The organism is Vibrio sp. La 4.2.2 (genome assembly GCF_027586995.1).
GTDB lineage: Bacteria > Pseudomonadota > Gammaproteobacteria > Enterobacterales > Vibrionaceae > Vibrio > Vibrio mediterranei.
In genome coordinates this window covers 57,133-114,803 of the sequence record NZ_JAPPTJ010000011.1, presented here as the reverse complement: position 1 = coordinate 114,803, position 57,671 = coordinate 57,133, and the positions used below count along the sequence as shown (strand labels likewise).

Below are 57,671 nucleotides of genomic sequence, written 5' to 3'. Positions count from 1 at the left end.
TTTACCTACGCAGAGCGTGCTACAGACTGGCGTGGTAACAACAACATTGCCAACTCTATTTTTAATCAAATGGAGCTAGAAGATCATCCGATTCCTACATGGGTAGTAATGAGCCCAGGGACTGGCGGTACATCTGCAACAATCGGACGCTTTATCCGTTATCAAATGCACGACACTAAATTGTGTGTTGTCGACCCAGAGAATTCCGTGTTCCATGAATTCTTTAAAACAGGTAATGCTGATATTACCGGTGACTGTGGTAGCAAAATTGAAGGCATTGGCCGTCCTCGTGTGGAGCCTAGCTTTATCCCAGGTGTGGTCGATGAAATGCGCACCATTCCTGATGCGGCAAGTATTGCTACCATCCACTGGTTGGAGAAAATGTTAGGTCGTAAAGTCGGGGCATCGACAGGTACTAACTTATACGGTGTGTTGCAATTGGCTGGCGAAATGAAAAAGCGCGGCGAGAAAGGCTCTATTGTCACCCTACTATGTGACAGTGGCGAGCGTTACCTAGACACTTACTACAATGCTGAGTGGATTAATAACAACATTGGCGATCTACAACCTTACACTGACAAGCTACAAAGCTTCGAAGCGACAGGTGAACTGGCTTAATCTTCAATGAAGACCAAACGCCACTTCGGTAAGCGAAGTGGCGTTTTTATTTATTCAATTCCTAGCTTTAGACCTCAATTGCAATACGGTGCCAATTTGCCTAACTCAATAGCAGTTGTATCCCAATTAAACTCATCATTATCACTCACATAATAATAGATCACACCATTCGGCAACATCACAAACTGTATGCCACCATAGCCCGACATAAACGGAATCATCACCTCACATCCTGAATCAACCATCACAGATTTACCCCACATACTATTGGCATAATATTTATTAGTGATTGTCGTCGGCAGCGGAGGTGACGTTGGGTCTTCAAATAACGCGATCGCTAGTTCTGCTGGATCCAGTAGTTGTTGACCATTAACGGCGCCCCTATCAATAGAAGTGAACTTAGACAACTTCACAATATCATCGCTCAGGAAGGTCAAACCAAATCCACCAAATGGCATACCTTCACTGTCATAGGTGCGACGGGTGTCTTTCGAACCTTCATCAATACCCAGTGGCGACCAAATATCCGCCACCAGCACGTCATTGAATACATCAAAGCTGCTACCTAACTGACTCTTGGTAAAATTCTGAGCTGCAACGGTTGCAATATAGGTATCGGTCGTGTGATAGATAAACAATGAACCCGGCACCGACTTACGAGGATAACGACTTATTGAGTAATCGAGTTTGTCTTGGTGGCCTAGGACCAGAAAGAAGCCAGTATCATTAGCCGTCGAGCCTTCATCACTCATAGAACTTGAGGACAATCTATAGTTACCCGTCGCCATATCCAACGCATGGTTCGGTGTTACATCTTGCCAATCCCCTTCTGGATCATTGGCAGTTTCTGGTACGAGTGAAGTCAGGTCAGTATTCATGTAGCCTGGATACATAGCCTCTAGCCTCATCGAAACCGTACCCGCAAATGCGGTTTTAGCCGTTGAATAAGAGGGCATTCTCAAGCGATCACAGTACGGGTGCACACCTTGTCGTGTACTGCATTCAGCACGGTAGTGAACACCGTTGAAAAACACCCCATAAGCGGTCATATGCTCCGGCGTCACACCACTACCAATATTGGCAAGGTTCAAGCCAATAGATGGATAGTCACTAACAAGTTCACTCAAGGCTCGCGTTTCAATTTTCGAGCGCTCATACGCCTGATGAGCTTGTTTGAGCGCTAAGCTGTCTGCGACAGTATGAGGAGTATACGTAGCGGCTACACTTCCCCACATATCAAACTGATAATACAGACATGTTTCAGAGGCGATCTGATAAGCGACCTGACTAACAGATTGATTATCAAAGGTAAACATCATTAGGCCATTATGGACACAATTCGAGTTCTTTTGGATAAGAGAAAACGGAATGGCTGCCCGGCTTGAACCATTGTCCGAGTTTTCTTTCCATACTCTCCCCGGCTCTAAAATGTACTCCCAGTATGGATGAGAGCCAAGATTAATACCGCGTTCTACAGGAATTAAGTGGGTACCACTTTGAACAAATGAGAAGGAGAAGTCCGGAATATGCTTTCTAGGATCATCACCATTCCCAGTGTAACGGAAGGTATCTCTATGCTCGGTAAACTGGCCGACTCCTGCACTCTCAGGGGCGATAAGAGTTAACGTCCCTTCAAAATTATGCTCTGGTTGAGCAGCCTCACTCGGTAATGCAAACGCCTGAGTTGTCGCTAAATAGGAAACTGCATTGCTACTGTTAAGCTCAGAATAACTCAGTTGGTTACGACTCACATTCCCACTGCCAGTGAGCGGTTGATAATTCTCCGTATACTCTCCGCTGTTATCTTCAACCCCATAGCCACTTAACGTCACTTGAGCGGTTGGATTTTGAGGATCATTACTATCTAGGCTTAGTGTTCCGGTTTTTAATCCAGATGTCGTTGGCTCAAACTGCACCGTCACATCACAAGAGGTGCTATTATTCAGCGTGACTCCATCACAGCTATTATTGACTAACACATAATCCGCGCCAGAAACTTGAGCACTGTTAATGGTGAGCGACTGCATTCCTGAATTGGCTACCGATATTCGCTTTTGAGTTTGACTATCAATCAGCTGGTTACCAAAGTTGGCTTGCTCCGTTACAACAATACTTGGATTCTCTCCGCCCGAATTGGCTGTTCCTGTTACTGACACATTCTCCACATAGCAATGGTCAGCACCACCCGTTTGCGCTCTAAAACGAAGGGTTAGGCTGTTGCTCGAAAGAATAGTTATCGACGATGGATAAAAATCGCCACCGTCTTGCCCATTAGTGAGCGCTGACATTTGAGTGTAACTGTTACCATCGTCCGTAGAGTATTCTGCTATACAATAATCAGCTGACTCAAGTAGTCTTGCTGCGAGCAAATAGTCCACATTAATATCACTATAACCGCTGACGTTTATTACTCTTTCTATTGAACCCGTTTCTTTTAGATAAGCCGATAAACCATCAATAACGACAGTGTCACTGGTGCTGGTATTTCCATAAGCAATCCAATTAGACAACCCCGAATTAAAGTCATCATAAAAAAGCTCATCCGCTACTGTTGGTACTGAATAAAGCACAACAGATACTAGCGAGAGACAGAGAGAAGGCTTCATTCTATTTCTCCAAATATAAAGTCAATGTTCTTCCCTGAATAGGGACTTTATGATTGCCGCACTCTGAAATATTGCACTTAATGTCGCACACAGTTGACGGCTCACAATCGAACTAATAATAGAAAAGCCAAAATACCTGATAGGTACCAGTTGCCACTATTTCGTGGTACCAGCAAATTATTATTCCCCTCAATAACCATCTTAATCTGGTACCAGAAAATAGTGCTAACTGGTACTAAGCCGAGTAAACCGATTCGCCTATTCTCAACGTTACATTAGTTGGGAGAATAAATAATGGAATATATAAATAAAAACGAGCTGCTCGCTGCATTTAATAATCAAGCTGACCATTCTATTGCAGTATATAACCCACATGATGACTCCATTGTGGGATATATACCTTCTCTTTCCATTGAAGATATTAATCACAAAATAGAACGCTCTAAGGTCGCGCAACAAGAATGGCAAAATACCACCGCCAGCCATCGTGCCACTATTTTGAATAAGTGGTTCGAGTTGGTAACTGAGTACAGTGATGAGCTAGCGCAAATCATGACGCTAGAACAAGGCAAACCGCTGACCGAGGCTAAAGGTGAAGTGGTTTATGGCGCCAGCTTTATAAAGTGGTTTGTAGAGGAAGCCAAACGTACCTACGGTGACACTATTCCTGCTCCTGCTGCAGGAAAACGACTCATGACCACTAAGCAGCCAATAGGGGTGACCGCTTCCATCACGCCTTGGAATTTTCCTATTGCCATGATCACTCGAAAGGTAGCCCCAGCGTTGGCTGCAGGTTGTAGCTGTATCGTGAAACCTGCGAACCAAACCCCTCTATCGGCTTACGCCATCGCTGAGCTTGCGTATCAAGCTGGTCTTCCCAAAGATCTGCTGTTTGTTATCAATAACCACTCTTCTGTACTGGTTGGCGACCTACTTTGTCACCATGAAGATATTAAGAAGCTGTCATTTACAGGTTCCACAGAAGTAGGTCGAACCTTACTTAAACAGACCGCTAACACCATAAAACGTACGTCGATGGAACTCGGTGGCAACGCGCCCTTTGTCGTCTTTGACGATGCGGATATTCCTGCTGCCGTTCAAGGCGCTATCGCCTCTAAGTTTCGAAATGCAGGACAGACTTGTGTCTGTGCCAATCGCTTTTATGTTCAAGACGCTATCTATGATGAGTTCGTTGATCAGTTTGTGTCTGCCGTCTCACAACTCAATGTTGGCTATGGCTTGGAAGCCGATACCCATGTGGGTCCATTGATTGATAGCAAAGCTAAAGACAGCATCTTAGCGCTGATTTCTACGACGTTGCAGCAAGGTGCCAAGCTGCAATACGGTGGCGATAAGTTATCGGGTAACTATCTACAACCAACCGTCCTGACCGACGTATCCAGCGATATGGACATTGTACAAACTGAAATATTTGGCCCCGTTGCACCGGTGATTCGATTTGAAGATGAAAGCGATCTCATCAAGCAATGCAATGACACCATCTATGGCTTGGCAAGCTACTTCTATACCAAAGATATTCAACGCGCTTTCAGAGTGGCCGACGCATTAGAGTTTGGGATGGTAGGCATCAACGAAGGCATAATCTCCACCGAAGTCGCCCCATTCGGAGGTATTAAACAATCTGGTTTCGGCCGTGAAGGTGCAAAACAAGGGATCGAAGAATACCTAAATACTAAATACATCTGCTTCGGTAATCTCTAACTCTCAGCTAAGGAAAGAATATGAGCAATTTAGACTGGCAAAAAAGAAAAGACGCCGTTATTGCACAGGGTATGGGTAACCTTGCCTCTGTCTATATTGAGCGAGCCAAGAACGCCACGTTAACGGATATTGAAGGCAACCAGTACATAGATTTTGCTTCTGGCATAGCAGTAACTAATACAGGTCACTCACATCCAAAAATTGTAGCTGCCGTCACTGAACAGCTACAACAATTCAGCCACACCTGCGCTATGGTGACGCCCTACACTAGTTTTGTCACATTGGCTGAAAAGCTCACCCAATTAGCCCCTGGAGATTTCGATAAAAAAGCGGTGTTCTTAACCACTGGTGCAGAGGCGGTTGAAAATGCAATTAAGGTTGCTCGCGCCCACACTAAACGCAGCGGAGTCATTGCTTTTAAAGGCGGCTTCCATGGCAGAACCAATATGTGTATGGGGCTGACAGGAAAAGTGACCCCTTACAAAGCTGGTTTTGGACCATTTCCTAACGACATCTACCATGCACCGTTTCCCAACACACTTCATGGCGTTACCGTTGAGCAAAGCCTCGAGGCGCTCAATGACTTACTGACTACTGATATCGAGCCTTCACGTGTCGCGGCTATTATTTTCGAACCCATTCAGGGAGAAGGTGGATTTTACGCCGCACCAAAAGCTTGGACGGATGCAATACGAGTCTTGTGTGACCGACACGGTATCGTACTCATATGCGATGAGATCCAAACCGGCTTCGCTCGTACAGGGGCGATGTTTGCGTCCAGTCACACTGACTTGGTACCGGATATCACGACTATGGCTAAAGGCATCGCGGGCGGTTTCCCTATCTCAGCAGTCGTTGGCAAAGCCGAAATCATGGACAGCGCTATGCCCGGTGGCTTAGGTGGTACCTACGCGGGATCTCCATTAGCTAGCACTGCTGCTCTCAGTGTTTTAGACATCATAGAGCAGGAACAATTGTGTCATCGCGCGGTTGAAATCGGACAACAGTTTAGTGACAAACTCAACGCCATGCGCAGGGAGTTGCCTTGTATTAGCGAAGTGCGGCAAGTCGGCGCCATGATTGCGATAGAGCTCGACAATCCGAGAACTGGAGAGCCACTTGCACACATTACTAAGCAATTAGTGACGGCTTGTGTACAGCAAGGAGTGATCATTTTATCTTGTGGAGTTAAAAGTAATGTCATCCGTTTTCTACCGCCCCTGACCATTGAAAGGGACGACATTGAAAAAGGACTCACAACGGTTTACAAATGCCTTACAAAAATCACTAATCAAAACTTGACGCTGTAGTTTTACTGCATTTATTCACAAAACAACAACCAACTAACCATATGAATTAAATCTACATTTGGAATCTGAGTCACGTATTTACAGTTGTGAATCAGATTCCAATACAACGCGCGATCTTGGTCTCGGAAAATAACATTTTGTTAACCAATGCTGTTGATAAGATAATCAATCGTTGAGGTAAGCAGTGTTAGAGAAGTACATTCAAATCGACCCCAATTTATCCCTGTCACTGCAAGACCAAATCAAAACCGGTATTACGCATGCGATCACCAGCGGCTTTCTGGATAGATCAGTGCCTATCACCTCTTCTCGAAAGCTGGCCACCAGCCTCAAAGTATCTCGCAACACCGTCCTTCGAGTGTATGAACAGCTTAATGCTGAGGGCTTTTTTGTTTCGCGAGAGCGTAGGGGTTACTACATAAACCCCGAACTAAATATTAAGCCTAAGCCTCTTACTACACGCGACCAACAGCAGACACTGCCATGGAACAAATACGTCAAGCTCACCACTCTCGATTCACCGCCCTCTCCTCAAGAGCTGAGTGAGTATCCTTATCGCTTTATTCATGGAATGGTCGATGAGACCACCTTTCCCGTGGCTGAATGGCGTAAATGCGCCATTCAATCGTTGAACAAAATCAACAGCAAACGCTGGACTTCCGAGTTTGAGAACTACGATGAACTGATTGAGCAAATTCGCACTCGTGTCCTGCCTCGACGAGGAATCTTTGCACAGCATAATCAAATAATGGTTACCATGGGAACTCAGCACAGTTTAAACTTGATTAGCCGCTTGTTGACCGACCAAAGTACAACGGTTGGTATCGAAAATCCGGGATACCCAGAAGCAGTAAATCAACTAAGTGCAAAAACAGATCGCATCGTCCCAATTGATATCGACGAACAGGGAGCAGTAATTAATGAGTCATTGCACTCATGCGATTTGGTTTATGTCACCCCGAGCAATCAGTTCCCTACCACAGTGCGAATGTCAAAACACAGAAGACAAGCTCTGCTTCAAGCTGCTGAGGAACACGACTTTCTGGTGATCGAAGACGACTTTGAGCATGAAACCAACTTTATTGATGAAGACATTCCAGCACTAAAAGGCGAAATTCATAGTGAGCGTATTATTTACCTCTCAAGCTTTTCTTCTACTATCGCTCCAGGTCTGCGACTTGGCTTTATCGTCGCCGCACCTCAGTTCATTGAGCTGGCTAAACGGCTTCAACAGCGCAACCATACTTGCCCGCCTAAAAACAACTGTCAGACCCTAGCTCTGTTTCTTAAATTAGGCTACTACGATTCATTAATACATCGACTGCTGACTCGCTATCGCAGTAAATGGCTTACCATGGAAAAGGCGCTTAATTTCTACTTTCCGCAATCAGGGGTAGCCTCAGCATTATCTGGTACCGCATTCTGGATCGACTACAAACCCGGTTTTGACGCAAACCGGTTGGCTAACGTGGCGCAGCAACACGGGATTTTGATCAATTCTGGAGAGAAGTACTATTTTGCTAACGCCAAGAGAAATGGTATTCGGCTGAGTTTCAACTCCATCGACGAAAGCGATATTAGGGAAGGCATAAAACGCCTAGCGCTGCTTGCTCAACACATTATGCCCGATGACTCCTTAGAAACAGTAAAAGGACAACGACTTAAGGCTGATGAAGTCAGGGAGGTGGTCGATGATTACATCATCTGCACGACTGACTGCTTTAACATTCCTTATAAAGTGACTTTCCAGCAAGATGGTCGAATGCACGGTATGTCCAACCGCCCAAATGATGAGGATGAGGGGTATTGGTGGTTAGAAGAAGACACCTTGTGCATTCAGTGGAAGAAATGGCAATTTTCCGACGTACGAAGACAGAAGTTGATTCGCCATAACAATACCTTGTATCGGTTTGACGAAAATGGTCTTTTGGTATCGAAAGGGACTCTATTACCAAAAGCATCAATACCATCCCATTGAGTAAAATGATCGCTGAGATAAATGTCACATATTTGTTAACTGAATTTCATATCTATTAAAGAAAGGTCTTACCCAACATTCTATAGCAAATTATTTTACCGCTCAGTATCTTATATATATCGCTACCTAGAACTTAAAACCAAGAATATCAACCGATATTTCACATAATTCAGCATAAGTAACTACAAAAATAACAAAACAGCGAGTGTAACTCACCAAGATAATTCTGTTTTATATAAGCCAATTCGTTGAACATATTTATTAACAAAACTGGATCCAACGATAACGACAACTGGTACTACTCGATAGTTAACCTGAGCGCTATTTTTTAAATGTCTTGAACAGGAAGTAAATAAACAAGGCCTTACTCTGGTCAAATAATTACAAGGAAGCATTATGTTACTACGCAAACATAAATTGACTGCTGTTGCGCTACTGACGCTCGCTACTGGCTTTACTCATGCCTCTGCGCTAAACACCGCAACATTTGCTACATATACCGATATAAAAGATTGGGATCCTGCCATTGCCTTTTCTACCGAAGTCATCATGCTTAGCAACGTTTACGAACCATTGGTCTGGTATAACCCTCCGGGTTCAAAAGAAACCTTCAGCCCAGCACTAGCAAAAAGCTGGAACGTAAGTGATGACGGTTTAACTTGGACGTTCCAACTGAGAAAAGGCGTGCAGTTTCACGACGGGACACCCTTTAATTCTCAAGCAGCCAAATCTTCTATCGAACGTACGGTTTCTATGAAAAAAGGGGCTTACTATATTTGGCCTAAAATGGAGATTTCCACACCCGATGCCAATACCTTAGTAATCAAAACAGAGAAACCATCGCCTATCGATCTTATCGCTTCGTCACAGTATGGCGCTTATATTTACTCACCCGCTGCAGCAGACAAAGGCACAGAATGGTTTAATCAAGGTAATGCAGCCGGAACTGGTCCTTACCAAGTGACTCAGTGGGAAAAGGGTCAACAAGTCATTCTAGAGCAGAACGAGCAGTATTGGGGTGGTTGGCAAGACGAGCAACTCGATCGTGTGGTGCTAAAATACGTTTCAAACCCAGCGACGCAAGTACAGATGATCAAAGCAGGTGATGCCGACTTTATCAGCTTACCTTCTGCTGACCTAGTGGAATCACTCGCAAAGCATCCAGATGTTAAAGTAATTGACACTCCCTCATGGAAGAACTCACAGTTCTTAATCAATACTCAAAAATACCCAACGGATAACCTAGAGTTCCGTAAAGCATTACTTCATGCTTGGGACTATCAATCTGTGGTTGATTACATCTACGCAGGAGGAGCAACCATTCCTAGTGGTATTGTTCCCGGTACCATGTGGGGTGCTATCGAAGGTCAGGAAAGCCCAGCCTTCGACCTTAAGCAAGCCAAAGCATTATTGGAACAATCTGGCATTCCGAAAAAAGACTGGGTTCTGGATGCTGCCTATATCAACTCTTCAGAAGCCTATAAAAATGCCTTGCTAATGTATCAAGAGAATCTACGCCAGATTGGTGTGACGCTGAATCTAAAGCCGGGCCCTTGGGGTAAGATCTGGAACGATGCGAAGAATCTAAAAACCGCACCGAACCTTCAGTCTATGACATGGTGGCCAACTTACGCGACACCTTCAGATTGGTTGATTGGTCTGTTCAAAACCGAAGAATCACCGTCGTTTAACTTGTCTCACTATTCTAACGCCAACTACGACTCTCTTGTGGACAAGGGTGTAGCCGCCGAGCCAACGAATAAAGCTCAGGCTTCTAGCTATTACCAGCAGGCACAACAAGTGCTCATTGATGATGCCGTCGCTATCTTCTACGCCGACTTGAAAGGCCGCATCATTCACCACAAAGAGATTGAAGGCGTCACGCCAAACCCAGCTTACGCGGCCACGTTCTTCTATCAACTCTCAAAATAATCAGCGAGCAGGAGCTCAGAAAGAAGTACCGAGCACGGTACTTCTTTCTCAACGTCATTGAAGACATAGTGGTAAGTAGTTATGAGAAATTACATTTTTAGACGCTCGTTAACGCTGGTTGGCATCATGGTCGGCATTTTGGTTATTACTTTCTTTTTAACCAGAGTGCTACCTTCATCTCCAGTGGAAATGATGCTTGGAGCCAAACCCACAGCGGAACAAATCGCTATCGCCAAACAAGAGTTAGGGCTGGATAAACCATTATTGCACCAATTTGTGTCCTATATTTCCCAAGCCGCAACAGGCGATTTCGGCAAGAGCTTACGTACCGGCCAAGAGGTTAAATCCGAAATTATTAAGCATATGATGGCGACCATTGAACTGGTCACCATTGCTATTGGTATTTCATTATGTACTGGTATCCCACTTGGTGTATGGGCAGCGATTCGAAATAAAACGCCAGTCGACCAAATGGCGCGTGGCGTGTCTATTGTTGGAATCGCGATTCCATCCTTCTTTCTCGCCATCTTGCTACAAATGCTGTTTTATGGCGTATTAAACTGGTTTCCGCTGCAAGGAAGAATTGATTCTCATATTCTCATTGATGCGCAGTTTACTGCAGTTACAGGACTATTCACGGTAGATACTTTACTGGCTGGGGATTGGGTTGCCTTTAAAAGTGCAGTCCAGCATTTAGCCTTGCCCGTGCTCACCCTTAGCCTCGCCACGTTTGCCATTTTTGTTCGAACTACACGCAACTTAATGGTGGAGGTGTTGAGCCAAGATTACATTCGCACTGGTCATGCGTTTGGATTAAGTCACTCCAAGATTTATTTCTTCTATGCGTTAAAAGCAACACTCGTCCCGTTGTTGACTGTTATTGGCCTGACCTATGGATTTATGCTGGGCAACAGTGTGATTGTAGAGTCCATCTTTGATTGGCCCGGTATAGGTCGCTACGTTGTCGAATCTGTCATCACTAACGACTTTCCTGCTGTTATGGGTGTCACCTTGATCCTGTCATCGAGTTATTTACTGGTGAATTTCATCATCGACCTACTGTACTTCACCGTCGACCCAAGACTGTCTCCTGAGGTGTAATATGAGTAAATCATCCGCACACGTTGCAAGTATTGCGTTAACCGCAAATTCAGAGCCTGTCGCACAGCATCTGTGGCAAACTCGCGTTCGTAAGTTCTGGTACAACGCTAAAAACAACCCACTACTTTACATTGGCGCGTTCATTTTTATTTCTCTGATTGTCATGGCGGTCTTTGCACCTTGGCTAGCGCCTTATGACCCTGCAAAAATGAACTTTGCCCACAAGCTGCAATCGCCTAACGCGCTCCATTGGTTTGGCACGGATAACTTAGGAAGAGACATCTTCTCCCAAATTCTTTATGGCGCCCGAACCTCTCTATCGGTCGGTATTATTACGGTGATATTAGCGCTTGTTATTGGCTTACCCATTGGTCTGGTCGCAGGCTATGTTGGTGGCAAAGTCGATGGCTGCTTAATGCGAATCTCCGATGTGTTTCTCGCCTTTCCTCCCATGCTCTTACCTATCTGTATGATAGCGATACTTGGTCCAGGGCTATTGAATGTGATGTTTGCCATCGCCCTATCATGGTTCCCGTGGTACTCAAGGATACTGCGTGCAGCGGTAATTAGCGTGCGTAATGAGCAATATGTGTTATCTGCTCAAGCGGCTGGCGTCGGTCATTTAACGATCATGTTTAAGCACCTCCTTCCTAATGCCATGACCCCGCTATTGATTCAAGTTTCTATGGATTTTGGGTACGTAATTCTATGGGCAGCGGCATTAAGTTTCTTAGGTCTGGGCGCTGTCCCTCCAACCATTGAGTGGGGATTAATGATAGGCAATGCACAATCTTTGTTCCTTGAATACTGGTGGACCGCCGTATTCCCGGGCTGCGCTATTTTTGTCACGGTCTTAGCTGCCAACTTATTAGGTGATGGTTTACGAGACGCACTTGACCCAAAATTCAAAGGGAGAGATTAGTATGACCGATTCTCTATTGTCCGTACGCAACCTTAGCATTCAATTTGAGAACTTCTCCTCAACTATCCATGCTGTTAATGGATGCAGTTTTGAACTCAACCGTGGCGAGATCCTTGGTTTGGTAGGCGAATCTGGGTGCGGAAAATCCCTCACTTCAACCGCCTGTCTCGGACTGCTACCAGATAACGCCATTCTTAATGGTTCGATTTGTCTTGAAGGTCAACCCCTTGAGTCGCTTTCTGCACAAGAGTGGGCACGCGTTCGTGGTGACGATATTGCGATGATATTCCAAAACCCGATGACGGCTCTAAACCCCTACTTCACCATCGAACAACAAATGGCTGATATTATTCTTGCCCACCGCAAAATCAGTCGCAAACGAGCCAAGCTCGAAGCAATACGGTTGCTGGACATGGTTCACCTTCCAGAGCCAGAACAAGCGGTAAAGAAATATCCACATCAGTTTTCTGGTGGCCAATTACAGCGAATTATGATCGCCATCGCGTTAAGCTGTGAGCCCAAAGTCCTTATCGCAGATGAACCAACAACAGCGCTTGATGTCACCATTCAAGCACAGATCATTTTGCTACTGCGCGAACTAGCCGAAAAACAGAACATCAGCATATTGTTTATTACTCATGACCTATCCGTCGTGGCATCGCTATGTGATCGCGTGGCGGTAATGTACGCCGGAACCATTGTTGAACAAGGTCCTATCGACTCACTGTTCAATCACCCCATGCATCCCTATACCAAAGGACTACTTAATTCTGTCCCGGCGATTGGTTTAACCCATGAATTGTACGCCATACCCGGTTCTGTGCCTGACATGAGAACAAAACCTCAAGGTTGTGCTTTTGCCTCCCGTTGCCATGCTGCCACAGATCTGTGTCTAAGCGCTGCGCCAGAAGCCAAACAATATAACGCGCATCAGGTTCTGTGCTTTCATCATCACCCCCCAAAACAGCAGAAGCAAATTGCTTGATTAATTGAGGAGGAATCATCATGGTAAAACCATTATTGAGGGTCACAGACCTTGCGAAGTCCTACTCTGTTGGGCAACAAACATTACAAGCGTTTCAGCACATCAACTTCGACATTCAACCAGGCGAGTGCGTGGCCTTGGTCGGAGAGTCTGGTTGCGGGAAAAGCTCCATAGCGATGACCATACTCAAGCTTATTGACGCTGATTGCGGTCATATCCACTTTTGCGGTCAAGATATCAGCGTACTCAAAGGTCGACAGCTCAAACAGCTTCGAAAAGAGTACAGCATCGTATTTCAAAACCCCTACTCTACACTCAACCCTAGACTTTCAGTTCAAAAGCTATTGGAAGAGCCGCTGCTCACTCACACAAAGCTGAGCAAACTAGAACGGTTGGATAAGGTCCTCGAAATGCTCACTACAGTGGGACTTAATGAGAACATGTTAAACCGCATGCCTCATGAGCTTTCCGGCGGGCAGCGTCAACGAATAGGGATTGCACGCGCTTTAATGCTCGACCCCAAATTAATTATTTTAGATGAGCCGACGGCAGCGCTGGATGTCTCTGTTCAAGCCACCATTGTTAATCTACTTAATCAACTTAAGCAGGAACGTGGTCTGAGCTATTTGTTCATTACTCATGATTTAGGATTGGTCGAACGAATCGCTGACAGGGTATTGGTGATGTATTTAGGTGAAATTGTCGAAGCAGGTCCCGTCGGTGATGTGTTTCATCACACTCAACACCCGTACACACAAGCCTTGCTTAACTCTATCCCGTCACTAGATCCTACCCAACGTGATCGATTGCAAGCCTTATCGGGAGAAGTACCAAGTGCGTTGAACCGTCCACATGGGTGTGCATTCCAAAGCCGCTGTCAAAGGTTGAGCGAGAAGTGCCAAAAAGCCTTTCCTCGCATAGAGCAAGAAAGACCCCATGAGAGCGCTTGCTTTTACCCTTTATTGAATGAACACCAGCACTTTGCAGCAAACCAACAAGATAAGGTGACAATATGAGCCATTTTTCAATTGCGGGGCTGCAATTAAGCCTTCCAATGGGCGATAACTTAGCAACGTTGGAACAGAAGACTCGTGCCACTTGCCAGCGATTCCCTTGGGTCGATATGGTGGTTTTTAGTGAGCTTGCTATTTACGGCGCATCACTCAAATATGCCGAGCCTATCGGAGGCGAAACCGAGCAGCGACTAATCAAGCTGGCTCAAGAACAGAATATCTGGCTGGTTTCTGGTTCCTATTACACTCAAGATGACAATGGTACCAGCAACACCTTGTTGGTTATTAGTCCCGAGGGACAAGTTATCGCTCGTTACCAAAAAATGTACCCTTTTCTCCCATACGAGCAACAGGTTGAAAATGGCGACCAGTTCGTGACCTTTGACATCCCTAATGTTGGACGGTTTGGCGTTTCCATTTGCTATGATATGTGGATTCCAGAAACTATTCGTGCGCTAGCCTGTATGGGGGCTGAGGTTATCATTCACCCAACGATGACGGGCACGATAGACCGTGAGATTGAATGCTGTATTGCACGAGCCAATGCCATCACCAACCAGTGTTTTATGGTGGATATCAATGGTTGTGGGCCGCTGGGGAATGGGCAATCAATCGTCGTAGGTCCGGAAGGCGATGTGCTTTATCAAGCAGGAGAAACCGAACAAGTCATTCCTATTGAACTTGATGTAGGTCGAGTAAAACGTGTGAGAGAAAGAGGAACCTTAGGCCTAGGGCAACCACTTAAGAGTTTTAGAGACCACCCAATTGCGTTTCCTCAGTATCAAGAGCCTTCGGTTTATCTCAATACCTTAGGCGAGCTTAAACTTCCTCCCGCTAATATATAGATCTGAAGGGGACTCACCGTCCCCTTTGCTTCAGCCACGCTGATAGTCTGACTTCACCTTGTCCTGTGCCAGCGAAATATAATGAACAAGGTCTTGATACCCATCATCAAGTTGAGTGATAAGCTCTGCATCAGTCGCATTATTCGCTACTCTTTGCAGACAGTCATGGTAATACCTAGCTTTGTCGCTAAAGTATTCTAAAGGCCCGCCAACACTTGCTAGTTGACGGGTTTCATCATGATGAGCGACTATTTGGCCGAAGATGGTTTCGTGCTCTTTGAGCTCTAATAGCGAATGTTCGTATTCGGCGCCGATGAGTTTAGAATGGGCAGTCGTCCACATATTGGTGTATTGTGCGATTGCGCTTGAAGCGTAAATATCTACTGTGCTTTTGTAAATCACATCTACCGTATCAGATGAGAGAGACAAAATAGACTGGGTATCTTGCACTATCTCTGCCGCACCTCGTGACGCTTCCGCGACTTGGCTTGAGACCAATTCAATATTGTCTCCCGCTCGATTCGTGCTACCTTCAATGCGTTCAACCAATCCGGAAATTTCACTGGCGGCTTCATTGGCTCTACCCGCCAATGAACGTACTTCATCCGCCACTACCGCAAAACCACGTCCATGCTCGCCAGCGCGTGCCGCTTCAATGGCAGCATTTAACGCCAGTAAATTCGTTTGCTCGGATATCTGGTGGATAATACTAATAAACTGAGTGATATCGCTGGTAAGTACCTGAAGAGCTGCGACGGTTTCTTTGCTCGTTGCCGCTGACTGAGAGACTTCATCCAACGACTGATACATAGCATGCAACTGCTGCTGTGTGCTTTCAAACACGCCAAGATTAGCCTGCAACTGATCACTTTGAGCGATAAGTTGGTTATTGGCCTGTTCAATATTGGCGGTGGTGGAGATCAGTTGCGTCGTCACGCTATTTAAGAATCGACGCGAACGGGTTTTCTGCGAAGACAACTGCTGCTCCAGCCGCTCGATAGTTTGCTCACGAAGCGCCAACTCTTGCTGCAATTGCTCAATCTGGCAAGCGAAAGTGTCCGTCTGTTGTTTTTGCTGTTGCAACTGCTGCTGAGTGTTTAGTAACTGTTTTTTGGATGCAAACATAAATCATGACCACTGCGGTTCTTGTTATTCTTTATTAACGTTAGCATTGAGGTGCTAAATAGAAATGGACTAAAGAGTAAGTTGTGATTAGTGGCAGTGGGTATACCCCGATTAGGGTATGGACGGGTGAGCGTCTTGCGGCGATTTATCGACTTAAATTGCTATCACAAAAAAGTGATTCTCTTCCTCAAAAGGAAGAGAATCTAATGACTATTTCTTGTTTTGACGCGCTTCAAACGCGGCCAACTGTTCAGGTGTCGCTTTAGGTTGGTGGTTGGTTTTCCACTCATCATAAGTCATACCGTAAACACGCTCTCGGGCATCATCGATGTCCAGCGCCAATCCTTGATTTTCAGCTTCTGCTTTATACCACTTGCTAAAACAGTTACGGCAGAATCCTGCAAGAATCATAAGATCGATGTTCTGCACATCTTTGTTTTCATCAAGGTGAGTCAACAGCTTACGAAATACCGCCGCATCCAGTTTATCTTGCTGCTCTTGAGGAAGATCTTTGTATTTAAATTCAGCCACTTTACTTTCCTTATTGATTGTTTTTGTACTCAACAATCCTAACCAACAAACAAAAAAATGCCCAGTCGAAACTGAGCATTTTATGAGACTAATTGAAACCGTGATTTTAATTTAATCTGTGGTTTTAGCTGTCGGTTAACTCGCCATGGCTGGTTCGCGCTTTGACGTCGTGACTCAGCGCTTTATTGAGCTCAGCTTCAACATGCCCTGGCGCTTTGGTCTTAGCAGAGATAAGTCGATACATCGCTGGGATTACAAACAAGGTCACTAAGGTAGCGAAAGCCATACCAAAGAAGATTACCGTACCCACTGCGACTCTACTTTCATAGCCTGCTCCAGTAGACAGAATCAGCGGAATTGCCCCTGCGAGCGTGGTAAATGCCGTCATCATGATGGGTCGTAAACGTCGTGCTGAAGCATCGATAATGGCTTTTTCAAACTCAACGCCTTTATCACGTAACTGGTTGGCAAACTCTACAATCAGGATGCCGTTCTTGGTCACCATACCGATCAACATGATCATGCCGATCTGGCTGTAGATATTCAGTCCTTGCTGCATGATTACCAGGCCTAAGAAGCCACCAAAAACACCCATAGGTACGGTAAACATTACCACGAGAGGGTTTACGAAGCTTTCAAACTGAGCGGCTAGTACGAGATAAGCCACCAGCAGAGCCAAACCAAACACGACTAAGATACTGGATTGGTTTTCTTTGAAGTCTTTCGATTCACCCGCATAGCTTACCGAGATATCACCAGGGAGCATTTCCACAGCTTGTTGGTCCATGAAATCGAGCGCTTCACCTAATGTGTAACCATCCGATAAGTTGGCCTTAATGGTGATCGATTTCTGCTTGTTGTAGTGTGACAAACGAATTGATGATGCCACTTCTTCGATGGAAGTCACCGCATCTAGAGTAACCAACTCGCCGGACTTAGTTCGCATATAGATCTGACTTAAATCATTGGCGTTATTAAAGTTATTCTCATCACCGCGCAGATACACGTCATACTCTTCGCCGCGTTCTACATAGGTGGTTTCACTTTTACCACCAAGCATGATCTCTAACGTATCCGAGATATCAGACACACTAATGCCTAATTCTGCGGCACGCTCACGGTCAATCGTCACAACAAGTTCAGGCGTTTTCTCAGAATAGTCGGTACTTGCCCCTTCCATAAACGGAGACTGTTCCGCTGCCAACTCTAGTTTATCCGCCCATGTTTGTAGCTCATGATAATCCGAACCACCAATAACAAACTGCACAGGTTCGCTCGACCCACCTCGGAAGCCTGGCATAAACGGGAAGACACGGACATCGGCAATACCTGCCAAAGACTTTCTCACCACATTGAGAGATTCTTGTGCCGTGATATCACGATCATTCCAATCCTCTAAGATCATGATAACAAAGCCCGTTTGGTCACCCGCATTACCGCCAAAGGCAGGCGATTGAATACTAAACGACTTCAAGAAACCTTGCCCTAATAGCGGCATAAGACGTTTCTCAACGATGTCCATATTTGCAGCCATACGGTTATAACTGGTTGCATCGGCACCGCGAACGAAGGCAAAAATAACGCCACGGTCTTCTGACGGTGTTAATTGGGCTGGGACTTGTTGCATCAATTGGAAACTACCGCCAATACAAGCCACTATGATAATTGGTGCCATCCATCTCAATTTAAGGGCTTTAACCAAAGCCGCTTTGTAGCCGCGCTCAAGCTTTCTAAACCCCTTGTCGACAAACTGAGTAAAGCGATTCGGTTTAACATTGGCTTTTAGAATAGTGCTTCCCAACACCGGCGTTAGCGTCAATGCTATCAATGAGGAAAAGATCACCGACATCGCCAGTAATACCGAAAACTCAGTAAACAGCAACCCGATCATGCCATCCATAAATGAGATAGGCAGGAACACCATCACCAAAACCAGTGTAGTAGCAATAACGGCAAACCCTACCTCACGCGTCCCTTTATAGGCCGCTAACAGAGGTGACTCCCCTCGTTCGATATGGTGGAAAATGTTTTCGACTACCACAATGGCATCATCGACCACCAGACCGATTGAAAGGATCAATGCCATTAAGGTAATTAAGTTGATAGAGAAGCCAAAGAAATATGCCGCGATAAAAGACGAGATCAGCGACACTGGAACCGTCACGGCAGGAATCAAAGTAGCTCGAGCTTGGCCAATAAAGATGTAAAGCACGAGGATAACCAAACCGCCGGTAATAAACAGTGTGTTATACACTTCTGAAATCGAGCGATCGATAAAAACGGTAGAATCGTAGTCAATCGCCAGTCTTGTCCCTTGTGGAAGGAACTGCTGCATGCGCTCAACTTCTTTATGAACTAAGTCAGCGACTTGTAGCGGGTTTGCGTCAGATTGCGGCACAATCCCCATACTAACGTTGACGACGCCATCACTCTTAAAGGTCGAGTTTTCGTTTTCTGCGCCCACATAAACATCAGCGACATCTTTTAGGTAGATAGGTGTATTATCACTAGCGCGCTTAACTACCAGATACTCAAAATCGACAGGTGTGTTGTAAGCGCGTGCGGTACGCACTGACATCACAGTGGCATCATTTCGAACTTCGCCGCCTGGGCTTTCGATGTTTTCGCTGCGTAGTGACGAGGTAATATCTGACGTTGTCACACCGCGACCAGCCATATAAGCAGGCTTGAGCTTAATGTACATCACCTGATATAGGCCACCTGAAATATCCACCGAGCTCACGCCAGAGATAAGACTGAAACGGTCGACCAAAACACGGTTCACATAATCAGTAAGCTGAGTGCGGTCCATCTCTGAAGAGCTAAGGTTGATGTACAGCGACGCTTCACCACTACCATTGTTCTTAAACACCAGAGGATCATCCGCCTCATCTGGAAGAGCGCGCTGCGCACGGGCTACCGCATCACGAATGTCACTAACACCGGTATTCAAGTCATAGCCGAGTTCAAATGTCACTGTAATACGTGACATGCTGTTTCGCGTGGTCGACTCTATTTCATCAATACCACTGATACCAGAAAGTTGGTCTTCAATCACAGAGGTGATCTGACTCTCAATGATGGTAGCCGATGCCCCTTCATAACGAGTAGAGATAGAAACAACTGGGTTTTCAATGTCCGGCATTTCACGAACGGCGAGTTTACTAAAGGAAACAATACCGAACACGCAGAGCAGCAAGCTCAATACGATTGCCGCTACCGGACGTTTAACAGAAACATCAGATAACAACATTAGCTCGCTTCCTTGTCATTGCCCGCTGGCTTGTCACCGGTGCGACCTGCTGTCGGTTCGGATTTCACTTCTTGAACCGAGGCACCATCACGCATATTTACGATACCTTGAACCACAATACGCTGGCCGATTTCTAAACCCTTTTCAATCACCACTTGGTTACCAACGCGCGCACCTAAGAATACTTCCGTGCGATGTGCCTTGTTATTTTCATCAACGACGTAAACAAAACGCTTAGTTCCCGAGTATTCCAAAGCCTGAACTGGAATAATAGGTGCTTCGATTGGAGGAAATTCCATTCTAGCTTGTGCAAGCATGCCTGGTTTTAGGCGATTTTCATCATTTTCAAAATGAATTCGAACTCGAAGGTTGAGGGTTTCCTGATTCACTCGGGTATCGATTGCAACCACTTTACCTGTGAAAATACGTGTACCCCATGCTGATGTTCTGGCGGTCACATCCATACCTTTTTCAAGCATAGGTAAGTAGTGTTCAGGAACTTGGAGGTCGAGTTGCATCGTCGAGAGGTCATCTAAAGTCAGCAGTTCAGTACCCACACTGACCAGTTTTCCTCGGCTAAAGTCAATTAAGCCCACTGTGCCTGTGAAGGGAGCTTCGATATAAAGATCGTTAAGGTTAGCATTAGCCGCGTCTAATCGTGCATTACCAATTTCTACCGCAGCTTTCTGAGCATCAATTTCGGTTTTAGTAATTGCGTTGCGGTCTACTAGACGCTCAAATTCAGCAAGGATGCGCTTTTGATCACGGGTATAAGCCTTTGCTTCAGCGACAGCAGCTCGCGCTTTATCGTCATTAAGTAAGACCAAAGGCTGACCTTTTTCAACCTTTTGGTTAGCGGTGACTTTGATTTCATCGACGATACCGTTGACTTCCGAGGCGATAATAACTGACTGATCCGCTTCTAATTTGCCAACTAATGAGAGAGATTGAGAAACTTGATGGATGGCAACAGGTTCAGTCACTACTGAGATAGCCTTGGAGCCAACGTTCCTTTTGGCGAAGGTTGCTGGTGAAGCACTAAGAATAGACAGTGCCAGCAAACCGATTATTGTTTTGTTTTTCATCGTGTTTGTCTTCAGTGTAAAAACTACAGATAGTGTAGCGAGTAATACGAGGAGTAACGTCAAGAAGTGTAAATGTAATCTAAAGAGATTATTTACATTTGATGCTCATCTATTTAGAAACCATCCACGTACAATCAATGTAACACCGCGCTGGTTAATAAATAATGACTAAAAACACGCTTTTTAAGCGTCTTTGTCCAAAAAGGCACCATTCAATTCAAAATCCTCAAAAAAGGGTTTACAGCTATGCGCAGTTTGTTATGATGCGCTCCGCACTTGAGTGATGTGTTGGGAAAACATCAAACAAGTATAAAAACTCCTGGGGGGGTTCCCGAGTGGCCAAAGGGATCAGACTGTAAATCTGACGGCACTGCCTTCGATGGTTCGAATCCGTCCCCCCCCACCATATTCTGTTTAGTTGTTATTGACAGTTAAACAAACTTGAAGCGCTGCGTTGGGAAAACGGCGAAACAAGTATAAAAACCCTGGGGGGGTTCCCGAGTGGCCAAAGGGATCAGACTGTAAATCTGACGGCACTGCCTTCGATGGTTCGAATCCGTCCCCCCCCACCATATTCTGTTTAGTTGTTATCAACAGTTAGACAAACTTGAAGCACTGCGTTGGGAAAACGGTGAAACAAGTATAAAAACCCTGGGGGGGTTCCCGAGTGGCCAAAGGGATCAGACTGTAAATCTGACGGCACTGCCTTCGATGGTTCGAATCCGTCCCCCCCCACCATACAAACGAAAGCCGACTCACTGAGTCGGCTTTTTTGTTATTACCACTTTGTATTGCTGACACCACTACCTGCCAAGCTATTTTCGAGTTTAGTTTAGACTCTAAATCTCACGCTGATATAAATATGCATCTGAGCGGATCTCATGAAGTACCGCAAAGTCTTTGATCTTTTCTATGCGCTTGAACTGATTATTCTCAAGCACTTTTTGTGAGGCCAAGTTCGACGTTAATGCGTGCGCTTTGAGGGTTTTCAGACCGGCAGTTTTTTTTGCGTAATCTAAGAGCAATGACAACGCAAAACTAGCGACACCTTTTCCCGTATAGGCCTCGCCGATTCGATAACCCACCTCCGCATAACTCATGTCGGCTTCAGAGACATTGAGATTAATTCGACCGCAAATCTCTCCTTCGTTATTACGAATGAGCATTGGGTAGCAAAGTTTCGCTCTATGAAACAGTACCAGTTCACGAATATGTTCTTCCACACCTTGTTGACTGTAGAATCCGTCATCCCTTGGAGGAATATGCAGCTCAAACCACGCTTTGTTCTGCCGTTCAAACAATAACAAAGCGTGACAATCTTCCAGCTCAACAAGCGATATGGATATGTCCATATAAGCTATCAACCCTTAATATTTTTGATTGCGCTCGCTAAATGCATAACCCTAATGCACATAACCAACGCAAAAATTCTGTTTAGAAGACTTCGTTAACATGGAAATAGAAGGTACCACCATGTTCACCGTAACCGATATCAGCACGCACATTAACCTTGTCTTTGATCTTTAAGCGCAAACCCGTACCAGCACTCGCAAGTGTATTGTCCCAAAGTCCTGAAACGTCATCGGCAACGGTGCCAGCTGCACCCCAAAACACGACACCTACTCGCCAATACACTGGCAAGCGGTACTCTACTTGTCCCATCATCATCTGGTTGTCACGGTAGCGACCAAGTATGTAACCACGCATAGCATCAGCACCACCAAGATCGGGCAGTTGATTCCATGGCACATTCCCGGAAGTTAAGTTCGCTTGTACTTGCCAAGCCAGTAATCCTGGCACAGGTGCCAGTGAATGGTACTGTGAAGCTTTCAGTGAATATTTACCAAAATCTGCAGAGTTGGTTGCATCATGGTAATAACCGATATCCGCTTGCAGTAGCGTTCCCTTAGAGGCATTGGTGACATTATCACGTGTGTCATAAACATTAGATAAAAACACACCGTAGCTGGTGTTATCGGTTAGCTCATCAGCAAGGTAGTCCGCTGACTGATTATCAAATTCCTTGTCATGAGGGCGCACCGATTTGATGTTACCACCGAGACCTAAGAAATAATCGCCTTTCACTCTCGTAAGCCACGTAGGTTTGATATCAATGACTTGCTCTTTAAAGTTGACCTTATTATCGTCTTGTTGACCGTTCTCGTAGCCGCGACCGTAGTAGACGGCGGCATCATCAAACACTTTTATGTCAGTGAATATACGGTCGTTACCCGAATTGTAGAAGTGCTTGTTACTGAACGTAATACCCATTGATCCGTTACTAGAAGCATATGGGTTGATAACCATAGACGAAGGTTGTCCCGCCCCCTCTGAAAGTTCACCATAAAGGCCAACATACAAAAGACCAAGCCCTAAGCCTTGCTCTGGGGTATAGAACACGGCTGGAATATAGCTCGAGTTAAGCCCTTGCTGAGCGTCATACTCTTGCTCTGCACCAAATATACTCAACACATCATCCAGAGTGTCTGTTGTTGGATTAGGTGTCGCCTCAAATAAAGGCACCACTGATTCTTCAGCATGCAATGAAATCGTGGTCACCAAAGAAGCGCAAAGCACAAGTGCGAATCTAGAAAATGTCTGGTGCATGGATAATTTATATGTATCAGAAAAGAGAGGCCGAATTATAGAATAAAACAGCAGCAAAATATAAAAAAACCGCAGTGGTCAGACTGCGGTTTTTGGCATAATTTTTAGGTAAATTAACCTTGAATACCGACGATCAGCCATGGCGCGTTAGGTACAGTAAGATCGCGCTCTAAGTGCCAAATATCTTCGATATCTTCTTCGACGTTTTCTACCGCATCACGATAGCGACCCGAGAACTGCAAGCTCAGCTGCGCTTTGTTAGCATCAAAGTCTGCACGAACAATTTCAGCATCCACATACATAACATCAGTATGCTGCTCGCCTTCTAGTTTTGCACGCTCAGCCATAAGATCTTGAAGTAGGCTTGGCGATACATACTCTTCAATGGTATGAAGTTCGTTATGGTTCCAAGCACCTTGCAGGATTCGATAGTGTTCACGAGCACCATTTAGGAATGCCGCTTGATCGAAACCCGGTGGGTAGTTATGTGGAACATCGCTGTGACCAGCTGCACCAAAGCCACCTGTCGCTGCGCCACCGTTTTGCGGCTGCTCGAAGTTTTGGAAGTTTGGTTGCTGTTCAAACTGGTTACGCGTGTTGCCACCAAACGCCGGCTGCTGTCGCTGCTGATTCATGCTGCCTTGCTTGGCACCAAGCATCCCTCGCATAAACTTGAAGATTACGAATGCAATTAGGCCAAAGATTAGGATGTCCATGAAGTTGATGCCTTCAAATGCACCACCAAAGAACGCCGCTAACAAACCACCAGCCAATAGACCGCCTAGAAGACCGCCCATCAAGCCCTTTTTGCTGCTACCAGCTTTGTTTTGATCCTGTCTGCTGATGTTATTTGTATTCTGTTGCTGTTGTTTCGGAGCTGGAGCTGTTTTAAAGCTCTTACCGAATGATTTACCGCCACCGAACTTCTTCGCTTCAGCTACCGGATTCACCGCTACTGCAAGAACAAGCAGAGCGACGAAAGAAAATAAACGTTTCATTCTAGACCTTTAGTTATATTGTTACGTTAAGCCGAAACCACTATACATGAACTACGACCCATCAAGCATAATATACTGAGCTTAGCATTAAAGGAAACACTCTGATGCCTCGACATGTTTCAGAATATTGCACGTATGTTACGAGCTAGATAGAACCGCATTCAAAACTATGCGCAAAGCCTGCAATACAAGGCTTCATTAGTTGACGCTTAATCATGACACCTCTAAAATAACGAACCGTGTTCAATTAACGATCCGCAACCATGGCCCGCAGAAACGATCATACCAGGGAAGAGCTTGTTGAGCTTACGCTCACGACGGTAAAAGACTACCTTAGCGAAAACTCTTATCACACGCTTAGCCTTCGGAAGATTGCCACTCTGATTGGTTATGTTCCCAGCACACTAGTGAATGTATTTGGCAGTTATAATCTGCTACTACTGCACGCTGTCGCTCGCACTCTAGATGAGCTGTCACAGGAAGCAAAAGCGGTTGTGGATGAAGCTGATAATGTCGAAGAAGCCTTATATGCTCTCGCGAGCTGTTATCACGAGTTTGCCAAGAAATACCCGTATCGTTGGCAATTAATTTTCGAACACAACATGAACGGTGATACGCTCCCGGAATGGCAATCACAACGTATCGATGGGATGACAGGCATGCTGGAGAGCTTGCTTTCAGTCTATAAACCGGAAAAGTCTCACTCAGAAGTCCTTCGTGCCAGTCGCGTGCTATGGGCTGGCGTTCATGGCATCACACTGCTAAGTGTTGACGACAAATTCTTTGCTTCAGAGCCCGTCGATGGCGATGAGCTAATCAAAGATCTAATCTCAAAGTATTTACAAAGCTGGTAATCAAAAGGAAAGGTAATGCCACATACGAAATCTGCGTCTCTGTTATCTCAAAGGCGCTTTCTGCCCTACTTTGTGACTCAGTTCTTTGGCGCGTTTAACGACAATATTTTTAAAAACGTTTTATTGTTGTTTGTCGCATTTGCAGGACCACAGGTTCTGCCAATCTCTAGTAACCTGTTTATTAACTTAGCGGCCGGTCTATTCATTTTGCCGTTCTTTCTGTTTTCTGCCTCAGCAGGTGTACTTGCCGACAAATACGAAAAGTCATGGTTCATCAGAAAAGTAAAGCTGGCTGAGATCGCAATTATGTGTCTCGGCGCAATTGGCTTTATTACTGAAAGCTATGGCATTTTATTATTATTGCTGTTCTTAATGGGCACACAGTCTGCGTTTTTTGGTCCAGTGAAGTACGCTCTTCTGCCACAGCAACTGAAACCGAACGAACTTTTGTCCGGCAATGCATTGGTTGAAACTGGCACCTTCCTTGCCATCCTATTGGGAACCTTAGGGGCCGGCATTATAGCTTCAGCTGAAAGCGCGAAATACGTCGCTGCTGGATGTGTAGTTTTGTTTGCCTTGGCGGGCTACATTTCAAGCCGCTCTATTCCAGAAGCGCCTGCGGCTGCACCGGAACTAAAATTTCGCTGGCAACCCGTAAAGCAAACTAAAGAAACACTTAAAATTGCTCACCAAGACCGCGTAGTATTCCAATGTATCATGGCCATTAGTTGGTTCTGGTTCTTGGGCGCAGCTTACCTAACGCAGTTTCCGAATTTCACCAAAATACATTTGATGGGTAATGAAGCGGCCGTTTCATTCCTACTTGCACTTTTTTCTGTAGGCATCGCTCTCGGATCTATGTTGTGCGATAAGATGTCTAAGAATCGCATTGATGTCGGCATCGTGCCAATAGGCAGCATTGGCATTACCATTTTTGGCGCGCTTATGGCTTTTGCAGTTCCATCAGAGCTGCCTCAGTTTACGTCATTCAGCGAGTTTATTTCCCACTCTAGCTTATGGCCTGTTTTTGGCTATTTATTGTTACTCGGCATGTCCGGTGGATTGTTTATCGTCCCTTTGTACGCGCTGATGCAACAACAGGCTAAAGAAACTGAACGTGCCCGAGTGATTGCTGCCCTCAATATCTATAACTCGCTATTTATGGTTGGAAGTGCAGTTTTAGGTATCGTAGGACTGTCAGTGCTGGAACTCACTATTGTCGAACTGTTCCTTGTGCTAGCTCTGATGAACTTTATGATGGCGACTTACCTATTTTTGCAAGCTCCTATCTTCGTGGTTCGTTTCCTTATTTGGGTACTCACTACCATCATGTACCGTATCACCCATAAAAATCTGCATCACCTACCAGAAAAAGGTGGCGCCTTGATTGTCTGCAATCATGTGAGCTATATGGATGCGTTGGTGATGAGTGCGGCAAGCCCAAGACTCATACGTTTTGTCATGGAAGAAGACTACGCGAACTACAAACCCGTTCGTCGCTTTTTACGACGTGCTGGAGTCATACCTATCTCCTCCTCTCGCAAAGGATCCATTCGAAGAGCGTTTAACGATATCGAACACGCTTTAGCTGAAGGGGAGATTGTCTGCATTTTCCCTGAAGGACGTCTAACCTCAGATGGTGAGATGAATGAATTTATGCGTGGTATTGATATTGTCCTGCGCCGCTCTCCTGTACCTGTCATCCCAATGGCGTTAAAGGGATTATGGGGCAGCTATTTTAGTCGACATAAAGGCCGCGCGTGTAAAGGGCTCCCAACTCGCTTTAGAGCTAAGCTGGAATTAGAAGCGGGAGCACCGGTAGCTCCTGAAGAAGCATCAAGTGCCGCGATGTTCGAAAAAGTCGCAACACTTCGTGGTGATTATCGCTGATCGCCATAAGCGATTTTGTTCGTTTATTTCGATGTTGTTCATATCAAAACAACGAGCGTTTAGTTTTACTGAACGCTCGTTAAGAAATTTTAGGTTTTGTTGATCTAGCGAAATTCATACAATTCCTTTATGTGGCGAGAAAATTCTCGCCTTTTTATTAAAGGTACTCCATGCTCACCCAGTTACGCTCATACCCTCTGTTTTTTCTCGCAATTCTTGCCTGTCTCACTCCCTGGGTTTCCTCGCCAATTGCACTGATACTTGGCTTCTTTTTAACCACTTTCAGCCTAGTGCCAACCACGCTACCATTAGCAAAATTCACTAAAAAGTTGCTCGCCTACTCCATTGTCGGACTTGGTTTTGGGATCCATTTAGATCAAGCCATGCAAGCCACCAGCGATGGAATTGGAATCATCGTAGTAACTATAGTTGGCACGTTAGTCATCGGTTGGTTCTTGGCACGCCGCATGGGATTGGACAAACAAACGGGTTACCTTATTTCATCAGGTACTGCTATCTGTGGTGGTAGTGCTATTGCCGCTGTTGCACCGGCGATCAACGCAGATGATGAAAAGATCGGTATCGCTCTTGCAACTGTATTCGTACTAAATTCTGTCGCCTTATTCGTATTTCCCGTCATTGGTCACGCGCTAAGTCTCGATCAACATACTTTCGGTACGTGGGCAGCGATCGCCATCCATGACACGTCATCCGTGGTCGGTGCGGCTTCCGCTTATGGTGAGGAAGCACTCACGACGGCAACGACACTAAAGCTGGCCCGTGCGCTATGGATTATTCCTGTTGCCCTAGTAAGTGCAGCTATTTTTAGCAACAAGCAAAATAAAATCACTATCCCTTACTTCATTTTATTTTACTGTGTCGCAATCTTAGTAAGCGACTACTTACCTCAGTTCGAAGTCGTATATCAGGGAATTTTTGATGTCTCGAAAAAGCTGTTGGTCGTGTGTCTATTCTTGATTGGTTGCAGTATCTCAATTGAGAAGCTTAAACAGGCAGGGAGTAAGCCGATGGTGTTTGGCGTTACGATGTGGTTGTTGATTTCGGCGACTTCTCTAGCTTGGCTAACGCTCGTTTAGTCTCAGGGTCTGCTGTTTTTCCTTGTTTTACATTGAAGAACAACACTACTGTCAACAAAAACGCTGTCAGTTCCGCAAGCGCTCTTGTCAGTCCATCTGTTGAGAAGGCAAGCGCCAGTTGAAGGGCAATTGCGATAACCAGTAATTTGTTCATTCCATAGGCTCACTGTTTTTCCGTGTCTCATATTATGGTGAGCCTATTAGGTAATGAAAATTCAGTTTTGGACTATGAAATAACTACATAATTGGATTGATACTGCGATAGCCATTTTTTCACTTCAGCACGTGAGACTTTAATTCCCGATTGCGAAAGAGACTCAGGCAATAAGAAATAGGCGACCGGCTGTTTGAATCTTGGTAACGAATCCGCAAGCTTTTTCCGCTGTTCAGAGACCGTCGGTAATGCAGTTGACTGCACTACTGCAACACATCGCGCCCCATATTCTTCATCTTCTACCGCCACTACAATGCTCTGAGTAATCGTTGGCTGTACATTGAGAGCAGCTTCGACCTCCTCGCAATGTACGTTTTCGCCACCTGAAATAAACAGATTGTCAGCACGACCAACCACTCTAAGCTCATTGCCATTGACCCACTCTCCGAGATCTCTGGTATCCAGCCATTTCCCTTCCAATGTCAGTGGCAGAATTTGACCTTGCCAATAGTAGCCTTTGGCTAAGGTCTCACCCGACACAAAAATACGATTGTTACTTAACTTTAGCTCTCGTCGCGGAAGAATATGCCCCGATGATGGCCACTCATCTACTGGTTTGGCGGTCACTGTCGAAGCGGTTTCCGTCATACCATAACCCATCCATGCATCGATATGTCGGGCTTTTGCTTGTTGGATTAGTGACAAAGGAATGTGGCTACCACCGAGTAGTACTCGCTCTAACTTAGTCTGCCATTGATTATCAATAATCCGTTTAAGCTGCGTAGACACCAGCGAGGCGTGACTTACGTCTGAGATGTCTTTGCAAAAGTCACCGCTAGCAATTTTGAGCGTTGCACCAGCTTGTAGCCAACGCCAAACAATACCTAACCCTGAGACATGGTACATAGGCAGGCTCAATAACCAGCAATCTCCGACAGTGAAACTAAAGCGCTCAAGTAAGCCACTAGCAGAGGCTATGTGTTGCTCTCTACCATGGACAACGGCTTTTGGACACCCTGTCGAACCAGATGTAAAAATGATGGAGGCGATATCAACATTTGCGGAGACCAACGACTGTCGCGATGCAGTCCCTCGTGAAAGGAAGTGCAAACTTGGTAGCGACGTCGAGTTACTGCAATTCCAAACCACAGCACGCTCACCCTCTAGATATAGAGAGGACAGTTTGGCTTCAAGTAATTCACGTGATTGCACGGCAATAATCGCAGGCACCGCACCATGAGCGAGGCAAGCGAGATAAGCGAAGACTAACGCTTCCTCAGCACGACCAATAAGGCAAACCACCTGACCCTGACTGATGGCCTTATTAATAAGCAACTGTCGATATTGATCGACTTGTTGTTTAACATCGACCCACGTCAGTTGGCGTTGAGGAGTAATTAAGGCAATGTCGTTGGGAGCAGACTGAGCCCAGTGCTCCCAAAAGTGTGATGAAACCACTGACTAGCTGTCCACGGATTCAGATTGCCAAACCAAAGTTTGGTCTGCTAGACGCTCGACAGGAAGCAAGCAACCTGGCCACGGTGTTTCGAGCTGAGCACCAAAAAGCTGCATGGTATCCAAACCTGGTGTTTCTGCTGGCACTTGCCAGTGAGCAAAGCGAGCTAACTGTCCAAGACCAATGCTACTCTCTAAGCTTGAGCTAATAACGACTCGAATAGCATGGCTTCTCGCTTCTTCGATCAAACGAATACATTTATCAAAGCTGCCGATTAAGGTTGGTTTGATGATTAACGCTTTGACACCTGTTAACTCTTTCACCGAAAAGTCAGGCTCTTTAATCGCGGCCTGTAGTGTTTCATCCCAAGCGATAGCAATCCCCGTATCTAAGGCAAACGACACGCTATCACCGGGTGTTTGGCAAGGCTCCTCAACAAACGCGATACGCTGTCTGAGCGATGGGGAAATGTGTTTGGCAAACTGCTTAGCTTTGTACAAAGTCCATGCTTTATTAGCGTCAAGTCGCAGAGTAAGGTCTGGAATCGATTCGAGGAAAAGACTGACTAACATCCCGTCTCTTATCGTTTCGTACAGCCCTACTTTAAACTTGGCAACTTTAGTACCTTGCATGTTATTCAAGATAGGTATCAGTTCGTCCGGGTCACCACTACACAAAGGAGCCGCACGATAATTGCCGGTTTGAGGAAGCGTGTGAGCAAGCTCCATTAATGCGGCAGACAGGCCGAACGCGACAGAAGGCACACATACTTCCAAGTCTATGTCTTTGCCATTGACCCATTGCTCTAATTGGCTTTGTGCTTCTATGCCGGCTTGTTCAAACGTTTCTTGGCTGAATCCAGGTAGAGGGGCTACCTCACCTAAGCCTGTCTGGCCGTCTTCAGACAGTTCTACAATCCAACCGTCTCGGTGAGTAAGTTTTTGTTCTCGAAGAATAACACCGCTGTCCATAGGCAGACTGTAGCGGTAGAGTTTTGCTTGTCTCATAGTAGAGTCCCACTTCATAGGAAGTATACGTCGTCAACTAAAAATGAGAGAGTCGACGACGTTGAATACACCGTTGTTAGGCCACATTTCACTACAAGAGTTCCCAAATTACTTGAGCAAACTATCGATAAAATGTATCTAAATATGGCCAAACAAACATGACGCCAAGGCTGATAGTGCCTTGGAGCCGATGGTTACGGGTTTCTTGGGAACTTATTGAAGTCTGGACGACGCTTCTCATTAAATGCATTACGTCCTTCCTGACCTTCATCAGTCATGTAGAACATCATGGTCGCGTTGCCCGCTAGCTCTTGTAAGCCAGCTTGACCATCACAGTCAGCGTTCAGAGCGGCTTTCAAGCATCGAAGTGCCATTGGGCTATGTTGAAGTACTTCACGACACCAACGAACAGTCTCTTTGTCCAAATCCTCTAGTGGTACAACCGTGTTCACTAAGCCCATATCCAAAGCTTCTTGTGCGTCGTAGAAGCGGCATAAGAACCAAATTTCACGAGCTTTTTTCTGGCCAACGATGCGAGCCATATAAGACGCACCCCAACCACCATCAAATGAACCAACTTTAGGACCCGTTTGACCGAACTGTGCATTTTCTGCTGCAATCGTTAGATCACACATCATGTGTAAAACATGACCGCCACCAACAGCCCAGCCAGCTACCGAAGCGATAACAGGTTTAGGGCAAGTACGAATTTGACGTTGGAAGTCCAACACATTGAGGTGATGTGTACCTGAATCATCTTGGTAACCGCCATAGTCGCCACGAACACTTTGGTCGCCACCAGAACAGAAGGCTTTTTCACCTAATCCAGTAAGAATAATGACTCCAACACCCTCGTCGTAACGAGCGTCAGCCAGTGCTTTAATCATTTCGCTGACTGTTTTTGGGGTAAATGCATTGTGAACTTGTGGGCGTGCAATCGTGATTCTCGCGATGCCATCTTCAGATTTATGATATTGAATTTCTTCAAAATCGCCCGTTACATCCGCCCAATTAACCGGTGCGTAAAGTTCTTCTTCTGTTAGTCCAACTGTTTTAGCCATGATCTATTCCAATTCTTCTTTTGGGTTTAAACCCATTTGTTCTAGATAACTCAGCAACACCGAGGCAAAGGCCTTAGGCTGCTCTTTGTGTACATTATGCCCAGCTCCCGCAATCACCTTAAAATCAAGGTTGCTATCTTGAGCTAGCGCAGTAAATTTTGTGTCTCGTTCACCCACGATATACAGAGGTCGATTACCGTTACTAAACCGAAGCTGCTGGATTTTTGGCAGCAGGTTAGGCTGGTGAGCTAGTGAAGTCGTCATCAGCATATGACTTAGCTTGTCACCAAGGTTAACACTACGTTTAGCAATCAAATCTTGTCTTTGCTCATGATTTAAGGAAGAAAACACCGGTTGTTGATACCAATCGCCCAAAACCTCTGCAATATCATCATTTTTGAAGCGATGCGCCCATGCTAAGTCATTTGCAAATCTATCCTGACGGGCATGTTCTGAGCACAGTCCAAAATTTCCACCTTCAATGACAACACCAGCCATCGTGAGTGGCAGCAGTTGATTATCTGCACCCTCATACTCGCAGAGAAAGTACATCGACAACCTAGCACCCAACGAGTACCCCACCAAAAAGGTGGGCACTGTAGCACTGAGGTTTTGTGTTTCAATACATTTTAGTATGGTTGAATGGATCAATCTGCAAACATCACTAAAACTTGTGCTTTGGATCGACTGACTTTGACCATGTCCCGGTAAATCGATAAACAGCTTGTTGTAGTTTGGAAGGTATTCACTAACGGTGTGAAAGTCGTCACCCGCCCCTAAAAAGCCATGTAAGAAAACCAACAGAGGCTTATCTTCAGTATGAGCTTGGAGGGACGTTGTGAACTGACTATTAAGCATGAGTCTGATAAGTACTAATGTCTTGACTTAGTTGACGAATCAAACTTGCCACTTCGTCGGCAGCGGTAAGCACTTCAATCAATAGAGTGCCTTTCCCACTTAATAAATGATGTTGAATTTGTGTCTCTAAGTCTTCACGTGATTTCGGTGAGCAATATTGCAAACCAAACTGAGCCGCCGCATGTTCAAAGTTTAGGCCATGGGGCATTTGATAACAGCTTACTTTTTTTTCTTGCGGTACAGGCAACATGTCAAATATCGCCCCCCCATCATTGTTAGTCACAACGATTACGCAAGGTGCTTGTGTACGACTAAAAAGTGACAGCGAATTCAAATCATAGAGCAGCGATGTATCACCCAAATAGAGCACCATCGACTTACCTTTATCGCGATGAACACCATTAGCAGAAGCGACTAAACCATCGATACCGGATGCGCCTCGATTGCTATAAGTTTCAATGCCTAGGGGGTTAGTTAACATATCCGCTAACCTTACGATAAGGCTATTACCCATAAAAACACTAATGTCTAGCGGTAATCGCTCAATGCTACGGGCAACATCAAATTCGGTCAGATGTGAGCGAGTAGGCATTAATGTCGTCACGAGTTGGGCATAAGATTTTAATTCATCTCCCCACCCGATATTTCTGCTGTGCTCCACTGTTTCTAAGGCTGACTCTAACCATAGAGGAATTGACACCTGACAATGTTTCAATGCAACGTGATCTGGGTTTAACCGCTCGCCAAATTCACTCAGCACTAGGTAATCACTGTCTAGAGATTGCTGCTTTAGCCAAGCATTCAGCCTTTTCGAAACCAGCCTTGCACCTACTTGGAGTACAGTATCGGCACTTGAAAGCATGTCTGCTGCTTGCGGATTCTGAAGCCAAATATCATAACGCTGCCAGTCACCTCCCAAACCCGATTGAGGGTCGAGCAGAATTGGCCAACCTAACTTCTGCGCCAGTAACTTTGCTTGCTTGGCAATCGCGAGAGTTACACTGCCTACGACAATGACACCTTTTCTGTCACCGAGTCTTAATGCACTATGCTCCGCCGTATAGTCAGTAGCGCTAACCGTATGGTAGTCGACAAAGCAGGCCTTGCTATTTCGCCATTTCGCTATGGGTTGCAAATAGGCTGAGAACGAACGCTTATCGTCTCCACCATACAATGGTTCAGGGAACGGACAGTTGAAGTGAACACTACCGCCATTCACTTTTTGAACTGATAACGCATGGTCAACTGTAGATAATATCCACGTTGGCGAAATCTGGGTTGTCGGCGATGGCAGATTAACGGTCTCCGCCACATGTTGTGAGAAGATTCCAGACTGCACGATGGCTTGATTAGCACCACAATCGACTAACTCAATGGGACGATCAGAAGTCAGTAAAACCAGCTTCTCTTTAGTCAACTTCGACTCAGCAACCGCAGGAAGTAAATTAGCGACTGCAGTGCCAGATGTAACAATAACCGCAACAGGTGATTGGCTTGACTTGGCAAGACCTAACGCCAAGAAACCTAAACCACGCTCGTCAAAGTGTGTGTGAACGGTCAACTCAGGGTGAGCAACAGCCTCAAGAGTAAGCGGGGTTGAGCGTGAACCCGGAGCAATGCATACGTGTCTTACCCCTTGGCGATAGAGTTCTTCTATCAGTATTTCCGTCCAAACCCTATTTAAAGCAGCTTGGTTGTGGCTCATGACGCAACACCTAATGACGGTTGGTCAGAAATTAGACTTAATAACGTGGACATCTTTTTATCCAACTCTTGCCATTCATGTTCGGCGATGGAACCAGGCACGATCCCCGCACCCGCGAAGAGTTGTAGCTCATCTTTGACCAATAGCGCGCTTCTAATCGCGACACAAAACTCTGCTTTTTCATGGCTAAGATAGCCCACAGAGCCAGCATACCAACCACGTGCAAAAGGTTCATTCTGCTGGATATACTGCATTGCTTCTGCTCTTGGAAGCCCTGCAACTGCCGCGGTTGGCTGCAACGCTTGAAGCAATTGCACACCGTTAATGCCCTTGTGCAAATGGGCCAAAATGTTTCTTTTTAGATGTTGAACTTTGCGCAGCCGAACCAAGCGAAGCTCGCTTTCAAGATGAACTTGGTCTGAGTGTGGCGATAGGCTTTGCAGAATATCATCTACAACGTACTGGTTCTCATTGATGTTCTTGTCATCTTGAGTCAACCAATTAGCAAGTTCCATATCTTGAGCGGCATTGCCGCCTCGACCAATCGTCCCCGCCAAGGCTTCTGTCTCTAGCTCTTGCCCTACTCTTCGATAGAGACGTTCAGGCGTTGAGCCTACAAATGCGTGACCAGGGGACAAAGCCATCAAAAAATGGAAGCTATGATGGTTTTGAGCATAACTTGCTTTGAGTAGCTGCGCAGGAGATATGGAGTGCTTGAGATCAACGCAGGTTTTACGAGCCAAGACCACTTTCTTGAATTTATCTTGTTGAATTCCTGCTAAAACATCATCAACCAAATCACACCACTGTGTTTTCTCTGGTGTATGACGCAATGAGACGATGTCACTCGCTAGCGGCGCGAGTTCTTTTGCATCGGCAACGAGTTGCTTCAAGGCTCTAATTGATACCTCTTTGCTCATTCCAATGTTAACCGCCAAACGCCATCCTTCATCGAAACGAATCAACTCAACTTGAGGTAGGAAAAAGAATGCCGACATACAACGACGGTTTTTGTCTGAATGGCCATCAAAAGAGCGACCACCCCATACTCGTTGGTTTTCACTGAGAATCGTATAAGCAGGAGCTGCTTCAGAAAAAGTATGAAGCTGACCGAGAGCAACCACTTCTTCACGGGTATCTCTCGACTGCCAATAGAACTTAGGATAATGAGGCTGAGCGTCCAACCAGTCGATGCCATGAGTCTTTGGTGAACCCTGCAATTCTTGCTCTAGTCGTTTGGTGCCTTGTGGCGCACGCTCTAGTTTTTCAACAAGCTGAGTGATGGCTTTTGTTAAATGAGACAAATCAACCTCAAAACTGTAACTTTTAATCTTATATACACGAGATACTCTATTTATACCAACTACATAGATCAAGCAACACGCGCTTTAATTGTTCGCAATGTTAAGTGGCTCATTGCCACTGAATTCATATCCAATCTTTAATTTTCACTTTAGGCAGATTTTTATTCTTTCAAAAGCCAATTTAGTGTAATTTAGTAAAGAAATAGCCGTTTTTTTAGGAATATAGCAATGAAAAATATCGAGATGTCGTCAAAACTCGATAATGTCTGCTACGACATTAGGGGACCTGTACTCAAACATGCTAAGCGCATGGAAGAAGAGGGACACAAAATACTGAAACTCAATATCGGTAACCCCGCCCCTTTTGGTTTTGATGCCCCTGATGAAATATTAGTCGATGTCATCAGGAATTTACCTACATCTCAAGGTTATTGTGATTCCAAAGGTATATACTCCGCGCGCAAAGCTGTGGTTCAACACTATCAGCGTAAAGGCATTCGTAGCTTAGACGTTGAAGATGTATACATTGGCAATGGTGTTTCGGAGCTCATTGTAATGGCGATGCAAGCTCTGTTAAACAACGGAGATGAAATGTTAGTTCCCGCTCCTGACTATCCACTATGGACAGCGGCGGTTTCTTTATCCGGTGGTAGCCCAGTTCACTATCTCTGTGACGAACAAGCGGATTGGTATCCAGACCTAGATGATATCAAGAAGAAAATCACGCCTAAAACTCGTGGTATCGTGCTTATCAACCCGAACAACCCAACCGGTGCAGTGTATAGTCGTGACTTCCTACTCGAAGTGATTGAAATTGCACGTCAGCATAAGCTTATCATCTTCGCAGATGAGATTTACGACAAAGTTCTGTATGACGGCGCGACTCATACCTCAGTTGCAACCCTAACCGAAGATGTACTCGTAGTGACCTTCAATGGTCTTTCTAAGTCTTATCGCGTTTGTGGCTTCCGTGGCGGTTGGATGTTTATGACGGGCCCTAAGGAGCATGCCACTGGGTACATTGCCGGTCTTGAAATGCTTGCCTCGATGCGCCTTTGCGCTAACGTTCCGATGCAACACGCGATTCAGACCGCCTTGGGTGGCTACCAAAGTATCAATGAATTGATCTTGCCGGGTGGTCGTTTATTAGAACAGCGAGATAAAGCCTACGAGCTTATTACTCAAATTCCAGGAATCTCTTGTGTGAAGCCCAAGGGGGCTATGTACCTGTTCCCCAAGATCGACACCAAGATGTACAACATCAAAGACGATCAGCGCATGGTGCTCGATTTTTTGAAGCAAGAAAAGGTTCTCCTCGTGCAAGGCACTGGTTTCAACTGGCCTAAACCTGATCACTTCCGCATCGTTACTCTACCTCACGTAGAAGATCTAGAGATGGCGATTGGTCGATTTGAAAAATTCTTGGCAACATATAGCCAGTAACTCTTTCATAACACTGATATAAAGCCTATTCTTATTGAGCGCCGAATAAATAGTTCGGCGCTAGTATTAAGGGATTACGCTGTATGAAAGAAAGTCACTTTTTTGCTCACCTTGCTCGAATGAAACTGATCCAACGCTGGCCATTAATGCGTTCGGTTTCAACGGAAAACATCTCTGAACACAGTCTTCAAGTCGCCTTCGTTGCTCATGCTTTAGCCATCATAAAAAACAAGAAATTTGGCGGTAAAACCAACCCTGAAAGAATCGCGATTCTCGCGATGTATCACGATACCAGTGAAGTGCTAACGGGCGATCTTCCAACACCAGTTAAATATTACAACCCAGAAATCGCAAAGGAATACAAAAAGATAGAGTCTGCAGCTGAGCGAAAGCTGCTGTCTATGTTACCCGAAGAATTTCAGGATGATTTCCGACCTTTCTTAATTTCAGAATACGCTTACGAAGAAGACACCCAAATTGTCAAACAAGCCGATTCTATCTGCGCATATTTGAAATGTCTTGAGGAGCTGAGCGCTGGAAACCATGAGTTTGCTCTCGCCAAAAAACGTTTGGACCAAACACTGCTTGAAAAGCAAACCGAAGAGATGGACTATTTCCTAAACACCTTTGCACCAAGCTTTGAGCTTTCTCTTGATGAAATCAGTTAGCCAACTCGAGGAATTGAGATGCCGTTAGAATCCATGCAAATTTGGCAAGCCAGACATAGTGATGAGCACAAGCTCAGACGTAATGATCATCGCGACCCCTTCCAACGTGATAGAGCTAGGATTCTCCACTCTGCAGCGTTTAGGCGACTGCAAGCTAAAACGCAGGTGCACGGTACAGGTGTTAACGATTTTCACCGCACACGCCTAACACATTCGCTCGAAGCGGCTCAAATTGGCTCAGGCATCGCAGCTCAATTAAAACAAAAACAGCCAGAACTCGAACCATTATTGCCTTCTGATGCACTCATTGAAGCACTCTGCCTCGCTCATGATATCGGTCATCCACCCTATGGGCATGGCGGTGAAGTCGCACTCAACTACATGATGCGTGAATATGGTGGTTTTGAAGGTAACGCCCAGACGTTTCGTATCGTCACCCAACTCGAACCCTACACCGAGCATCACGGAATGAACCTCACCCGCCGCAGCCTATTAGGTTTGCTTAAATATCCCGCCCCTATTAGCCAAACTTGCGCCGACAAACAGCCCCACCCGGTGAGCAGCCAACGCCAGTTAAAAGCGAAGGACTGGGCGCCTGCAAAAGGGATCTACGATAAAGATAAGCCCCAGTTTGATTGGGTTATCGACCCACTATCTGACAGCGATAAATTATTGTTGCAAACCATGCGATTTGAGCAATTGACACCACTTCAACACAACAAGACGCAATTCAAATCTCTTGATTGCTCTATCATGGAGTTAGCTGACGATATTGCTTACGGTGTGCATGATTTAGAAGACGCAATTGTGCTTGAGTTGGTGGACAAAGATATGTGGCAAGCCAACGCCGCGGCGCAGCTTAAGACACAAACCAACACTTGGCTCTCAGAACATATTGACTCTATCACTGAACTGCTTTTTTCAGGCAAACACTACGAGCGAAAAGACGCCATTGGAGGCATTGTCAACGCTCTATTAACTAGCATTGAAGTCAAAAAGGTCCCCGAGGTAAATTTCGACGATCCTCTACTTCACTACAATGCCTACCTTGATGGTGATATGGAATGTGTCTTGGCGATTCTCAAACGATTTGTCAGTGAGTTCGTGATTCAAGTACCAAGGGTACAAATCGTCGAGTACAAAGGCCAACAAATCATTATGGATCTTTTTGAAGCATTCAGCGCCGACCCTGAGCGCTTACTTCCTGAGTCAACACGCAACCTTTGGCGTAAAGCCAGTGGACAACAAGATAACGGAATGCGTGTGATAGCCGACTATATTTCCGCCATGACTGACGGCTATGCCCAAAAGATGCATCAACAACTGTTTGCGGCGCATTCGAATTACTAGTGATTAGAAAGGGTAAAGCCTTATTCGTTGGAGTCCGGAGCGCAATAGTTTTTTTCATAAACACCTGAAGGCATTTGCTGAATCTGGAACTCTATCATTTTTTCAAATGCAACCAGCATAGCGTCGAAGTTCCTTTCAGGCTCTAACGTTTGAATAATATGATGGCCCGCTTCAACCGTGGATAGTGCATTAGGTGATGGTGCTTTACGAATCCGATAATCGCCCTGCAAGGTCTCTGGCAATTTAACCAACGGTAAAGCATGCAAATTCGTAGACAGTTTCCACATCTTAAACGCTTTCTTCCACGTTCCATCTAGTAGAATGACACGCAAGTGCTTATTAGGCGCTGCGAGTTGCACTTGCGATAATTCAACAGAGTCTTCACCCGGATACAGCACCACTGACTGGTATCTATCATCAGCCAACAGATCATTAAGCGCTTGATGGGTCGAGAAATCCTCACCAATAAAAAGATGTCCGTTTGGCAATGACAAGGACAAAATTCGCGCCGTCCCAAGCGGGCGTTTTTCTTCACTTGGATGCTGCAAAATGATCAATTGTGTGTCACAGTGAACGGGTTGAATCCACTGACAAATACAAGCGCGCTTAGCTTTCGAGCACTTGGGACAATATCGAGATATGGACACTTCTTTCGTCATAAGACTATTGCTGTTTTCTCTGCTTTGCGTATTACTGCAAATTCCGAGCTTACAATCCTTAGTAGAGTGGAACAAGCTAGCAATACACGCGGGTCAATGGTGGCGGATAGTATCAGGAAATTTCTCGCATACCAACCTAGCACATCTGGGCATGAACCTCGCCGGACTCTGGGTCATTTGCTACGTATTTCGTCCTTCGTGGCGGTCAGTGGTGGCTGTTACGCTAATTAGCGCGACCTCTATTGGTTTCGCTTTGTTGTTCACAAACTTAACGTATTACCTAGGCCTATCAGGAGTACTCCACGCTCTATTTGCTTATTGGGCGCTACAAGAGGCACTGAGTGGAAGAAATTCAAGTTGGCTGTTGGTCTTGGGTATCATCGGTAAAGTGGCCTGGGAAAGCTTATACGGCGCGTCAGAAGCGACCTCGCAGCTAATCGCGGCTCCAGTTGCGACACAAGCCCACGCAATAGGACTTGGCGTCGGCTTGATTTTGGCACTCTCGGTAAGCGTCTATCGTCGTAAGTTACAAAGTGATTCTTGAACGGTTCTTCTCTACCGTTGCTTCACCAATACCTTTCACTTGAGTTAAATCATCTGCCGATTTAAAACTTCCGTGTTGATCGCGATACTCCACAATATCTTTTGCTTTTTCCTCGCCAACACCTTTGAGCAGTTCCGCTAGTTCCTCAGGGCCCGCTTGGTTGATATTGACTGTTATCTCTATCCCCTCTAGTTTCTTCGCTTCAGATGCATAGGAAAAGCTCACTGGGGCAACTAACAAAACTACTAGCAGCCAAACGTTTTTTAGATACTTCATTTGAATTCCTTTTTCTCACTAAAAGTCGCCATTCAAGATACCCAGAAAAAACAAACTGAAAAGTTTTGTCTACTGAAAACAAAACGGACCGCGAATGCGGTCCGTTTTTATTAGCTTATCAGTTACACAAGAACTGTGAGCTAAATTGCGTCATCGAATCTGTTAATGCTGTTATTCAGCATCAAGCAAATATTCGATGTCCGTATTTTTGCGCAGAATTGAAAGTACGGAAGCTAAGTCTTGTTGAGTCGCCTCACGTTCCATTTGAGCGCCGATTTGCTCGTTGTATGCTTCGTTGTACTCAGAAGCGACTTTAGTTAGCTCAACAACAACAATGTTGCCTTCCATATCTTTAGTCTGAGCGTAGGTCGCTGCGTTTTCTGCTGGCTTAGTCATTGCAAACACAGTGCCTGCTAATGGAGAGCTACGGTCGATAGCTTCCAGTTCTCCAAAACTTAGACTGTTCGCTTGAAGTGCGTCTTGTTTGCCTTCTTTTAGCTCATTCACTAACTGAACACCCAACTCCATAGCCGCTTGCTCACCTTTAACCTTCGCTAGCTGAGTTTCCACTTGCTCTTTCACTTCTTCAAGTGGCAATACAGTTTGTTCACGAACGTCATCGACACGAACCACAATAATATGCTCTGGAGCCACTTCCATCACTTCAGAGTTAAGGCCATCTTCTTTCACTTCTGGTGACTGAATCGCTTGCATCACTGCTGGCGTTTTCAAGATTTCTGGCGCATCAACTTGAGAAATGAAATCAGTAGTCACGACTTTCTGATTTACCGCTTTCGCTGCATCATCCAGTGAATCAGGATATTCGAAAGCAACCTTCTCTAGTTCGTTTTGTAGGTTATAGAACTCATCCACCGCTACTTGGTCTTTAAGCTCAGCGATGATTTCGTCTTTCACTTCAGCTAAAGGCTTAGACTCAGATGCCTTGATAGCGTCAAGTTTAATGATGTGGTACCCGAAATCAGACTTAACTAAACCTGTCGTATCGCCCACATTCTTAAGAGCAAATGCAGCTTCTTCAAAAGCAGGATCCATTACATCACGTTCGATCCAACCTAAAGAACCACCCTCTTCAGAGCTACCAATGTCTTCTGACTTTTCTTTCGCTAGCGTCGCGAAATCAGCACCAGCATTTAGCTCGTCCAAAATTGCTTGTGCTTTCGCTTCGTCATCGCCTTGAACCAAAATATGGCTCACTTCACGTTGCTCAGAAGTGGAGTATTTGTCTAAATGCTCGTCGTAGTATTTCTGAATTTCATCGTCAGTGACTTTAACTTGATCTTTAAGTGCTTGAGCAGATAGCTCAATGTAAGCCACTTTAACTTGCTCTGGACGCGTAAACTGTCCAGGGTTCTCTTCATAATACTTTTGAATCTCTTCATCAGTAATTTGAGCTTTCTTAGAGAAGTCAGCTAGCGATAGTGTCAGCGTTTTGATATCACGCGTTTGGGTTAGCAGCTTGCTTTGAAGCTCAATTTCGCTAGGAAGCGTAAACTCACTACCTTGCAATGCCGATAGTAGTTGGTTACGAACCAAATCACGACGAAGGTACTCTGCAAAGCTGTCAGCACTGAAACCAGCACGGCGCAGCGTTGCTTGATAAATGTCTTGGTCAAATTTTCCGTCATTTTGGAACTGAGGCATCTCAAGAATCATTTGACGGATTTGAGCGTCGCTAATACGTAGTCCTAGCGATTCTGCATGTTGCTCAAGCAACACGTCATTAATCATACGATCAAGGACTGACTTACGGAAAGACGCTACGTAGCTTGGGTCACCAAGCAGAGTCGAGAAGTAATCACCAAGCTGAGATTGCATGCGATTGCGTTCATTTTGATACGCTTGTTCAAACTCACCACGACCGATTTCTACATTACCCACTTTTGCCGCAGTATTGCCAATTCCGCCTGCGATATAGCTACCTACACCAGCAAACACAAAAGACAGAATAATGAGTCCTAAGATAATTTTAACCGCGATGCTATTCACGCCTTCGCGAATTCGCTCCATCATAATTTTATTACTCTCCAGATAGGAAGGGTTATCTTCTACTGCATCGGATAATATCAGAAAAAGAAATGCGCATCAGTAAGATGCGCATATTTAAAAAAAGTTCGACTTATTTTGTCGATTAAGCCTTACAAAAGCTTAATTTTTGCTCAGTTGACGCAAGGTTTGCGTACAACTGTAACAAATGATTAGTTACAAGCGTCTTTAAGAGCTTTACCTGCTTTGAATGCAGGAACTTTAGCTTCAGAGATTTGGATCTCTTCACCAGTTTTTGGGTTACGACCTGTACGTGCTGCACGAGTACGTACGCTGAAAGTACCGAAGCCAACTAGAGCCACTTGATCACCTTCTTCTAGAGTAGTGCTAACTGCTTCGATGAAAGCATCTAGTGCACGACCAGCTGAAGCTTTAGATAGATCTGCGTTCTCTGCGATTTTTTCCACTAATTGTGTTTTGTTCACTGTGTTTCCCCTTTCTGTTACCGAATTGTTATTTTTTAAAAGGTAACGTTAGTTCCATTCTCGTAGTTGAAGACTCTAAGCCTTGTCTATCAAGGGCTTCAGAGTTACATAGCTAAACTTAGTGCTACAAAAAAACGCTGACAAGCTTTTTTTGCCTATCAGCGCATTTCTTTTACCTAAATTTGGAGCACATCACTATTTTACAGGTTCAAATGCCGCTCCAAGCGGTGCTCTCTCTAAAGCAACTTCAAGAACTTCATCAATCCATTGCACCGGAATCACCTTCAGATCCGCAATAACGTTGTCAGGAATTTCTTCCAAGTCACGTTCATTATCCTTAGGAATCAATACCGTTTTGATGCCGCCACGATGCGCTGCAAGTAGTTTTTCTTTCAGGCCGCCGATAGGTAGAACTTCACCACGTAGAGTGATTTCACCTGTCATTGCCACCTCAGCTTTCACTGGGTTACCTGTCAAGCTCGAAACTAAAGCGGTGCACATTGCGATACCCGCACTTGGACCGTCTTTCGGCGTCGCACCTTCAGGAACGTGAACATGAATGTCACGCTTCTCGTAGAAGTCTGAGTTAATACCAAGCTTCTCTGCACGAGAACGTACAACCGTCATCGCGGCTTGAATTGACTCTTGCATCACATCGCCCAATGAACCGGTTTGAGTCAGCTTACCTTTACCGACCATCGCTTCAGTTTCGATAGTCAATAGGTCACCACCTACTTCCGTCCACGCTAGGCCCGTTACCTGCCCAATGCGGTTGCTGTCGTCCGCTTTACCATAGTCAAAGCGTTGGACACCTAGGTACTCTTTCAAGTTATCTTGATTTACCGTCACCGTTTTCAGTTTCGGATCAAGCAAGATGTTCTTAACTGCTTTACGGCAGATCTTTGAGATTTCACGCTCAAGGCTACGAACACCCGCTTCACGTGTGTAGTAGCGAATGATGCCAATGATCGCAGAGTCTTCAATTTCAATTTCGTTCGGCTTCAAGCCATTACGTTGAACTTGCTTAGACACGAGGTGACGCTTAGCAATGTTCAGCTTTTCATCTTCTGTATATCCAGAAAGACGAATCACTTCCATACGATCAAGTAAAGGCCCTGGAATGTTCATTGAGTTAGACGTTGCAACAAACATTACGTCAGAAAGGTCGTAATCGACTTCTAGATAGTGATCGTTAAAGGCATTGTTCTGCTCTGGGTCTAGAACTTCAAGCAGCGCTGATGACGGGTCACCACGCATATCTGAAGACATCTTGTCGATCTCATCCAGAAGAAATAGTGGGTTTTTAACACCAACTTTCGACATCTTCTGAATCAACTTGCCCGGCATAGAACCGATGTAGGTGCGTCGGTGACCACGGATTTCCGCTTCGTCACGTACACCACCCAATGCCATACGAGTATATTTACGACCCGTTGCAGCCGCGATTGAGCGACCGAGAGAGGTTTTACCCACACCAGGAGGACCAACAAGGCACAAGATAGGACCTTTTAGCTTGTTAATTCGGTTTTGCACCGCCAAATACTCAAGGATGCGCTCTTTAACGCGCTCTAGGCCATAGTGGTCTTCGTTCAGTACTTCTTCCGCTTTTGCTAGGTTCTTTTTCACTTTAGAGCGTTTAGCCCAAGGAACACCTACCATCCAGTCGATGTAACTGCGAACAACGGTTGCTTCAGCGGACATCGGAGACATCATCTTAAGCTTTTGTAGCTCTTGTTCGGTCTTCTCTTTCGCTTCGGCAGGCATTTTTGATTCTTCAATCTTAGCCTTCAGTGTTTCGAACTCATCAGGAGCATCATCTAAGTCGCCGAGTTCTTTCTGAATCGCCTTCATTTGCTCATTCAGGTAGTACTCGCGCTGAGATTTTTCCATTTGTTTCTTAACGCGACCACGAATGCGTTTCTCAACTTGCAGTAAGTCGATTTCCGATTCCATTTGTCCCATTAAGAACTCTAAACGCTCAGTTACATCAAGCAACTCAAGCACTTGCTGCTTATCTACGAGTTTAAGCGGCATATGAGCAGCGATAGTATCAGCGAGACGCGCTGCTTCATCGATGCCACCGAGAGACGTTAGTACTTCTGGTGGAATCTTCTTGTTCAGTTTGATGAAACCCTCAAACTGGTCGATTGCACTACGTACAATGACCTCTTCCTCACGCTCATCGAGTTCTGGCGTGATCAGGTATTCAGCATCCGCTACGAAAAATTCTTCATCGCGGTAATTGTTAATTTTGGCACGCTGCTGACCTTCAACCAGTACTTTTACTGTGCCATCCGGTAGCTTGAGAAGCTGCAAAATGGTTGCAACTGTGCCTGTTGTGAATAGATCGTCGATTTTTGGCTCTTCAGTATCTGCTTCTTTCTGAGCCACAAGGAGTACTTGTTTGTCATTATCCATCGCCGCTTCTAAGCAACTAATGGACTTTTCGCGGCCAACAAACAAAGGAATCACCATGTGTGGATAAACAACCACGTCGCGCAGAGGCAATACCGGGATTTCTATACGCTCGGAACGTTCCAAGTTCATATTATTCTCTCTTCCGCTTAGTATTATTTTCAGTATATGGGGGCGTATTCGTTGGATTCAATAAAGAAATAAAAAAAGGAGGTATCAAATACCTCCTTTTTATCTCAGCTTCGCAAATTACTCAGCGCTGGCAACTTGATTATCGTTGTTTGTGTAGATAAGTAGCGGTTCTGACTCACCATTTATCACACTTTCATCAATAACCACTTTGCTTACGTCAGTAGCCGATGGTAATTCGTACATCGTTTCTAGCAGCACGCCTTCAAGGATTGAACGTAGACCACGAGCACCTGTTTTGCGCTCCATTGCTTTCTTAGCAATCGCACGCAGTGCATCTTCGCGGAACTCCAACTCAACACCTTCAAGGTCGAATAGCGCACCATATTGTTTGGTCAGTGCGTTCTTCGGCTCATTCAAGATTTGAATCAGTGCATCTTCATCAAGCTCGGTTAGAGTCGTTGTCACAGGTAGACGACCAATGAACTCTGGAATTAGACCGTACTTAACTAGATCTTCTGGCTCAACTTGGGTAAATAGCTCGCCGACAGTCTTAGTTTCGTCTTTTGAACGAACTTCTGCGCCGAAACCAATACCAGTGCCAGTTGCAACACGTTGGTCGATCACTTTATCGAGACCTGCGAATGCACCACCACAAATAAACAGAATCTTAGAGGTATCTACCTGCAAAAATTCTTGTTGTGGATGCTTACGACCACCTTGAGGTGGAACCGATGCAATTGTACCTTCAACCAGTTTTAGTAGTGCCTGCTGAACCCCTTCTCCCGACACATCTCGTGTGATAGATGGGTTCTCAGCTTTACGTGAAATTTTGTCAATCTCATCGATATAGACAATACCGCGCTCGGCTTTTGCTACATCGTAGTCGCACTTCTGAAGTAGTTTTTGGATGATGTTTTCAACGTCTTCACCAACATAACCGGCTTCGGTCAATGTTGTTGCGTCGGCCATTGTGAATGGCACATCAAGGAAACGTGCAAGCGTCTCAGCAAGCAGTGTTTTACCACTACCCGTCGGACCGATAAGAAGGATATTACTCTTACCGAGTTCAACACCGTCTGCCGTTGTATCACCATTGCGCAAGCGCTTGTAGTGGTTGTAAACAGCGACTGAGAGAACTTTCTTCGCGTAGTCTTGACCGATTACATAATCATCGAGGTGTGCGCGAATGTCTCTTGGCGTTGGTAACGCTTCAGATTCCTTCTTCGGCAGCACATCTTTGATTTCTTCACGGATGATGTCGTTGCATAAATCAACACACTCATCGCAAATGTAAACAGACGGACCTGCGATTAGCTTGCGAACTTCGTGCTGACTTTTACCACAGAAAGAGCAATACAGCAGTTTACCGCTACCACTCTCTTTGCTTTTATCTGTCATTCGCTAACCTCTTAGCCTTTACTTTCTATGTTTTGAGTGTATATCAATTTAGACCAAATTGCGCCCGCCAATTTGATTTTCACAGGCTTCAATTTGGTCAATTGTTACTCAAACGATTGTCGATTAACCGCGATGGGTTAAAACTTCGTCAATAATACCGTATTCAGCGGCCTGAGCAGCTGACATAAAGTTGTCACGGTCAGTATCTTTTTCGATAACGTCGAGTGGCTGACCTGAGTGTTCTGCCAAAAGATTATTCAGCTTCTGTTTGATAGTCAGAATTTCTTGTGCATGAATCTGAATATCTGAAGCTTGACCTTGGAAACCGCCTAGTGGTTGGTGAATCATCACGCGAGAGTTAGGCAGAGCAAAACGTTTACCAGGAGCACCACCTGCAAGTAGGAAGGCACCCATGGAACATGCTTGACCAGTACAAAGCGTGCTTACATTAGGCTTAATAAACTGCATAGTATCGTAAATCGACATACCAGCCGTTACGCTACCACCAGGAGAGTTAATGTAGAGGAAGATATCTTTGTCAGGATTTTCTGATTCAAGGAAAAGCATCTGGGCAACAATTAAGTTCGCCATGTTGTCTTCCACTTGACCAGTCAAGAAAATGATTCGTTCTTTTAGTAGTCGCGAATAAATATCGTAAGAGCGTTCGCCACGGGAAGTTTGTTCAACCACCATCGGTACTAGCGCGTTCATAATTGGCGACATTGCATTTTTTTCTTGGTAGCTCATATTCTTATGTCCCTAAAATAAATGGCCCGGATGATAAACATCATACGGACCATTGTTAGCAGAGAAGTCGACTCTAAGTCAACCTTCTATACAAGATATTGCTTATTAAGCAGCAGGCTGTTGGTTCATTAGCTCGTTGAAGCTAACTTCTTTATCAGAAACCTGTGCTTTAGCAAGAATTGCATCGATCGCTTGCTCTTCTAGTGCAACGTTGCGCATGTTGTTCATCATTTGCTCGTTTTGCTCGTAGTAAGAGATTACTTCTGATGGATCTTCGTACGCTGTTGCCATTTCAGAGATAAGCTCTTTCACTTTCTCATCGCTAGCTTCTAGCTCTTCAGACTTGATCACTTCACCTAGAAGTAGGCCAACAACTACGCGACGCTTAGCTTGCTCTTCGAATAGCTCACGTGGAAGCTGTTGTGCAGCTTCTGGGTTGCCACCGAAACGTTGTGCAGCTTGCTGACGTAGAGCACCGATTTCTTGGTCGATTAGTGCAGCAGGAACGTCGATGTCGTTCTCTTTAACTAGACCGTCAAGAGCTTGCTCTTTGATACGGTTCTTGATTGCTTGCTTAAGCTCGCGCTCCATGTTCTTACGAACTTCAGCTTTAAGAGCGTCAACGCCGCCTTCAGCAACACCGAACTTAGCAACGAACTCGTCGTTTACTTCTGGAAGCTCACGTGCTTCAACTTTGTTCACTTTGATTAGGAACTTAGCTGCTTTACCTTTTAGGTTCTCTGCGTGGTAATCTTCTGGGAAGTTTACGTCGATTTCAAATTCCATACCCGCAGTCTTACCTTGGATACCGTCTTCGAAACCAGGGATCATGCGACCAGCGCCCATTTCTAGTGGGAAGTTCTCAGCTTTACCGCCTTCGAACTCTTCACCGTCGATTGAACCAGTGAAATCGATAGTTACACGCTTACCGTCTTCAGCTGCTTCTTCAACATCAGTCCAAGTTGCTTGCTGCTTACGTAGAGTGTCGATCATTTCTTCAACGTCAGCGTCATTTACTTCAGTTGCAGGCTTTTCAACAACGATGTTTTCTAGACCCTTAAGTTCTACTTCTGGGTAAACTTCGAAAGTCGCAGTGAAAACAAGATCTTTACCAGCTTCGTTTTCAACAGGAGCGAAAGTAGGCGCGCCAGCTGGGTTGATTTTTTCAGAAACGATTGCTTCGATGAAGTGACGTTGCATAACTTCACCCATCACGTCTTGACGTACTGCTTTGCCGTACATTTGCGCAACCATCTTCATCGGTACTTTACCTTTACGGAAACCGTCGAAACGACGGTTTTTCGCGATGTTGCGTAGTTCAGCTGTCACTGCGTCTTCGATGTTAGCAGCAGGAACAGTAATGTTTAGACGGCGCTCTAGGCCCTCTAGAGTTTCAACAGTAACTTGCATTGTATAAACCTCAGTTTGGCTCAGTGTTGGCTGAGCGTATGAGCATCCATATCACGAGGATATTTCCGCTTCATCCTTGTTAGTACCAATAGGTACTTCTTTAAAGTGAGCATCGATAACCAGTAAATCATGCTTTAATTAGCATGTTATCTTGGCTATCGGACTAATGAGTGACGTCTTCATCGGGCTGAATAGACAGCCTCAAAGGCATCTCTGATTAGTCTCAGGACAAAATTTCAGACGCGACATTCTAGCGATCTCCGCCTACCCTGTCGAGTCGAAGTCGGGTCAATCGGTGGTTTTGTCTCTAATTACTCCAAGAAAACGTTCAACAATGACGTTTTCAACCGATTCCAACTTGAAATGGGGACAATATCGGCTTTTTCAAGAGAGTGAAGGGCTTTTTTTGGTGAATGGCGAAAAAAGAGATCTTGCTCCTGTTTTGCAACGCGTTAACCTCTCAGTTCTTATAACTTTTTTGCCACAAAACCCTCAAATTCGTTAACCTATGCTTTCAAACGACATACGGAATCGTTGGGGTTTAACGTTGGGGTTCGACGATGCGATTGAAACGGATTTTGCTAGGCTTTGTTGCCCTATTTCTCTTAATTTCGACTGTAGGCGGTCAATGGTACTGGCAGCACAGCTACGCTGCTCTTGAAGAACAGCATAACAATTGGCTGAACCGATTCGTAGAAACCATCGACAGTAAACTGGACAAATATCGACATATCCCACAACTCCTGTCGCAAGATAAAGAATTAGTAGACGCATTATTATCCCCGAGCAACACCGCTCAAATTGAAGTGACTAATCGCTACTTGGAGCAAGCCAACCGGATTATCTTGGCCTCAGATACCTATCTCATCGACCGTTACGGCAACACCATTGCCTCAAGTAACTGGGCATTAGAACGTTCATTTATCGGCAAAAACTTTGCGTTTCGACCTTATTTCCAAGAAGCCATTAACGGTGGACGAAGTACTTATTTTGCGCTGGGCTCGACATCTGGGCAACGCGGTTATTATTACTCTTTTCCTGTAACTTATGCTGCAGAGCACATTGGTGTGGTGGTGGTCAAAATGGATCTGTCTTCCATTGAACGCAACTGGCAAAGTGAAACTAGCACCTATGTTGCCACCGACAATAATCACGTCGTGTTCATGTCTAGCAACCCTAATTGGCTGTTTAACAGTCTTTCAACACTGAACTCGCAAACACTGCAACGTATCCGTAATTCAAGACAATACTTAGAAACCGACATTCACAGTTTGGGATTCATCGGTGACCTGACGGCAAAATCCGCCCAACTTGCTAATCCTGAGGGTAATATATTCACCAAACACTACTTGGTTACCCAACGTGAATCCGGTATTCCAAACCTTATTTTAAGGGTATTAACTCCTCTCTCGACGCTCTATATTGAGCTTTTCGGCTTTATTAGCGTGCTAGCACTGGTTTTTATTACGCTTTACCTAGTCGTCGCTCTGATTGAGAACCGCCGCTATCGCCACCGACAGATCGAACAGGTGCAAACTGAGGCGAAACAAAAGCTTGAGTTTTTGGTGATGGAACGCACCGCCGAACTGCATGTAGAAATTGATGAAAGGGTCAAAACTGAGAAAGCCTTGCGACAAGCTCATGATGAACTCATTCAAGCCGCTAAATTGGCAGTGCTAGGTCAAATGTCTGCCAGTATTAGTCACGAGCTAAATAACCCTCTTGCAGCCATTCGCAGCTTTGCCGAAAACGGGCAACGTTTTATCGACAAAAACAAAGTTGACCGAGCAAAAGATAATTTACAGCGTATCGTCGCTTTGACTGAACGAATGGCAAAAATCAGCCAGCAACTTAAATCTTTCGCCAAACGCAGTGATGCCAATGAGTTAAGCCGTATCAAGCTTGCTCCGGTGATATTTTCAACCATAGAGTTAATTCAACCACAACTTAAGAGTCATCGAGTCATGCTCGATTGTAAAATTGGTCAGCAAGATACCTTAGTACAAATCAATCCCATTCAGGTTGAACAGGTCCTCATCAATTTGCTGACTAACGCAATGCAAGCCATGCATGATAGTGAACAAAAACGACTAGAGTTGACCATAGAACAGGGTCAAACCAAAGTGACGATTCATATCGATGATTCTGGACCGGGCTTGCATGGCAACTCGATTGCAGAGCTGTTTGAGCCCTTCTATACAACCAAAGAGAATGGCCTTGGGTTAGGGCTTTCCATTTCCCAACAAATTATTCAAAACCTAAACGGCAAGATTCGTGTCGCTCGATCTCCTCTTGGGGGCGCTCGTTTCTCGGTTGAATTGCCTATTTTCACCCATGCGGACAAGGACTAAATTATGAGCCAAGTGTTTTTTATCGATGATGAAGCTGATATAAGAGCCGCGTTGGAACAAAGCTTCGAACTCGCCGATATTGAGGCGCGATTCTTCGCGTCTGTTGAAGATGCCATGTTGTGTCTAAAACAAAATGACCTTCCGCTTGCCATTATTTCCGATATTCGTCTACCTGGGTTATCAGGTCTGGATTTACTCAACACTGTCACCCGCCACCACCAAGGTATTCCCGTCATCCTGATTACTGGGCATGGCGATATTTCGATGGCGGTTCAAGCCATTCAAGATGGTGCTTACGATTTTATCGAGAAACCCTTTTCTGCTGAACGTCTCATCGAGATAACACAACGAGCGATTGAGAAGCGACAACTTACCCTTGAGAATGAAAGCCTTAAGCGCTCACTAAAAGCAAGCCAAACACTTGGACCGAGGATTATCGGTGACACCAATGTGATTCAAGAACTCCGCTCTACTATCTCTGTGGTTGCCGATACCGATGCCGATATTTTGCTGTTTGGAGAAACGGGCACAGGCAAAGAGTTGGTTGCACGTTCTTTACATGAACAGAGCTCACGGAAAGACGGTAATTTCGTCGCAGTAAACTGTGGCGCGGTTCCAGAGAATTTGATTGAAAGCGAGCTATACGGCCATGAGAAAGGAGCGTTTACCGGCGCAGAGAGCAAGCGTATTGGTAAGTTTGAACACGCAGAAGGCGGAACCTTATTTTTGGACGAAATAGAATCGATGCCAATGCAAGCGCAAATAAGACTGCTGCGAGTATTGCAGGAAAGAGCCATTGAGCGAGTCGGTTCTAATGCTCTCATTCCCCTAAATATTCGCGTTATCGCCGCCACAAAAACCGATCTAAACCAAGCTTCGATGCAAGGTACTTTTCGCCAAGATCTTTATTACCGCCTAAATATCGTGACTTTAGATTTACCTCCTCTAAGAGAGCGGAAAGACGATATCGCTTCACTGTTCCACCACTTTCAGCTTGTCGCTGCATCCCGCTATGGAAAAACCGCTAATGCATTAACTCCTCACGAACTTAGCCAACTTATTGGCCATGATTGGCCCGGCAATGTGAGAGAGCTAAGAAACTGTGCTGAGCGTTTTGTCCTACTGGGTAAAATTCAAGCAGGCACGCCTAATCAAGAAGAAAGTAGCGAAGGACAGTCTCTCGCCGAACAAGTGGGGTTATTCGAAAAAAATGTCATTGAGCATGCCCTTATCGAAACCAATGGTAGCATCAAGGCGACAATGGAAAAGCTCAACGTTCCTAGAAAAACTTTGTACGATAAAATGCAGAAATATCAGCTCATTAAGGAATCCTACAAAAGCTCCTACTAAAATACTGTAGAAGTGTGAGCCAAGTCTCCTATACTTAAATTATATAGACAGGATGTTGCATAACAATTGGGTATAAGAACACGTAGGGAGACGATTATGGGCGAAAAAACAAAGGTTCCCTTTATTTCTGATACGGTAGAAATCGATGGTATTTTTTACGTTGAGCATCGCACCAGCGAGACTGTAGACAGAAGAAAAAAACAGAGTAGACGTGTTTTTTATGAAAGACGCTCTCAGCCGGATCCAAGAACACAGAATATCAAGCATATAGATGAGGAGGTCTAACGACCTCCTCTTTTTTTGTTATTAATAAATGGTTATTTAGTAATGATCTCTGGCCCCATTAATGTGGTCGGAAGCCAAGTGGAAACCCAAGGTACGTAAGTAACAATTATCAAGAATAGGAACATAACCGCAACCCAAGGCAGTGCTGCTTTCACCACACCCATCATCGACATTTTCGCCACCCCTGCGGTGACAAACAGGTTGAGTCCAACTGGCGGAGTTATCATCCCTATTTCCATGTTCACGACCATCATAATGCCAAGGTGAATCGGGTCGATACCCAGTGCAATGGCGATAGGGAAAACTAACGGCGCCACGATGATCAACAAGCCAGATGGCTCCATAAACTGACCACCAATAAGCAGTAGGACATTCACCACAATCAGGAAGGTAATTGGACCAAGGCCTGCCGAAAGCATTGATTCAGTGATCATTTGAGGAATACGTTCTTCTGTTAATACATGCTTAAGGATCAGAGCGTTAGCAATGATAAACAGAAGCATGATAGTCAGTTTTCCTGCTTCAAACAGAGTATGCTTGGTATCTTTATGCACAAAAGCTTGGAACACTTTAACTATCGCTGGCTTGGTATTTTCCTTATCAGCAAACGGCCCCATATCTTTGTAGATAAAGTTAGCAATCAAAAATGAATACACTGCTGCGACCGCTGCGGCCTCTGTTGGTGTAAATACACCACCGTAGATTCCGCCAAGAATAATCACTACTAACAGCAAACCCCAACTCGCTTCACGAGCGGAATCGAAAACTTCCTTCCAACCTACAAATGGTTGCTTTGGCAATCCTTTTACTTTTGCAGCGATATAAATGGCGATCATTAGCATCAAGCCCGCAAGCAAGCCTGGGATAACGCCACCAAGGAACATACGGCCTACAGAAACGTCCGTTGCCGCAGCGTAGACCACCATTACAATGGATGGCGGGATTAAAATCCCTAAAGTACCAGCATTACAAATGACCCCTGCTGCAAACTCTTTGGTATAGCCATTTTTGATCATACCCGCGATAACAATACTACCAATCGCTACCACTGTTGCAGGCGATGAACCCGATAACGCTGCGAACATCATACACGCCACCACTGATGCCATGGCAAGACCACCGCGGAACCAACCGACCATAGCAATCGCAAAACGAATGATGCGCTTTGCTACACCACCCGTCGACATAAAGCTCGATGCCAGAATAAAGAATGGAATTGCAAGTAACGTGTAGTGGCCTGCAAAGGCGTTAAACAAGGTTTGCGCTACAGATGCTAACGATGCGTCCGAGTGCATTAGTAGGAACAAGATACTGGACAAACCCAGTGACACGGCAATAGGCACGCCAATTAGCATGAAGCCTACCACCATTAAGAAGAGTAATAGAATATCCATGCTTATTTATCCTTGTCTTTAACACTGTCAAACGCGTTGTCCTGCATTTCCGCTTTTAACGCTTCTAGATCTTCTTCAGCTTCATGACCTGCGATCAGTCGGTCCAACTTACCCGTCATTATCTGGTAAGCGGCTTGAGCAAATCTAAAGGTCAGTAATGCCATACCAATTGGCAGTGCCATATAAGGAATAAAGCGCGGCAGTTTTTCGTAACGTTCACCTTCATTTAGCCAGTCTGCTAAAAACTGTAAAACCTCAGGCATAGGAATATCGTCGGTTTCATACCAAGCTCGCTCGGTGGCAAACGGGTACCAGTAGTTCCACGAACCGATTAGCAATAAGATAGAAAACACCAAACAAGCTAATACCGAGGCAATGGCAAACAGTTTGCGTTTATCCTCCGATACCATGTTGATGATAACATCCACACCGATATGAAAGTGCTTTTTAACACCATAGGACGCGCCGACAAGGACCATCCAGGCAAACATAAATACGGTAAGTTCAAGAGCCCAAAGGATATTGTCGTTAAATACATAACGAGAAATAACGTTAGCAAAAGTGAGCAAAGTCATCGCGCCAAGGAAGAAAGCAATCAGCGTTTCTTCAAAAGCATCGGTCACTTTACCAATACGAGAAATAAGAGACTGTTCCATGTGATACATCGCTTTTGTAATAGTAGGGACAGAGGGTTAGGCCCCACTTCCCGTAGGGCCCTTAACAATGAATTTCGAGGTTATTGTTGGTTTGATGCTTGAGCGGCTTCGATCAAGTCCGCACCAATGTCTTTCTCAAACTTTTTCCAAACAGGTTGCAGAGCTTGAACCCACTGTTGACGTTGCTCTGGTGTCAAAGTACGCACGACACCACCCGCTTCAACAATATTGTTTTTATTGGCTAGGTTCACTTTGCTCGACTCTGAGTTACGAGTCTCAGTCACTTCTTTTAGGATCTGTGCGAACTGCTCACGAGTATCATCCGGCATACCATCCCAGAACTCCTTTGAAGTCACTACAAGATAGTCAAGAATACCGTGGTTGGTTTCTGTCACACCGTCTTGAACTTCAAAGAACTTCTTGCCGTAGATATTTGACCACGTGTTTTCTTGACCATCGATAACCTTCGTTTGCAGGCCGCCATACACTTCTTTGAATGACATTTTCTGAGGGTTTGCACCTAACTGTTCAAACTGAGCAACTAACACGTCAGAAGCTTGAACACGGAATTTCAGGCCTTTCGCATCACCAGGAACAAGAAGTGGCTTATTCGCCGACATTTGTTTCATGCCGTTATGCCAAAATGCCAGACCTTGCAGACCACGACGATTCATCGCGTTCTTCAGTTTTTCACCCGACTCTGAGTTTTGGAAACGATCAACGGCTTCTACGTTTTCAAATAGGAAAGGTAGGTCGAAGATGCGGTACTTCTTGGTGAATTTCTCGAATTTAGAAAGTGAAGGAGCGGCAAGTTGAACATCGCCGTTTAAAAGGGCTTCGAGAACTTTATTGTCATCGTAAAGAGTAGAGTTAGGAAACACCTGCATACACGCTTTACCGTTCATTTCTGTATTTACACGCTCTTCTAACAATGACGCGGCAATACCTTTAGGGTGTTTGTCGGTGTTGGTTACGTGACTAAACTTAATCACAATCTCACCTGGATCACACGCCGCAGAGGCATTAAAACTTGCTAGAGCAATAGCAGAAACAGACAGTAGGGATAGAGGCTTTAACATTATTATTCTCCTTTGGATTAATGCAGTCCCTTCAATGGGTACTGATAATCTTGTTAGAGCAATAACGATGCCAATCAAAAAAAAGCTATAATTACAACGAGTTATAAAAGATTTCTATTTTCAAGTGTAGAACCAGCCTTTGAAATGGGTGGAAAGTGACACATTTATAAAATGAAAAAGGGTAGAAACAAGCCCATTTCTACCCATGGTAACTTCCGCTTTTCTAACGGGAAAAGCAGTTACTAGATAGCCGCTTTAACCGCTTTCGCTAATTTGTGAGCAGCTTTCTTCGGGTCAGCTTCTGGATCGTTAAAAAAGTTGGAAACTACATCCGTAATCGCGCCCAGTACATAACTCGTTGTCGCCATATTTTGCGACATACTTGGTACTAAACCACCATTTTCAATGCTTTGCTCAAATGTTTTTCTAGAATCCAGAGCGCACTTGTCAAAACCGTGCATATCCATATCGGTTCGAACCGGGAAAGATCCTTTGTTTAAGTTGAACACTTCTTGGAACTGCTTATCCATGATGGTTCTGGCGAGTGCTTTCTGGGCGTTCACTTCGGCTTCGTCTTTGATATCAAAGAAGGCAAAACTATCAACATTCTGGATAAACTGCCCTTTAGTACCCGGCGCGGGAACGCATAGGTAATCTTTACCCGGAATTTTTCCTGCGGCGGTAAATTCACCCTTGGCCCAGTCTCCCATGATCTGCATAGCAGCCTGCCCATTAAGAACTCGGTTGGTTGCCACGTTCCACTCTCGACCTTGGACGTCCTCATCCATGTATTCGCGCATTCGGCCGAACGTCTCAAATACCTTCGCCATTTTGTCGCTCGACAAAGTGTCCATATCTAGATTAACAAACGCTTGTCTAAAATCTTCAGGTCCTAGTACCGCAAGGGCAATTGTTTCAAACAGTGTTGTGTCTTGCCAAGGGCCTGAGCCATTAGCAAGAGGTGTGAAGCCCGCAGCTTTGATTTTTTCCGCAGCAGCAAAGAATTGT

At 45.2% G+C, this 57,671-nt stretch carries 47 protein-coding genes and 3 tRNA genes (2 of these 50 only partly in view); 23 read left to right on the top strand and 27 right to left on the bottom strand.

The genetic code is table 11. The annotated features are described in order from the left end of the window. On the top strand, positions 1 to 618 hold the 3' portion of the coding sequence (locus OH456_RS21335) for a PLP-dependent cysteine synthase family protein (RefSeq protein ID WP_270034217.1). Its footprint begins 450 nt before the window's first position; 618 of the gene's 1,068 nt are visible here — the last part of the coding sequence; its start codon lies off the left edge, out of view; the stop codon is at positions 616 to 618. 74 nt (positions 619 to 692) lie between these two features. Here the strand turns inward: OH456_RS21335 and OH456_RS21330 are convergent, their stop codons facing one another. Further along, the gene (locus OH456_RS21330; protein WP_236111897.1) at positions 693 to 3,224 is read right to left on the bottom strand and encodes a choice-of-anchor D domain-containing protein; all 2,532 of its coding nucleotides are present in this window, start codon (positions 3,222 to 3,224) and stop codon (positions 693 to 695) included. A 294-nt stretch (positions 3,225 to 3,518) separates the two neighbouring features. On the opposite strand from OH456_RS21330, the gene OH456_RS21325 reads away from it, so the two are divergent. The 9 genes from OH456_RS21325 (at position 3,519) to OH456_RS21285 (ending at position 15,032) form a co-directional block, all read left to right on the top strand. Beyond that, positions 3,519 to 4,946 (top strand): NAD-dependent succinate-semialdehyde dehydrogenase, encoded by a 1,428-nt coding sequence (locus OH456_RS21325; protein ID WP_270034216.1) that lies wholly within the window; start codon positions 3,519 to 3,521, stop codon positions 4,944 to 4,946. 20 nt (positions 4,947 to 4,966) lie between these two features. Further along, positions 4,967 to 6,256 carry a 4-aminobutyrate--2-oxoglutarate transaminase gene (gene gabT / locus OH456_RS21320; protein ID WP_270034214.1) on the top strand — a complete coding sequence of 430 codons (1,290 nt, stop codon included), beginning with the start codon at positions 4,967 to 4,969 and terminating at the stop codon, positions 6,254 to 6,256. 184 nt (positions 6,257 to 6,440) lie between these two features. Beyond that, positions 6,441 to 8,234: a MocR-like pyridoxine biosynthesis transcription factor PdxR gene (pdxR, locus tag OH456_RS21315; RefSeq protein WP_270034213.1), complete on the top strand. Its 1,794-nt coding sequence runs from the start codon at positions 6,441 to 6,443 to the stop codon at positions 8,232 to 8,234. Between the two features lie 396 nt (positions 8,235 to 8,630). Next, entirely contained in the window at positions 8,631 to 10,166 is a 1,536-nt protein-coding gene (locus tag OH456_RS21310; RefSeq protein ID WP_063605788.1) for an ABC transporter substrate-binding protein, read from the top strand. 81 nt (positions 10,167 to 10,247) lie between these two features. Next, positions 10,248 to 11,267: an ABC transporter permease gene (locus OH456_RS21305; RefSeq protein WP_270034212.1), complete on the top strand. Its 1,020-nt coding sequence runs from the start codon at positions 10,248 to 10,250 to the stop codon at positions 11,265 to 11,267. Between the two features lies 1 nt (position 11,268). Next, positions 11,269 to 12,189, top strand: coding sequence for an ABC transporter permease (locus OH456_RS21300; protein WP_081875879.1), 921 nt, complete (start codon positions 11,269 to 11,271; stop codon positions 12,187 to 12,189). 1 nt (position 12,190) lies between these two features. Continuing rightward, positions 12,191 to 13,174, top strand: coding sequence for an ABC transporter ATP-binding protein (locus tag OH456_RS21295; protein WP_270034210.1), 984 nt, complete (start codon positions 12,191 to 12,193; stop codon positions 13,172 to 13,174). A 20-nt stretch (positions 13,175 to 13,194) separates the two neighbouring features. After that, positions 13,195 to 14,190, top strand: coding sequence for an ABC transporter ATP-binding protein (locus tag OH456_RS21290; RefSeq protein WP_236111905.1), 996 nt, complete (start codon positions 13,195 to 13,197; stop codon positions 14,188 to 14,190). Continuing rightward, the gene (locus OH456_RS21285) at positions 14,187 to 15,032 is read left to right on the top strand and encodes a carbon-nitrogen hydrolase family protein (RefSeq protein ID WP_038229829.1); all 846 of its coding nucleotides are present in this window, start codon (positions 14,187 to 14,189) and stop codon (positions 15,030 to 15,032) included. Before OH456_RS21290 ends, OH456_RS21285 begins: the two co-directional genes overlap by 4 nt. 30 nt (positions 15,033 to 15,062) lie before the next feature. On the opposite strand, the gene OH456_RS21280 is transcribed toward OH456_RS21285, so the two are convergent. The 4 genes from OH456_RS21280 to OH456_RS21265 form a co-directional block, all read right to left on the bottom strand. Further along, a complete protein-coding gene (locus OH456_RS21280; protein WP_171392694.1) occupies positions 15,063 to 16,157 on the bottom strand; it encodes a methyl-accepting chemotaxis protein in 1,095 nt (364 codons plus the stop codon). A gap of 210 nt (positions 16,158 to 16,367) precedes the next feature. Continuing rightward, positions 16,368 to 16,688: a DUF1244 domain-containing protein gene (locus OH456_RS21275; RefSeq protein WP_270034208.1), complete on the bottom strand. Its 321-nt coding sequence runs from the start codon at positions 16,686 to 16,688 to the stop codon at positions 16,368 to 16,370. A gap of 124 nt (positions 16,689 to 16,812) precedes the next feature. Next, the gene (gene vexH, locus OH456_RS21270) at positions 16,813 to 19,941 is read right to left on the bottom strand and encodes a vibriobactin export RND transporter permease subunit VexH (RefSeq protein WP_063605797.1); all 3,129 of its coding nucleotides are present in this window, start codon (positions 19,939 to 19,941) and stop codon (positions 16,813 to 16,815) included. Further along, positions 19,941 to 21,026 carry an efflux RND transporter periplasmic adaptor subunit gene (locus tag OH456_RS21265; RefSeq protein WP_081875878.1) on the bottom strand — a complete coding sequence of 362 codons (1,086 nt, stop codon included), beginning with the start codon at positions 21,024 to 21,026 and terminating at the stop codon, positions 19,941 to 19,943. The genes vexH and OH456_RS21265 overlap by 1 nt, the downstream gene beginning before the upstream one ends. Positions 21,027 to 21,347: 321 nt before the next feature. Here OH456_RS21265 and OH456_RS21260 point away from each other — a divergent pair. The 3 genes from OH456_RS21260 (at position 21,348) to OH456_RS21250 (ending at position 21,764) form a co-directional block, all read left to right on the top strand. Continuing rightward, positions 21,348 to 21,432, top strand: a tRNA-Tyr gene (locus OH456_RS21260). Between the two features lie 81 nt (positions 21,433 to 21,513). Beyond that, positions 21,514 to 21,598 (top strand) — tRNA-Tyr (locus tag OH456_RS21255). 81 nt (positions 21,599 to 21,679) lie between these two features. Further along, a tRNA-Tyr gene (locus OH456_RS21250) sits at positions 21,680 to 21,764 on the top strand. Between the two features lie 101 nt (positions 21,765 to 21,865). Here OH456_RS21250 and OH456_RS21245 read toward each other — a convergent pair. From OH456_RS21245 to OH456_RS21235, 3 genes are all read right to left on the bottom strand, one after another. Continuing rightward, the gene (locus tag OH456_RS21245; protein ID WP_270034207.1) at positions 21,866 to 22,378 is read right to left on the bottom strand and encodes a GNAT family N-acetyltransferase; all 513 of its coding nucleotides are present in this window, start codon (positions 22,376 to 22,378) and stop codon (positions 21,866 to 21,868) included. Positions 22,379 to 22,460: 82 nt separating this feature from the next. Further along, positions 22,461 to 23,633 (bottom strand): BamA/TamA family outer membrane protein, encoded by a 1,173-nt coding sequence (locus OH456_RS21240; RefSeq protein WP_270034206.1) that lies wholly within the window; start codon positions 23,631 to 23,633, stop codon positions 22,461 to 22,463. Between the two features lie 113 nt (positions 23,634 to 23,746). Beyond that, the gene (locus OH456_RS21235; RefSeq protein ID WP_006075271.1) at positions 23,747 to 24,631 is read right to left on the bottom strand and encodes a Tim44 domain-containing protein; all 885 of its coding nucleotides are present in this window, start codon (positions 24,629 to 24,631) and stop codon (positions 23,747 to 23,749) included. A 263-nt stretch (positions 24,632 to 24,894) separates the two neighbouring features. Here OH456_RS21235 and OH456_RS21230 point away from each other — a divergent pair, with 263 nt between their 5' ends. The 3 genes from OH456_RS21230 to OH456_RS21220 all read left to right on the top strand — a co-directional run bounded on the left by OH456_RS21230 (position 24,895) and on the right by OH456_RS21220 (position 28,472). Next, positions 24,895 to 25,485: a TetR/AcrR family transcriptional regulator gene (locus OH456_RS21230; RefSeq protein WP_006075270.1), complete on the top strand. Its 591-nt coding sequence runs from the start codon at positions 24,895 to 24,897 to the stop codon at positions 25,483 to 25,485. A 15-nt stretch (positions 25,486 to 25,500) separates the two neighbouring features. Then, positions 25,501 to 27,375: an MFS transporter gene (locus OH456_RS21225; protein WP_038229821.1), complete on the top strand. Its 1,875-nt coding sequence runs from the start codon at positions 25,501 to 25,503 to the stop codon at positions 27,373 to 27,375. 170 nt (positions 27,376 to 27,545) lie between these two features. Continuing rightward, a complete protein-coding gene (locus OH456_RS21220; RefSeq protein ID WP_270034205.1) occupies positions 27,546 to 28,472 on the top strand; it encodes a YeiH family protein in 927 nt (308 codons plus the stop codon). Here OH456_RS21220 and OH456_RS21215 read toward each other — a convergent pair. The 7 genes from OH456_RS21215 to OH456_RS21185 form a co-directional block, all read right to left on the bottom strand. Further along, a complete protein-coding gene (locus tag OH456_RS21215) occupies positions 28,417 to 28,626 on the bottom strand; it encodes a hypothetical protein (protein ID WP_006075267.1) in 210 nt (69 codons plus the stop codon). The genes OH456_RS21220 and OH456_RS21215 overlap by 56 nt on opposite strands. Before the next feature lie 72 nt (positions 28,627 to 28,698). Further along, positions 28,699 to 30,084, bottom strand: coding sequence for an o-succinylbenzoate--CoA ligase (menE, locus tag OH456_RS21210; protein WP_270034204.1), 1,386 nt, complete (start codon positions 30,082 to 30,084; stop codon positions 28,699 to 28,701). A 3-nt stretch (positions 30,085 to 30,087) separates the two neighbouring features. Then, positions 30,088 to 31,089 (bottom strand): o-succinylbenzoate synthase, encoded by a 1,002-nt coding sequence (gene menC / locus OH456_RS21205; protein WP_270034203.1) that lies wholly within the window; start codon positions 31,087 to 31,089, stop codon positions 30,088 to 30,090. 194 nt (positions 31,090 to 31,283) lie between these two features. Beyond that, positions 31,284 to 32,150: a 1,4-dihydroxy-2-naphthoyl-CoA synthase gene (menB, locus tag OH456_RS21200; protein WP_006075264.1), complete on the bottom strand. Its 867-nt coding sequence runs from the start codon at positions 32,148 to 32,150 to the stop codon at positions 31,284 to 31,286. Positions 32,151 to 32,153: 3 nt separating this feature from the next. Beyond that, entirely contained in the window at positions 32,154 to 33,008 is an 855-nt protein-coding gene (gene menH / locus OH456_RS21195; protein ID WP_270034202.1) for a 2-succinyl-6-hydroxy-2,4-cyclohexadiene-1-carboxylate synthase, read from the bottom strand. Then, positions 33,001 to 34,713, bottom strand: coding sequence for a 2-succinyl-5-enolpyruvyl-6-hydroxy-3-cyclohexene-1-carboxylic-acid synthase (menD, locus tag OH456_RS21190; RefSeq protein WP_270034201.1), 1,713 nt, complete (start codon positions 34,711 to 34,713; stop codon positions 33,001 to 33,003). Before menD ends, menH begins: the two co-directional genes overlap by 8 nt. Then, entirely contained in the window at positions 34,710 to 36,017 is a 1,308-nt protein-coding gene (locus OH456_RS21185) for an isochorismate synthase (RefSeq protein WP_038230150.1), read from the bottom strand. The genes menD and OH456_RS21185 overlap by 4 nt, the downstream gene beginning before the upstream one ends. A gap of 228 nt (positions 36,018 to 36,245) precedes the next feature. Between OH456_RS21185 and OH456_RS21180 the strand changes: the two genes are divergently transcribed. The 3 genes from OH456_RS21180 to OH456_RS21170 all read left to right on the top strand — a co-directional run bounded on the left by OH456_RS21180 (position 36,246) and on the right by OH456_RS21170 (position 39,478). Beyond that, positions 36,246 to 37,460: a pyridoxal phosphate-dependent aminotransferase gene (locus OH456_RS21180; RefSeq protein ID WP_006075260.1), complete on the top strand. Its 1,215-nt coding sequence runs from the start codon at positions 36,246 to 36,248 to the stop codon at positions 37,458 to 37,460. Between the two features lie 83 nt (positions 37,461 to 37,543). After that, positions 37,544 to 38,128, top strand: coding sequence for a 5'-deoxynucleotidase (yfbR, locus tag OH456_RS21175; protein WP_006075259.1), 585 nt, complete (start codon positions 37,544 to 37,546; stop codon positions 38,126 to 38,128). Between the two features lie 18 nt (positions 38,129 to 38,146). After that, positions 38,147 to 39,478 carry an anti-phage deoxyguanosine triphosphatase gene (locus OH456_RS21170; RefSeq protein WP_006075258.1) on the top strand — a complete coding sequence of 444 codons (1,332 nt, stop codon included), beginning with the start codon at positions 38,147 to 38,149 and terminating at the stop codon, positions 39,476 to 39,478. 20 nt (positions 39,479 to 39,498) lie between these two features. Here the strand turns inward: OH456_RS21170 and OH456_RS21165 are convergent, their stop codons facing one another. Beyond that, complete coding sequence (locus tag OH456_RS21165) at positions 39,499 to 40,119, bottom strand: tRNA-uridine aminocarboxypropyltransferase (RefSeq protein ID WP_270034233.1); 621 nt, start codon at positions 40,117 to 40,119, stop codon at positions 39,499 to 39,501. Here OH456_RS21165 and rrtA point away from each other — a divergent pair. Beyond that, complete coding sequence (rrtA, locus tag OH456_RS21160; protein WP_270034200.1) at positions 40,118 to 40,681, top strand: rhombosortase; 564 nt, start codon at positions 40,118 to 40,120, stop codon at positions 40,679 to 40,681. The genes OH456_RS21165 and rrtA overlap by 2 nt on opposite strands. Here the strand turns inward: rrtA and OH456_RS21155 are convergent. The 7 genes from OH456_RS21155 to tig form a co-directional block, all read right to left on the bottom strand. Beyond that, positions 40,664 to 40,957 (bottom strand): ComEA family DNA-binding protein, encoded by a 294-nt coding sequence (locus OH456_RS21155; RefSeq protein ID WP_124940765.1) that lies wholly within the window; start codon positions 40,955 to 40,957, stop codon positions 40,664 to 40,666. The genes rrtA and OH456_RS21155 overlap by 18 nt on opposite strands. Positions 40,958 to 41,128: 171 nt before the next feature. Continuing rightward, the gene (ppiD, locus tag OH456_RS21150) at positions 41,129 to 42,988 is read right to left on the bottom strand and encodes a peptidylprolyl isomerase (protein WP_124940764.1); all 1,860 of its coding nucleotides are present in this window, start codon (positions 42,986 to 42,988) and stop codon (positions 41,129 to 41,131) included. Positions 42,989 to 43,173: 185 nt separating this feature from the next. Further along, the gene (locus OH456_RS21145) at positions 43,174 to 43,446 is read right to left on the bottom strand and encodes an HU family DNA-binding protein (RefSeq protein ID WP_006075676.1); all 273 of its coding nucleotides are present in this window, start codon (positions 43,444 to 43,446) and stop codon (positions 43,174 to 43,176) included. Positions 43,447 to 43,641: 195 nt separating this feature from the next. Beyond that, positions 43,642 to 45,993, bottom strand: a complete 2,352-nt coding sequence (gene lon / locus OH456_RS21140; protein ID WP_038229802.1) for an endopeptidase La — start codon at positions 45,991 to 45,993, stop codon at positions 43,642 to 43,644. Between the two features lie 117 nt (positions 45,994 to 46,110). Continuing rightward, complete coding sequence (gene clpX / locus OH456_RS21135) at positions 46,111 to 47,391, bottom strand: ATP-dependent protease ATP-binding subunit ClpX (protein ID WP_038229801.1); 1,281 nt, start codon at positions 47,389 to 47,391, stop codon at positions 46,111 to 46,113. A 123-nt stretch (positions 47,392 to 47,514) separates the two neighbouring features. After that, positions 47,515 to 48,138, bottom strand: coding sequence for an ATP-dependent Clp endopeptidase proteolytic subunit ClpP (gene clpP / locus OH456_RS21130; protein ID WP_038229800.1), 624 nt, complete (start codon positions 48,136 to 48,138; stop codon positions 47,515 to 47,517). A gap of 105 nt (positions 48,139 to 48,243) precedes the next feature. After that, positions 48,244 to 49,548: a trigger factor gene (gene tig, locus OH456_RS21125; RefSeq protein WP_240207397.1), complete on the bottom strand. Its 1,305-nt coding sequence runs from the start codon at positions 49,546 to 49,548 to the stop codon at positions 48,244 to 48,246. Between the two features lie 560 nt (positions 49,549 to 50,108). On the opposite strand from tig, the gene OH456_RS21120 reads away from it, so the two are divergent. The 3 genes from OH456_RS21120 (at position 50,109) to OH456_RS21110 (ending at position 53,534) form a co-directional block, all read left to right on the top strand. After that, complete coding sequence (locus OH456_RS21120; RefSeq protein WP_252038792.1) at positions 50,109 to 51,899, top strand: sensor histidine kinase; 1,791 nt, start codon at positions 50,109 to 50,111, stop codon at positions 51,897 to 51,899. 3 nt (positions 51,900 to 51,902) lie between these two features. Then, the gene (locus OH456_RS21115; RefSeq protein WP_006075547.1) at positions 51,903 to 53,249 is read left to right on the top strand and encodes a sigma-54-dependent transcriptional regulator; all 1,347 of its coding nucleotides are present in this window, start codon (positions 51,903 to 51,905) and stop codon (positions 53,247 to 53,249) included. Between the two features lie 96 nt (positions 53,250 to 53,345). Next, on the top strand, positions 53,346 to 53,534 hold the full coding sequence (locus OH456_RS21110; RefSeq protein ID WP_006075546.1) for a hypothetical protein: 189 nt from the start codon (positions 53,346 to 53,348) through the stop codon (positions 53,532 to 53,534). Positions 53,535 to 53,566: 32 nt separating this feature from the next. Here OH456_RS21110 and OH456_RS21105 read toward each other — a convergent pair whose 3' ends face one another. The 4 genes from OH456_RS21105 to OH456_RS21090 all read right to left on the bottom strand — a co-directional run. Then, the gene (locus tag OH456_RS21105; RefSeq protein ID WP_006075545.1) at positions 53,567 to 54,928 is read right to left on the bottom strand and encodes a TRAP transporter large permease; all 1,362 of its coding nucleotides are present in this window, start codon (positions 54,926 to 54,928) and stop codon (positions 53,567 to 53,569) included. Between the two features lie 2 nt (positions 54,929 to 54,930). After that, on the bottom strand, positions 54,931 to 55,584 hold the full coding sequence (locus OH456_RS21100; RefSeq protein ID WP_252038791.1) for a TRAP transporter small permease: 654 nt from the start codon (positions 55,582 to 55,584) through the stop codon (positions 54,931 to 54,933). Between the two features lie 80 nt (positions 55,585 to 55,664). Further along, complete coding sequence (locus OH456_RS21095) at positions 55,665 to 56,663, bottom strand: TRAP transporter substrate-binding protein (protein WP_006075543.1); 999 nt, start codon at positions 56,661 to 56,663, stop codon at positions 55,665 to 55,667. 242 nt (positions 56,664 to 56,905) lie between these two features. Further along, positions 56,906 to 57,671: the 3' portion of an ABC transporter substrate-binding protein gene (locus OH456_RS21090; protein ID WP_038223373.1), read on the bottom strand. The gene runs 491 nt beyond the window's last position; 766 of the gene's 1,257 nt are visible here — the last part of the coding sequence; its start codon lies off the right edge, out of view; its stop codon occupies positions 56,906 to 56,908.

Excerpts from the sequence above, each read along its gene's own strand:
- OH456_RS21330 (WP_236111897.1), bottom strand. The coding sequence starts at position 3,224 with ATGAAGCCTTCTCTCTGTCTCTCGCTAGTATCTGTTGTGCTTTATTCA.
- OH456_RS21325 (WP_270034216.1), top strand. The coding sequence starts at position 3,519 with ATGGAATATATAAATAAAAACGAGCTGCTCGCTGCATTTAATAATCAA.
- gabT (WP_270034214.1), top strand. The coding sequence starts at position 4,967 with ATGAGCAATTTAGACTGGCAAAAAAGAAAAGACGCCGTTATTGCACAG.
- OH456_RS21310 (WP_063605788.1), top strand. The coding sequence starts at position 8,631 with ATGTTACTACGCAAACATAAATTGACTGCTGTTGCGCTACTGACGCTC.
- OH456_RS21305 (WP_270034212.1), top strand. The coding sequence starts at position 10,248 with ATGAGAAATTACATTTTTAGACGCTCGTTAACGCTGGTTGGCATCATG.
- OH456_RS21300 (WP_081875879.1), top strand. The coding sequence starts at position 11,269 with ATGAGTAAATCATCCGCACACGTTGCAAGTATTGCGTTAACCGCAAAT.
- OH456_RS21295 (WP_270034210.1), top strand. The coding sequence starts at position 12,191 with ATGACCGATTCTCTATTGTCCGTACGCAACCTTAGCATTCAATTTGAG.
- OH456_RS21290 (WP_236111905.1), top strand. The coding sequence starts at position 13,195 with ATGGTAAAACCATTATTGAGGGTCACAGACCTTGCGAAGTCCTACTCT.
- OH456_RS21285 (WP_038229829.1), top strand. The coding sequence starts at position 14,187 with ATGAGCCATTTTTCAATTGCGGGGCTGCAATTAAGCCTTCCAATGGGC.
- OH456_RS21280 (WP_171392694.1), bottom strand. The coding sequence starts at position 16,157 with ATGTTTGCATCCAAAAAACAGTTACTAAACACTCAGCAGCAGTTGCAA.
- vexH (WP_063605797.1), bottom strand. The coding sequence starts at position 19,941 with ATGTTGTTATCTGATGTTTCTGTTAAACGTCCGGTAGCGGCAATCGTA.
- OH456_RS21265 (WP_081875878.1), bottom strand. The coding sequence starts at position 21,026 with ATGAAAAACAAAACAATAATCGGTTTGCTGGCACTGTCTATTCTTAGT.
- OH456_RS21245 (WP_270034207.1), bottom strand. The coding sequence starts at position 22,378 with ATGGACATATCCATATCGCTTGTTGAGCTGGAAGATTGTCACGCTTTG.
- OH456_RS21240 (WP_270034206.1), bottom strand. The coding sequence starts at position 23,633 with ATGCACCAGACATTTTCTAGATTCGCACTTGTGCTTTGCGCTTCTTTG.
- OH456_RS21235 (WP_006075271.1), bottom strand. The coding sequence starts at position 24,631 with ATGAAACGTTTATTTTCTTTCGTCGCTCTGCTTGTTCTTGCAGTAGCG.
- OH456_RS21230 (WP_006075270.1), top strand. The coding sequence starts at position 24,895 with ATGGCCCGCAGAAACGATCATACCAGGGAAGAGCTTGTTGAGCTTACG.
- OH456_RS21225 (WP_038229821.1), top strand. The coding sequence starts at position 25,501 with ATGCCACATACGAAATCTGCGTCTCTGTTATCTCAAAGGCGCTTTCTG.
- OH456_RS21220 (WP_270034205.1), top strand. The coding sequence starts at position 27,546 with ATGCTCACCCAGTTACGCTCATACCCTCTGTTTTTTCTCGCAATTCTT.
- OH456_RS21215 (WP_006075267.1), bottom strand. The coding sequence starts at position 28,626 with ATGAACAAATTACTGGTTATCGCAATTGCCCTTCAACTGGCGCTTGCC.
- menC (WP_270034203.1), bottom strand. The coding sequence starts at position 31,089 with ATGAGACAAGCAAAACTCTACCGCTACAGTCTGCCTATGGACAGCGGT.
- menB (WP_006075264.1), bottom strand. The coding sequence starts at position 32,150 with ATGGCTAAAACAGTTGGACTAACAGAAGAAGAACTTTACGCACCGGTT.
- menH (WP_270034202.1), bottom strand. The coding sequence starts at position 33,008 with ATGCTTAATAGTCAGTTCACAACGTCCCTCCAAGCTCATACTGAAGAT.
- menD (WP_270034201.1), bottom strand. The coding sequence starts at position 34,713 with ATGAGCCACAACCAAGCTGCTTTAAATAGGGTTTGGACGGAAATACTG.
- OH456_RS21180 (WP_006075260.1), top strand. The coding sequence starts at position 36,246 with ATGAAAAATATCGAGATGTCGTCAAAACTCGATAATGTCTGCTACGAC.
- yfbR (WP_006075259.1), top strand. The coding sequence starts at position 37,544 with ATGAAAGAAAGTCACTTTTTTGCTCACCTTGCTCGAATGAAACTGATC.
- OH456_RS21170 (WP_006075258.1), top strand. The coding sequence starts at position 38,147 with ATGCCGTTAGAATCCATGCAAATTTGGCAAGCCAGACATAGTGATGAG.
- rrtA (WP_270034200.1), top strand. The coding sequence starts at position 40,118 with ATGGACACTTCTTTCGTCATAAGACTATTGCTGTTTTCTCTGCTTTGC.
- OH456_RS21155 (WP_124940765.1), bottom strand. The coding sequence starts at position 40,957 with ATGAAGTATCTAAAAAACGTTTGGCTGCTAGTAGTTTTGTTAGTTGCC.
- ppiD (WP_124940764.1), bottom strand. The coding sequence starts at position 42,988 with ATGATGGAGCGAATTCGCGAAGGCGTGAATAGCATCGCGGTTAAAATT.
- lon (WP_038229802.1), bottom strand. The coding sequence starts at position 45,993 with ATGAACTTGGAACGTTCCGAGCGTATAGAAATCCCGGTATTGCCTCTG.
- clpX (WP_038229801.1), bottom strand. The coding sequence starts at position 47,391 with ATGACAGATAAAAGCAAAGAGAGTGGTAGCGGTAAACTGCTGTATTGC.
- clpP (WP_038229800.1), bottom strand. The coding sequence starts at position 48,138 with ATGAGCTACCAAGAAAAAAATGCAATGTCGCCAATTATGAACGCGCTA.
- tig (WP_240207397.1), bottom strand. The coding sequence starts at position 49,548 with ATGCAAGTTACTGTTGAAACTCTAGAGGGCCTAGAGCGCCGTCTAAAC.
- OH456_RS21120 (WP_252038792.1), top strand. The coding sequence starts at position 50,109 with ATGCGATTGAAACGGATTTTGCTAGGCTTTGTTGCCCTATTTCTCTTA.
- OH456_RS21115 (WP_006075547.1), top strand. The coding sequence starts at position 51,903 with ATGAGCCAAGTGTTTTTTATCGATGATGAAGCTGATATAAGAGCCGCG.
- OH456_RS21110 (WP_006075546.1), top strand. The coding sequence starts at position 53,346 with ATGGGCGAAAAAACAAAGGTTCCCTTTATTTCTGATACGGTAGAAATC.
- OH456_RS21105 (WP_006075545.1), bottom strand. The coding sequence starts at position 54,928 with ATGGATATTCTATTACTCTTCTTAATGGTGGTAGGCTTCATGCTAATT.
- OH456_RS21100 (WP_252038791.1), bottom strand. The coding sequence starts at position 55,584 with ATGGAACAGTCTCTTATTTCTCGTATTGGTAAAGTGACCGATGCTTTT.
- OH456_RS21095 (WP_006075543.1), bottom strand. The coding sequence starts at position 56,663 with ATGTTAAAGCCTCTATCCCTACTGTCTGTTTCTGCTATTGCTCTAGCA.